64 protein-coding genes, 1 tRNA gene and 1 pseudogene (2 of these 66 cut by a window edge) are annotated in these 55037 nt (G+C 70.9%); 34 read left to right on the forward strand and 32 right to left on the reverse strand.

All coding sequences use genetic code 11. From position 1 onward, the window contains the following. The 9 genes in view from fliF to C1N91_RS07370 are tightly spaced (at most 54 nt apart) and all read left to right on the forward strand, a layout consistent with a single transcriptional unit that may run on beyond the window. Positions 1-1587, forward strand: partial view of a flagellar basal-body MS-ring/collar protein FliF gene (fliF, locus tag C1N91_RS07330; protein ID WP_137767199.1) — the 3' portion only. The gene continues 90 nt to the left of window position 1, outside the view; only the last 1587 of its 1677 coding nucleotides appear in the window; its start codon lies beyond the left edge, outside the window; the stop codon is at positions 1585-1587. Next, positions 1584-2633: a flagellar motor switch protein FliG gene (fliG, locus tag C1N91_RS07335; protein ID WP_137767200.1), complete on the forward strand. Its 1050-nt coding sequence runs from the start codon at positions 1584-1586 to the stop codon at positions 2631-2633. Before fliF ends, fliG begins: the two co-directional genes overlap by 4 nt. Continuing rightward, positions 2626-3297, forward strand: a complete 672-nt coding sequence (locus C1N91_RS07340) for a FliH/SctL family protein (RefSeq protein ID WP_137767201.1) — start codon at positions 2626-2628, stop codon at positions 3295-3297. Before fliG ends, C1N91_RS07340 begins: the two co-directional genes overlap by 8 nt. After that, a complete protein-coding gene (locus tag C1N91_RS07345; protein WP_137767202.1) occupies positions 3294-4625 on the forward strand; it encodes a FliI/YscN family ATPase in 1332 nt (443 codons plus the stop codon). Before C1N91_RS07340 ends, C1N91_RS07345 begins: the two co-directional genes overlap by 4 nt. Next, the gene (locus C1N91_RS07350) at positions 4625-5056 is read left to right on the forward strand and encodes a flagellar export protein FliJ (RefSeq protein ID WP_137767203.1); all 432 of its coding nucleotides are present in this window, start codon (positions 4625-4627) and stop codon (positions 5054-5056) included. Before C1N91_RS07345 ends, C1N91_RS07350 begins: the two co-directional genes overlap by 1 nt. After that, entirely contained in the window at positions 5053-5793 is a 741-nt protein-coding gene (locus C1N91_RS07355) for a C40 family peptidase (RefSeq protein WP_137767204.1), read from the forward strand. The genes C1N91_RS07350 and C1N91_RS07355 overlap by 4 nt, the downstream gene beginning before the upstream one ends. Continuing rightward, complete coding sequence (locus C1N91_RS07360) at positions 5790-7328, forward strand: flagellar hook-length control protein FliK (protein ID WP_137767205.1); 1539 nt, start codon at positions 5790-5792, stop codon at positions 7326-7328. The genes C1N91_RS07355 and C1N91_RS07360 overlap by 4 nt, the downstream gene beginning before the upstream one ends. 24 nt (positions 7329-7352) lie before the next feature. Next, positions 7353-7784: a flagellar hook assembly protein FlgD gene (locus tag C1N91_RS07365; RefSeq protein WP_058729550.1), complete on the forward strand. Its 432-nt coding sequence runs from the start codon at positions 7353-7355 to the stop codon at positions 7782-7784. 54 nt (positions 7785-7838) lie between these two features. Then, the gene (locus C1N91_RS07370) at positions 7839-9014 is read left to right on the forward strand and encodes a flagellar hook protein FlgE (RefSeq protein ID WP_137767206.1); all 1176 of its coding nucleotides are present in this window, start codon (positions 7839-7841) and stop codon (positions 9012-9014) included. Between the two features lie 90 nt (positions 9015-9104). Here C1N91_RS07370 and C1N91_RS07375 read toward each other — a convergent pair whose 3' ends face one another. The 6 genes from C1N91_RS07375 to C1N91_RS07405 form a co-directional block, all read right to left on the reverse strand. Further along, entirely contained in the window at positions 9105-9578 is a 474-nt protein-coding gene (locus tag C1N91_RS07375; protein WP_175415954.1) for a VOC family protein, read from the reverse strand. A gap of 259 nt (positions 9579-9837) precedes the next feature. Beyond that, a complete protein-coding gene (locus tag C1N91_RS16855; protein WP_217496467.1) occupies positions 9838-10461 on the reverse strand; it encodes a hypothetical protein in 624 nt (207 codons plus the stop codon). A 47-nt stretch (positions 10462-10508) separates the two neighbouring features. Then, entirely contained in the window at positions 10509-10802 is a 294-nt protein-coding gene (locus C1N91_RS07390) for a hypothetical protein (RefSeq protein ID WP_137767208.1), read from the reverse strand. A gap of 43 nt (positions 10803-10845) precedes the next feature. Continuing rightward, complete coding sequence (locus C1N91_RS07395; RefSeq protein ID WP_137767209.1) at positions 10846-11034, reverse strand: hypothetical protein; 189 nt, start codon at positions 11032-11034, stop codon at positions 10846-10848. Beyond that, on the reverse strand, positions 11031-11696 hold the full coding sequence (locus C1N91_RS07400; protein ID WP_254678409.1) for a rhomboid family intramembrane serine protease: 666 nt from the start codon (positions 11694-11696) through the stop codon (positions 11031-11033). Before C1N91_RS07400 ends, C1N91_RS07395 begins: the two co-directional genes overlap by 4 nt. 38 nt (positions 11697-11734) lie before the next feature. Then, entirely contained in the window at positions 11735-12574 is an 840-nt protein-coding gene (locus tag C1N91_RS07405; RefSeq protein ID WP_137767211.1) for a helix-turn-helix domain-containing protein, read from the reverse strand. A gap of 237 nt (positions 12575-12811) precedes the next feature. Here C1N91_RS07405 and melA point away from each other — a divergent pair, with 237 nt between their 5' ends. The 5 genes from melA to C1N91_RS07430 all read left to right on the forward strand — a co-directional run bounded on the left by melA (position 12812) and on the right by C1N91_RS07430 (position 17917). Next, positions 12812-14242: an alpha-galactosidase gene (gene melA / locus C1N91_RS07410; protein WP_137767212.1), complete on the forward strand. Its 1431-nt coding sequence runs from the start codon at positions 12812-12814 to the stop codon at positions 14240-14242. A 169-nt stretch (positions 14243-14411) separates the two neighbouring features. After that, positions 14412-15716: an ABC transporter substrate-binding protein gene (locus C1N91_RS07415; RefSeq protein WP_254678383.1), complete on the forward strand. Its 1305-nt coding sequence runs from the start codon at positions 14412-14414 to the stop codon at positions 15714-15716. 10 nt (positions 15717-15726) lie between these two features. Next, positions 15727-16656, forward strand: a complete 930-nt coding sequence (locus C1N91_RS07420; RefSeq protein WP_254678384.1) for a carbohydrate ABC transporter permease — start codon at positions 15727-15729, stop codon at positions 16654-16656. Beyond that, positions 16656-17540, forward strand: a complete 885-nt coding sequence (locus C1N91_RS07425) for a carbohydrate ABC transporter permease (protein WP_254678385.1) — start codon at positions 16656-16658, stop codon at positions 17538-17540. Before C1N91_RS07420 ends, C1N91_RS07425 begins: the two co-directional genes overlap by 1 nt. A gap of 44 nt (positions 17541-17584) precedes the next feature. After that, on the forward strand, positions 17585-17917 hold the full coding sequence (locus C1N91_RS07430) for a hypothetical protein (protein ID WP_137767214.1): 333 nt from the start codon (positions 17585-17587) through the stop codon (positions 17915-17917). A 9-nt stretch (positions 17918-17926) separates the two neighbouring features. Here C1N91_RS07430 and C1N91_RS07435 read toward each other — a convergent pair whose 3' ends face one another. Beyond that, positions 17927-18469, reverse strand: coding sequence for an MFS transporter (locus tag C1N91_RS07435; protein ID WP_254678386.1), 543 nt, complete (start codon positions 18467-18469; stop codon positions 17927-17929). Between the two features lie 327 nt (positions 18470-18796). On the opposite strand from C1N91_RS07435, the gene C1N91_RS07440 reads away from it, so the two are divergent. The 4 genes from C1N91_RS07440 to C1N91_RS07455 all read left to right on the forward strand — a co-directional run bounded on the left by C1N91_RS07440 (position 18797) and on the right by C1N91_RS07455 (position 24735). Then, positions 18797-20161: a glycosyltransferase gene (locus C1N91_RS07440; RefSeq protein WP_137767216.1), complete on the forward strand. Its 1365-nt coding sequence runs from the start codon at positions 18797-18799 to the stop codon at positions 20159-20161. Between the two features lie 5 nt (positions 20162-20166). Further along, positions 20167-22098 carry a right-handed parallel beta-helix repeat-containing protein gene (locus C1N91_RS07445; protein ID WP_137767217.1) on the forward strand — a complete coding sequence of 644 codons (1932 nt, stop codon included), beginning with the start codon at positions 20167-20169 and terminating at the stop codon, positions 22096-22098. A gap of 3 nt (positions 22099-22101) precedes the next feature. Next, positions 22102-23232: a right-handed parallel beta-helix repeat-containing protein gene (locus C1N91_RS07450; RefSeq protein WP_137767218.1), complete on the forward strand. Its 1131-nt coding sequence runs from the start codon at positions 22102-22104 to the stop codon at positions 23230-23232. A gap of 72 nt (positions 23233-23304) precedes the next feature. After that, positions 23305-24735, forward strand: coding sequence for a UDP-glucose dehydrogenase family protein (locus tag C1N91_RS07455; RefSeq protein ID WP_175415955.1), 1431 nt, complete (start codon positions 23305-23307; stop codon positions 24733-24735). A gap of 140 nt (positions 24736-24875) precedes the next feature. Here the strand turns inward: C1N91_RS07455 and C1N91_RS07460 are convergent, their stop codons facing one another. Beyond that, positions 24876-25625 (reverse strand): inositol monophosphatase family protein, encoded by a 750-nt coding sequence (locus tag C1N91_RS07460; protein WP_137767219.1) that lies wholly within the window; start codon positions 25623-25625, stop codon positions 24876-24878. Between the two features lie 160 nt (positions 25626-25785). Between C1N91_RS07460 and C1N91_RS07465 the strand changes: the two genes are divergently transcribed. Beyond that, positions 25786-26355: a DUF6611 family protein gene (locus C1N91_RS07465; protein ID WP_368074219.1), complete on the forward strand. Its 570-nt coding sequence runs from the start codon at positions 25786-25788 to the stop codon at positions 26353-26355. A gap of 82 nt (positions 26356-26437) precedes the next feature. Here C1N91_RS07465 and C1N91_RS07470 read toward each other — a convergent pair whose 3' ends face one another. The 4 genes from C1N91_RS07470 to C1N91_RS07485 form a co-directional block, all read right to left on the reverse strand. Further along, positions 26438-27115: an NUDIX domain-containing protein gene (locus C1N91_RS07470; RefSeq protein ID WP_137767221.1), complete on the reverse strand. Its 678-nt coding sequence runs from the start codon at positions 27113-27115 to the stop codon at positions 26438-26440. Positions 27116-27222: 107 nt separating this feature from the next. Beyond that, a complete protein-coding gene (locus C1N91_RS07475) occupies positions 27223-28155 on the reverse strand; it encodes an acetamidase/formamidase family protein (RefSeq protein WP_137767222.1) in 933 nt (310 codons plus the stop codon). Then, a complete protein-coding gene (locus C1N91_RS07480) occupies positions 28152-29594 on the reverse strand; it encodes an APC family permease (protein ID WP_137767223.1) in 1443 nt (480 codons plus the stop codon). The genes C1N91_RS07475 and C1N91_RS07480 overlap by 4 nt, the downstream gene beginning before the upstream one ends. Positions 29595-29790: 196 nt before the next feature. Beyond that, positions 29791-30720: a proline iminopeptidase-family hydrolase gene (locus C1N91_RS07485; protein WP_254678387.1), complete on the reverse strand. Its 930-nt coding sequence runs from the start codon at positions 30718-30720 to the stop codon at positions 29791-29793. A gap of 84 nt (positions 30721-30804) precedes the next feature. Between C1N91_RS07485 and C1N91_RS07490 the strand changes: the two genes are divergently transcribed. Beyond that, on the forward strand, positions 30805-31536 hold the full coding sequence (locus C1N91_RS07490; RefSeq protein ID WP_137767225.1) for a FadR/GntR family transcriptional regulator: 732 nt from the start codon (positions 30805-30807) through the stop codon (positions 31534-31536). Between the two features lie 40 nt (positions 31537-31576). On the opposite strand, the gene C1N91_RS07495 is transcribed toward C1N91_RS07490, so the two are convergent. Next, positions 31577-31975: a hypothetical protein gene (locus C1N91_RS07495; RefSeq protein ID WP_137767226.1), complete on the reverse strand. Its 399-nt coding sequence runs from the start codon at positions 31973-31975 to the stop codon at positions 31577-31579. A gap of 179 nt (positions 31976-32154) precedes the next feature. On the opposite strand from C1N91_RS07495, the gene C1N91_RS07500 reads away from it, so the two are divergent. The 6 genes from C1N91_RS07500 to C1N91_RS07525 all read left to right on the forward strand — a co-directional run bounded on the left by C1N91_RS07500 (position 32155) and on the right by C1N91_RS07525 (position 38298). Next, positions 32155-32838 (forward strand): response regulator transcription factor, encoded by a 684-nt coding sequence (locus C1N91_RS07500; RefSeq protein ID WP_137767227.1) that lies wholly within the window; start codon positions 32155-32157, stop codon positions 32836-32838. Positions 32839-32885: 47 nt separating this feature from the next. Further along, positions 32886-34193 carry an ATP-binding protein gene (locus C1N91_RS07505; protein ID WP_175415956.1) on the forward strand — a complete coding sequence of 436 codons (1308 nt, stop codon included), beginning with the start codon at positions 32886-32888 and terminating at the stop codon, positions 34191-34193. A gap of 125 nt (positions 34194-34318) precedes the next feature. Continuing rightward, the gene (locus C1N91_RS07510; RefSeq protein ID WP_137767229.1) at positions 34319-35773 is read left to right on the forward strand and encodes a ferredoxin reductase family protein; all 1455 of its coding nucleotides are present in this window, start codon (positions 34319-34321) and stop codon (positions 35771-35773) included. Beyond that, on the forward strand, positions 35770-36276 hold the full coding sequence (locus tag C1N91_RS07515) for an FMN-binding protein (protein ID WP_137767230.1): 507 nt from the start codon (positions 35770-35772) through the stop codon (positions 36274-36276). Before C1N91_RS07510 ends, C1N91_RS07515 begins: the two co-directional genes overlap by 4 nt. Then, positions 36273-37181: an FAD:protein FMN transferase gene (locus C1N91_RS07520; protein ID WP_254678388.1), complete on the forward strand. Its 909-nt coding sequence runs from the start codon at positions 36273-36275 to the stop codon at positions 37179-37181. The genes C1N91_RS07515 and C1N91_RS07520 overlap by 4 nt, the downstream gene beginning before the upstream one ends. A gap of 19 nt (positions 37182-37200) precedes the next feature. Continuing rightward, complete coding sequence (locus tag C1N91_RS07525; protein WP_137767231.1) at positions 37201-38298, forward strand: type I restriction endonuclease; 1098 nt, start codon at positions 37201-37203, stop codon at positions 38296-38298. Between the two features lie 462 nt (positions 38299-38760). Here the strand turns inward: C1N91_RS07525 and C1N91_RS07530 are convergent, their stop codons facing one another. Continuing rightward, positions 38761-40341, reverse strand: coding sequence for a Na+/H+ antiporter (locus C1N91_RS07530; protein ID WP_137767232.1), 1581 nt, complete (start codon positions 40339-40341; stop codon positions 38761-38763). 148 nt (positions 40342-40489) lie between these two features. Between C1N91_RS07530 and C1N91_RS07535 the strand changes: the two genes are divergently transcribed. Continuing rightward, complete coding sequence (locus tag C1N91_RS07535) at positions 40490-40981, forward strand: helix-turn-helix domain-containing protein (protein ID WP_058727924.1); 492 nt, start codon at positions 40490-40492, stop codon at positions 40979-40981. Between the two features lie 433 nt (positions 40982-41414). On the opposite strand, the gene C1N91_RS07540 is transcribed toward C1N91_RS07535, so the two are convergent. Next, positions 41415-42356 (reverse strand): M15 family metallopeptidase, encoded by a 942-nt coding sequence (locus tag C1N91_RS07540; protein WP_137767233.1) that lies wholly within the window; start codon positions 42354-42356, stop codon positions 41415-41417. A gap of 174 nt (positions 42357-42530) precedes the next feature. Between C1N91_RS07540 and C1N91_RS07545 the strand changes: the two genes are divergently transcribed. The 3 genes from C1N91_RS07545 (at position 42531) to C1N91_RS07555 (ending at position 43716) form a co-directional block, all read left to right on the forward strand. Further along, positions 42531-42905, forward strand: coding sequence for a hypothetical protein (locus tag C1N91_RS07545; RefSeq protein ID WP_137767234.1), 375 nt, complete (start codon positions 42531-42533; stop codon positions 42903-42905). A 245-nt stretch (positions 42906-43150) separates the two neighbouring features. After that, the gene (locus tag C1N91_RS07550) at positions 43151-43384 is read left to right on the forward strand and encodes a hypothetical protein (RefSeq protein ID WP_137767235.1); all 234 of its coding nucleotides are present in this window, start codon (positions 43151-43153) and stop codon (positions 43382-43384) included. Continuing rightward, positions 43381-43716 carry a hypothetical protein gene (locus C1N91_RS07555; protein ID WP_137767236.1) on the forward strand — a complete coding sequence of 112 codons (336 nt, stop codon included), beginning with the start codon at positions 43381-43383 and terminating at the stop codon, positions 43714-43716. Before C1N91_RS07550 ends, C1N91_RS07555 begins: the two co-directional genes overlap by 4 nt. 303 nt (positions 43717-44019) lie before the next feature. Here C1N91_RS07555 and C1N91_RS07560 read toward each other — a convergent pair whose 3' ends face one another. The 5 genes from C1N91_RS07560 to C1N91_RS07580 all read right to left on the reverse strand — a co-directional run bounded on the left by C1N91_RS07560 (position 44020) and on the right by C1N91_RS07580 (position 45583). Further along, positions 44020-44397 (reverse strand): hypothetical protein, encoded by a 378-nt coding sequence (locus C1N91_RS07560; RefSeq protein WP_137767237.1) that lies wholly within the window; start codon positions 44395-44397, stop codon positions 44020-44022. 135 nt (positions 44398-44532) lie between these two features. Further along, positions 44533-44763: a hypothetical protein gene (locus C1N91_RS07565; protein WP_137767238.1), complete on the reverse strand. Its 231-nt coding sequence runs from the start codon at positions 44761-44763 to the stop codon at positions 44533-44535. A 41-nt stretch (positions 44764-44804) separates the two neighbouring features. Then, positions 44805-45080, reverse strand: a complete 276-nt coding sequence (locus C1N91_RS07570) for an HNH endonuclease (protein WP_137767239.1) — start codon at positions 45078-45080, stop codon at positions 44805-44807. After that, the gene (locus C1N91_RS07575) at positions 45077-45280 is read right to left on the reverse strand and encodes a hypothetical protein (protein WP_137767240.1); all 204 of its coding nucleotides are present in this window, start codon (positions 45278-45280) and stop codon (positions 45077-45079) included. Before C1N91_RS07575 ends, C1N91_RS07570 begins: the two co-directional genes overlap by 4 nt. Before the next feature lie 226 nt (positions 45281-45506). Next, positions 45507-45583 (reverse strand) — tRNA-Phe (locus tag C1N91_RS07580). Positions 45584-45790: 207 nt separating this feature from the next. Between C1N91_RS07580 and C1N91_RS07585 the strand changes: the two genes are divergently transcribed. Further along, positions 45791-46183, forward strand: a complete 393-nt coding sequence (locus C1N91_RS07585) for a hypothetical protein (RefSeq protein WP_137767241.1) — start codon at positions 45791-45793, stop codon at positions 46181-46183. A gap of 229 nt (positions 46184-46412) precedes the next feature. Beyond that, positions 46413-46964 (forward strand): hypothetical protein, encoded by a 552-nt coding sequence (locus C1N91_RS07590; RefSeq protein WP_137767242.1) that lies wholly within the window; start codon positions 46413-46415, stop codon positions 46962-46964. Between the two features lie 36 nt (positions 46965-47000). Here the strand turns inward: C1N91_RS07590 and C1N91_RS07595 are convergent, their stop codons facing one another. From C1N91_RS07595 to C1N91_RS07635, 12 genes and pseudogenes are all read right to left on the reverse strand, one after another. Beyond that, positions 47001-47261, reverse strand: a complete 261-nt coding sequence (locus C1N91_RS07595; RefSeq protein ID WP_137767243.1) for a hypothetical protein — start codon at positions 47259-47261, stop codon at positions 47001-47003. Between the two features lie 49 nt (positions 47262-47310). Then, the gene (locus C1N91_RS16690) at positions 47311-47466 is read right to left on the reverse strand and encodes a hypothetical protein (RefSeq protein WP_175415957.1); all 156 of its coding nucleotides are present in this window, start codon (positions 47464-47466) and stop codon (positions 47311-47313) included. A 27-nt stretch (positions 47467-47493) separates the two neighbouring features. Beyond that, the gene (locus tag C1N91_RS07600; protein ID WP_137767244.1) at positions 47494-48213 is read right to left on the reverse strand and encodes a hypothetical protein; all 720 of its coding nucleotides are present in this window, start codon (positions 48211-48213) and stop codon (positions 47494-47496) included. Positions 48214-48260: 47 nt separating this feature from the next. Then, complete coding sequence (locus tag C1N91_RS07605; RefSeq protein WP_137767245.1) at positions 48261-48737, reverse strand: hypothetical protein; 477 nt, start codon at positions 48735-48737, stop codon at positions 48261-48263. Next, the gene (locus C1N91_RS07610) at positions 48688-49500 is read right to left on the reverse strand and encodes a hypothetical protein (protein ID WP_137767246.1); all 813 of its coding nucleotides are present in this window, start codon (positions 49498-49500) and stop codon (positions 48688-48690) included. Before C1N91_RS07610 ends, C1N91_RS07605 begins: the two co-directional genes overlap by 50 nt. Further along, positions 49500-49646: a hypothetical protein gene (locus tag C1N91_RS16975; protein WP_254678389.1), complete on the reverse strand. Its 147-nt coding sequence runs from the start codon at positions 49644-49646 to the stop codon at positions 49500-49502. Before C1N91_RS16975 ends, C1N91_RS07610 begins: the two co-directional genes overlap by 1 nt. Positions 49647-49681: 35 nt before the next feature. Further along, positions 49682-49894, reverse strand: a pseudogene (locus tag C1N91_RS17210) (DUF475 domain-containing protein); the annotation flags it as partial. 21 nt (positions 49895-49915) lie between these two features. Next, positions 49916-50044 carry a hypothetical protein gene (locus C1N91_RS17115; RefSeq protein ID WP_302642167.1) on the reverse strand — a complete coding sequence of 43 codons (129 nt, stop codon included), beginning with the start codon at positions 50042-50044 and terminating at the stop codon, positions 49916-49918. Positions 50045-50212: 168 nt separating this feature from the next. Further along, entirely contained in the window at positions 50213-51031 is an 819-nt protein-coding gene (locus C1N91_RS07620; protein WP_137767248.1) for a hypothetical protein, read from the reverse strand. Beyond that, positions 51021-51524, reverse strand: coding sequence for an RNA polymerase sigma factor (locus C1N91_RS07625; RefSeq protein WP_137767249.1), 504 nt, complete (start codon positions 51522-51524; stop codon positions 51021-51023). The genes C1N91_RS07620 and C1N91_RS07625 overlap by 11 nt, the downstream gene beginning before the upstream one ends. Before the next feature lie 89 nt (positions 51525-51613). Next, a complete protein-coding gene (locus C1N91_RS07630) occupies positions 51614-53191 on the reverse strand; it encodes a helix-turn-helix domain-containing protein (protein ID WP_217496468.1) in 1578 nt (525 codons plus the stop codon). 92 nt (positions 53192-53283) lie between these two features. Then, positions 53284-54360 carry a hypothetical protein gene (locus C1N91_RS07635; protein ID WP_137767250.1) on the reverse strand — a complete coding sequence of 359 codons (1077 nt, stop codon included), beginning with the start codon at positions 54358-54360 and terminating at the stop codon, positions 53284-53286. Between the two features lie 115 nt (positions 54361-54475). On the opposite strand from C1N91_RS07635, the gene C1N91_RS07640 reads away from it, so the two are divergent. Both C1N91_RS07640 and C1N91_RS07645 read left to right on the forward strand, forming a co-directional pair. Next, a complete protein-coding gene (locus C1N91_RS07640) occupies positions 54476-54757 on the forward strand; it encodes a flagellar FlbD family protein (protein ID WP_137767251.1) in 282 nt (93 codons plus the stop codon). A 1-nt stretch (position 54758) separates the two neighbouring features. Further along, on the forward strand, positions 54759-55037 hold the beginning of the coding sequence (locus C1N91_RS07645; RefSeq protein ID WP_137767252.1) for a motility protein A. It continues 537 nt past the right edge of the window; the window shows 279 of its 816 coding nt (coding positions 1-279); its start codon is at positions 54759-54761; its stop codon lies beyond the right edge, outside the window.

Here is a 55037-nt window from a genome sequence, read left to right on the forward strand (position 1 = left end):
GTCGCCGCGCTCGTGCTCGGTGGCATCGCGCTCGCGAGCTGGCTCGGCAAGGCGTCCTACGCGCCGCTCTTCACCGGGCTCGCGGCGGCGGACGCGAGCTCCATCACCGACCAGCTGACGACTGACGGGGTGCCGTACCAGCTGACCGACGGCGGGGCGACGATCCTCGTGCCGCAGGACAAGGTGTACTCGGAGCGGCTCAAGGCGGCGTCGAACAACCTGCCCGCGTCGAACGAGGGCGGCTACTCGCTGCTCGACAAGATGGGCGTGACGAGCTCCGAGTTCCAGCAGGACGTCACCTACAAGCGTGCGATCGAGGGCGAGCTCGCGAAGACGATCTCGTCGATGGACGGCGTGAAGGCCGCCACCGTGCAGCTCGCCATCCCGGAGAAGACCGTGTTCGTCTCCGAGGAGAAGGACCCGACGGCGTCGGTGTTCGTCGCGACCGAGAACGGCGCGCAGCTCACCACCGACCAGGTGCAGTCGATCGTGCACCTGACGAGCGCCGCGGTCGAGGGCATGCAGCCGACCGACGTCTCCGTCGTCGACCAGAAGGGCCAGACGCTGTCCGCGGTCGGGACGGGCGCGACCGGTAGCGGCGCGGACCAGGCGGCCGACTACGACGCGACCACGCAGAAGAAGATCCAGGACCTGCTCGACACGACGCTCGGCCCGGGCAACGCCAGCGTCGTCGTCTCGGCGACGATGAACCAGGAGTCCGGCACCCGGACGTCCGAGAGCTTCGCGCAGCCGACGAGCGGTCCGGTCGCCCTGAACGAGTCGAGCTCCACCGAGGAGTACGGCTCCGGTTCGGGCGCGGGTGCCGGTGCGACCGGCGTGCTCGGCCCGGACAACATCGCGGTCCCGAACGGCACGGCCGGCGGCACGACCGCGAACGGCACGGCTTCCGGCGACGGGGGCTACAAGAACGAGTCGGCGACGAAGAACAACGCCGTCGACAAGACCACCGAGACGACGCAGATCCCCGCCGGCGGCGTCCAGCGGCAGACGATCTCGGTCGCCCTGAACTCCCGCGCGGACTCGGTGCAGAACGCCAACCTGCAGAGCATCAACGACCTGGTGTCCGCCGCCGCCGGTGCCGACAACACCCGCGGTGACCAGGTCCGGGTCGCGATGATGGACTTCGACGACTCCGCCGCGAAGGACGCCGCGAAGGCCCTCGAGGAACAGCAGCAGGCCGAGCAGCAGCAGGCCATGTGGTCGGCCATCCGCACCGCAGGCATCGTCGTCGCGGTCCTCGCCGCGGCGATCGTGCTCGCGATCGTCCTCGCCCGCCGTGCGCGCCGCCAGTCCCGCGAGGCCGTCGACGTCGGCGAGCTCGACGTCTTCGCCGGCGAGACGTTCGAGCTGCCGCTCGGCACGGACGACCTGGCGATCCCGGCCGCCGAGCCGGAGACCGTCGCGCTGCCGACCCTGCCGCACGACGACGCCCCGACCGAGGTGCTGACGACGGACGAGATCAGCGCCGAGCGGCGCCGCCAGGAGATCTCGGCACTCGCCGAGCGTGACCCGAAGCGCACCGCCGACCTGCTCCGCGGACTCCTCGACGACCGGACGCCGGTGTGAGCGCCCTCGTCCCGGTCCCCGCCGGCGGTGGCGCCGCCGAGCGCACCCTGACCGGCGCGCAGAAGGTCGCGCTCATCCTCATGCAGATGGAGACCGAGCGCGCCGCCGAGGTGATGAAGCAGTTCACCGAGCTCGAGGCCGAGGAGATCAGCGCCGAGATCGTGCGGATGCGCCGCGTCGACGACAGCGTCGTGGACCGCACGATGAGCGAGTTCCACCGCATCACCCAGCGCGGGCGCGTGCAGAAGCGCGGCGGCAAGGACGCCGCACTGGGGCTCCTCGAGGCGTCGTTCGGCTCCGAGCGTGCGGCGGGTGTGATGGACCGCCTGGCGTCGAACCTCGCCGGGCAGTCCTTCGAGTTCCTCGACGACGCCGAGCCCGGACAGGTCGTCAGCCTGCTCGAGGGCGAGCTGCCGCAGACCATCGCGCTCGTGCTCGCGCACCTGAACGCCGGGCAGGCGAGCGCGGTGCTCGCGGGCGTCGACGACCGCGTCCGCACCGACGTCGCCCAGGCGTTCGCCACCATGGGCACCGCGACCCCGGAGGCCGTCGGGATCGTCGCCGGGGTCCTCCGCCAGCGCGCCGGTGCCGTGGTGTCCCCGCGCGAGAGCGTCGAGGTCGTCGGGGGCATCGCGCCCCTGGTCGAGATCATCAACCGCTCGGACGTCGCCACCGAGAAGGCCGTGCTCGACGGGCTCGAGGCGCGCGACCCGGAGCTCGCCGAGGACATCCGCTCGCGCATGCTCACCTTCGAGGACATCGTCAAGCTCGAGTCCCGCGACATCCAGCAGGTCCTGCGCGGCATCGACTCGAAGCTCCTCGCGACCGCCATGAAGGGCGCGCCGGCCCCGGTCGTCGAGACCATCCGCGCGAACGTCTCCGAACGCAACCGCCAGCTGCTGGACGACGAGCTGCAGGCGATGGGTCCGGTCCGCGTCTCGCAGGTCGAGGAGGCACGGGCCGAGGTGGTCCGCTCGGTGCGCGAGCTCGAGGCCGAGGGCACCATCACCGTCCACCGCGCCGAGGAGGACGAGCTCGTTGACTGACACCACCGTCCAGCGCGTCGCGTTCCCGGTGCTCGGGAGCGCGACCACCCGCGACCGCGCGGCGGCCGCCGACGTGCGCGGGCACGCCGCCGGGTACGCCGCGGGCCTCCGCGCCGCGCAGGCCGAGACCGCCGCGCTGCACGCCCGGCTCGAGGCCGAGCACGAGGTGCGTCTCGCCGCGTTGCGCGCCGAGACGGTCCGCCGCGTCCAGGTCCTCGACGCCGCCACGTCCGCGATGCTCTCCCAGGTCGCCCCGGTCCTGCGTGACGCCGAGGAGTCCCTGGTCGACGCCGCCCTCGACCTGGCCGAGGCCGTCGTGGGGCACGTGATCCGTTCGGGTCGCCAGGACGACGCGACCGGCGACGGCCTGGAGGCCCACCACACCCCCGGCGCGGAGGCCACCGTCCGGCGGGCGCTCGCCTCGCTCGACGCCACGGTCCCGGTGACCGTCCGGCTCAGCCCCGCCGACGCGGCCCGCGTCGCCGACCTCGCGCTCGCCGTCCCCGTCGTCGCCGACCCGACGCTGCACGACGGCGACGTCGTCGTCGACCTGCCCGACGGGCTGCTCGACGCGCGCCTCGGTACCGCACTCGACCGCGCGCGGACGGCGCTCGGCCGGGACGCGCTCAGCCGGTCGACCGCTCCGCAGGAGGTGTCCCGGTGACCGCGACGCTCCTCCGTCCCCGCGGCCTCGACGAGGCGATCGCCCTCGCCGCACCGCAGCGCGTCGGGGTCGTCACGAGCGCGGTGGGCCTCGGCCTGACCGTCGCCGGGGTCGACGCGCGCATCGGGGACGTGCTCACCGTCGGCACCGAGGGCGGTCCGCAGACCCCCGTCGAGGTCGTCGCCACCGACGCCACCGGTGTGCGCTGCATGCCGCTCGGGCGCCTTGTCGCCGTGACCGCCGGCACACCGGTGCGGCCGACCGGTCGACCCGTGCTCGTGCCGACCGGCGCCGGGCTGTTCGGGCGCGTGCTCGACGGGCTCGGTCGGCCGATCGACGGACGGGGTCCGCTCGAGACCGACGGCTGGGTGCCGATCGACCACGCGACGCCGAACGCCATGGCCCGCACCCGCATCGACGCGCCGATGCAGCTCGGCGTGCGCGTGCTCGACACGCTGACGACGGTGGGCCGCGGGCAGCGCATGGGCCTGTTCGCGGGCTCCGGCGTGGGGAAGTCCTCGCTGCTGTCGATGATCGCGCGCGGCAGCGACGCCGCGGTGAACGTCATCGCGCTGGTGGGGGAGCGCGGCCGCGAGGTCCGGGAGTTCCTGGAGGACGACCTCGGCCCCGAGGGCCTCGCCCGCTCGATCGTCGTCGTCTCGACGTCCGACGAACCAGCCCTGATGCGCCTGCGTGCGGCGTTCGTCGCCACCCGCATCGCCGAGTCGTTCCGCGACGCCGGGCAGGACGTCGTGCTCATGATGGACTCGCTCACCCGCGTCGCGATGGCGCAGCGCGAGATCGGCCTGTCCGTGGGCGAACCGCCCGCGACCCGGGGCTACCCGCCGTCGACGTTCTCGGTGCTCGCCGGGCTGCTCGAGCGCGCCGGGACCGACCGGGTCGGCAGCATCACGGGGCTGTACACCGTGCTCGTCGACGGCGACGACCACAACGAGCCGATCGCGGACAGTGCGCGGAGCATCCTCGACGGGCACGTCGTGCTCGACCGGAAGCTCGCCGTGACCGGGCACTTCCCGTCCGTCGACGCGCTCGGGTCGGTGTCCCGCGTGGCGTCGAAGGTCACCGAGCCGTGGCAGCGTGCCGCAGCGACAGCGCTCCGGAAGGTCATGGCGGCGCGCCGGAACGCGCAGGACCTGCTCGACGTCGGCGCCTACCAGCCGGGCACGAACCCGCTCGTCGACGCCGCGGTCACCCACCAGGACGCGATCGACGCGTTCCTCCGCCAGGGCATGGACGAGCGCGCCGACGCCGGGACGTCCTGGCGCGCCCTCGACGCCCTCGTCGCGCGTCTGGGGGTGTCCGCCTGATGGCCAGACGCTTCCCCCTCGCCGGACTGCTGCGGCTGCGACACGCCGAGCAGGACCGTGCTGCCGCCGCCCTGGCCGCCGCGAACGACCGGCTCCGCGACGCCGCCGATGCGCGCATCGCCGCTCGGCGGAACCTGGCGGACCGCGAGGAGACGCAGCCGGTCACCGACGCCGCGACGCTGAGCGCCCTGGCCGCCGCGCGGGCATCGACGCGCGGCATGCTCGAGGAGCTCGACGCCGTCGCACGCACCCGTCGCGCCGAGGCCGACGGTGCGCAGGCCGCGTACTCCGCTGCGCGCCGCGCCGCCCTCGGTCTCGAGAAGCTCGAGGGCCACCACGACCGCGAGCAGGCCGCCGCGGACCTGCGCGCCGAGCAGGATGCCCTCGACGAGATCGCGGCACGACGCCGCACGGAAGGTGGTGCCCGATGAGTGTGGACGCCGTGCTCTCCCGGATCGCCGAGATCCGCACCCAGATCGACGCCCTCCGCGGTGGTACCACGACCGCGGCCGCGACCGGATCGTCCGGCGAGGCCACGAGCGGCGCGTTCGCCGACGCCCTCGCGACCGCGACCGGCACCGCGACCGGCGCCGCGACGACCGGTACCGCGACGGGTACGGCCGCGACCGACGCGGCGACGCGCACCCCGGCGACGTCCGTCGACGCCGGCCGCGGGACCCTGGCGACCGGCAGCGGCGCCACCGGGTCCGACGTCGTCGAGGACGCGAAGAAGTACCTCGGCGTGCCCTACGTCTTCGGCGGGACGACCCGGTCCGGCATGGACTGCTCCGGGCTCGTGCAGACGGTGTTCAAGGACCTCGGCGTGACCATGCCGCGCGTCGTGCCCGACCAGGCGGACATGGGGGTGCCCGTCGGGTCGCTCAAGGACGCGAAGCCGGGCGACCTCATCGTCCCCAAGGGTGAGCAGCACATCGTGATCTACGTCGGCGACGGCAAGGTGCTGCACGCACCGCGACCCGGCAAGGACGTCCGGATCGTGGACAACTGGTACAAGGACTCGGACATCGCGACGATCCGCCGCATCGTGCCGAGCGAGGCTGCGGCACCGGCGGCGACCCGGTCCCTCCCGGCGGCGGGTGCTGCGCAGTCGGTCACCGACCTGCAGACGGCGGCGCTCCTGTCCGCGATGCGGGGGAGTGCGGCATGAGTCCCGTGACCCTGGCACCCGCTGCTCCGACGACCACGGGGACGGCATCCGGCACGACCGGCGGAGGGGCCGCGCCTGCATCGTCGTCCGCGCTGCCCTTCGGCGCCGCCCTCGCCGCTGCCGGGAGCACGGCTGCCCCCGGTACCGGTGCGCACACCGGAGCCGGCGGAGCCCCCGGGTCCGGCGGAGCCCCCGGAGGCGCGACGGGGCGCACGACGGCGGCACGTCCGACGGCACCCGGCGCGGCCGACAGCTCCTCGGACGGCGCCTCAGACACCGGCGCCCCACCGGCCGTGGTCGACCCGGCGCTCCTCGGCGCACTCGCCGCGTCCGCCGCGGTCGTGCCCGCCGCGGCTGTGCCCGGCGGTGCCCCGACCGCAGCCGAGCAGGTCGCGCTCGCGGTCGTCGTCAGCCCGAGCACCGCCGCCACAGCACCCGTGACCGTGTCCGCGTCCACAGGTGCTCCGACGACACCGACGGCCGCCACGACACCGACGAGCACCACGACACCGCTGAGCACCACGACGGCGCTGAGCACCACGACGCCGACGGGCACCCCGACACCGACGGAGGCCGACGTGCGCACCAGCACGACCGCGGGCGCCCTGGTGGCCACGACCGACGCCTCGGTCACCGGCGGTGCCGGCGCCACCGCCGGCACCGCGCGAGCGGCGATCGAGGTCACGACCCCGGGCACGCCCGCGGGCGGGACGCCGGTCGTCCCGGCACCGGCGGCGCCGGGACGACCGGCGGTGCCCGCGACGGCCGGGACCGATCGAGCGGACCCGACGAGCGCCACCGCCGCAGCTGCGAGCACGACCGCCAGCGCCACGGCCGTCGCTGGGACGACCGCGGCCGGCCCGACCGCAGGTCGGTCGTCCGACCCCGCGGCGGTCGTGCCCGCCGTCGGCGCACCCGTCGTGCAGAACGGCCCGGCCACGGTTCCCCGGACCGGCCACGAGTCGGACCGACGGCCGGGCGACCAGGGTGCTGCGAGCCTCCAGGCCGGGTCCACCGTGCGTGGTGGCGAGACGGCGTTCACCCTGCCGACGACAGCGTCTGCCACCGCCACCGCCACCGCCACCGCCACTCCCTCCGGCACGGCGACGGCGAACGCTCCCGCGCCCCTCGCGCAGCAGCTCGCCCGCCCGCTCGTCACGCTCGCCCAGGCCGGCCCCGGCGACCACGTCGTCACCGTCCAGGTCACGCCCGACGCGCTCGGGCCCGTCACGGTCCGCGCGCACGTCACCGCCCAGGGGATGCACGTCGAGCTGTTCGCCGCCTCGGACGCCGGGCGCGACGCCGTGCGGCAGGTCCTGCCGGACCTCCGTCGTGACGCGGCCGGCAGCGGGGTCACGACGACCCTCGACCTGTCGTCCCAGAACCACCCGGGCGCGCAGCCCGGTCGCGACGACCGGCCGGCTCCGACGGCGCTGCGACCGGGATCCGACCTGGAGGCCCGCTCCACCCCGACCGCGCCGCTCACGGCCCGACCCACCACCGTCCGATCCGTCGGACTCGACGTCCTCGCCTGACGCGGACACGAAGGAGACCACACCATGCCCCTCGACGGCATCACCGGCTCGGTGGACGCAGCGACGCAGGCCGCCGCGCTCGCGCAGACCGCTAGCGCGAAGAAGTCCCAGACGATGGACTCCGAGGTGTTCATGAAGCTGCTCGTCACGCAGCTCCGGAACCAGGACCCGTCCTCGCCAATGGACACCAACCAGATGATCAGCCAGCAGACGCAGCTCGCGACGATGGAGCAGATCACCAACCAGACCACGACGGCGAACGAGAACTTCTCGCTGCAGATGCGCATCGCCGCCGCGAACCTCGTCGGCAAGCAGGTCAGCTACACCGACGCGAGCACCGGGACCGCGGTCTCGGGCACCGCCACCGCCGTGTCGTACGCGAACAGCGTGCCGACCGTGACCGTGAACGGGAAGGAGGTCGACCTCGACGTGATCTCCGGTATCAAGGCCGCCTGAGCCGCTCCACTCCTCCCTCCCTCTTCCTGACCTCCTCCACCGAAAGGTCGCACCATGCTCCGCTCGCTCTACTCCGGCATCTCCGGTCTCCGTTCGCACCAGCAGATGCTCGACGTCACCGGCAACAACATCGCCAACGTCAACACCGTCGGCTTCAAGTCGTCGACCACCGTCTTCCAGGACACCCTGTCGCAGATGACCCAGGGCGCCGGGGGACCGCAGACCGGCATCGGCGGGACGAACCCCGCGCAGATCGGCCTCGGCGTGCAGGTCGCCGGCGTCTCCACCAACTTCGCCCAGGGCTCCGCACAGGCCACCGGCAAGGCCACCGACCTGATGATCTCCGGCGACGGGTTCTTCGTGACCCGGCTCGGCAACGACACCGTCTACTCGCGAGCCGGCGCCTTCGACTTCGATGCGAACGGGCGCCTCGTCACCGCGGACGGCAAGATCGTGCAGGGCTACTCGGCGACCAACGGCGTCGTGAACGACGGCGGGGGCCTCAGCGACATCACGCTGCCGATCGACGCGGCCGCCCCGGCCACGGCGACCAGCTCGGCCACCGTCTCCGGCAACCTGCCGTCCGACACCCCGGTCGGCGAGACGCTCAACCGCGACGCCACCGTCTACGACCAGTACGGCACCAAGCACACCCTGTCCCTCGGGTACACGCGCACCGCCGGCGGCTGGTCGGTCGCCGCCTCGAACGGTCAGGGGACCTCGGCCACCGGCACGATCACCTTCGGCGCCGACGGCAAGATCACCAGCGGTCAGACGCTGCAGGTCGGCGGCATCGCGGTCGACATGACGCAGCTGTCCGGCTTCGCGTCGCTCAACACGGCGTCGATCTCGTCGCAGAACGGCCACGAGGCGGGCTCCCTGCAGGGGTACTCGATCTCGAAGGACGGCACCGTCGTCGGGTCGTTCTCGAACGGGTCCTCGCTGGCGATCGGTCGCATAGCACTGGCGACCTTCGCGAACCCGGCGGGCCTCGAGAAGACCGGGGCGTCGGGCTACCGCGCCACCGCGAACTCCGGTACCGCGAACGTCGGCGTCCCCGGGTCCGCAGGTGTCGGCTCGCTCGCGTCCGGCACGCTCGAGATGTCGAACGTGGACCTGTCGCAGGAGTTCACGAACCTGATCGTGGCGCAGCGTGGGTTCCAGGCGAACGCCCGCATCATCACGACGTCGGACGAGGTGCTGCAGGAGCTGACGAACCTGAAGCGGTAGGGGAGCGGTCGTGGGACGCGGCGGTGCAGGAACGACGCCGCGTCCCACGCTGCACGTGGGGGTCCGTGCGGATCCGACGGCCGACGCGGGCTACGGGAGTCCCGGCGGCGCGATCAGTTCGAGGAACCCACCGAGGGCACCTTCGAGGTAGATGATGCGTGTCCCCGCTCGCGCGCCGCCGGTCATCAGGTGCGGGGTCCCGACCGGTCTCCAGCCGTGCCGAGCGCAGAGCTCGAGCACTCGGTCCAGGTCGGAGACCGTGAGCGCGACGTGGACCGTGCCGACCTGTGCGGGGGAGCCTTCCGGTGCCGGTGCCGGTGCCGGTGCCGGTGGTCGGGGCGGGTCGTACTGCAGCAGCTCCACCCTGTGGGGGCCGAGCGTCACCGTCGCTGCGCGGATCACCGCCCCACGGACACCGGTGGTCGCCGCTGTGACCTCCACGTCGAGTGTGAAGGTGCGATCGAGCGTGAACCCGAGACCGGAGCACCACAGCACCAACGCATCGTCGAGATCGGCCACGGTGAGGCCGGCGTGATCGACGTCGAGGACGAGCGGTGATGCCATGACACCAGCATCGAGCGCTGACACGCTCGCCCGTGGCATCCGTCGCGACGACCGGCCCGTCACCCTGCGGCGGTACCAGAGACGACCCGGTCGAGCCGGGATCGCGTTCTGCCGACGGCGTGGCGAGGGTCGTCGTGACGCCCCCGAGTCCGCCGACTGGATGAGTGCGACACGCGTCGCCTACGACACGCACCCGATCCCGTCCCTCTGGGAGCACCAGCGCGCGTCGTCCTCGCCGGGTCATCGAGGACGGTCCCGGTCAGCGCCGTCGTGGTTCGGGATGGTAGTGGACGGTCACGGTGAGGTCGTCCTCGCCGGCGGTGACGCTGCTCGCGAAGGTCAGGTCCTCGATGGACACGTCGCCGAGGTCGTCGATCGTCTGCGCCACGCGACGCAACAGCGCCGCGACGTCGCCCTGCCCCGTGCCCGCGGGATTGCTCTGCGAGAAGTGGTTGATCGTCCAGGTCGTGATCGCCGCTGCACCCACCGACCCGGCGCCCGGCGCGCCGGGAACCGTCTCGTCGGCCAGTGGCGCGTCGGGTCGATCCGATCGTCCTGTGGGCGACTCCACGTCCTGCTGTCGCTCGCCACCGGTGTCGAAGAACCTGTCGAGGTACTCCTCGTCACCGAGCTCCGAGTCACGCATCAGCGAGAACACCTCGGCGCCGTCTCGCGGATCGTCGGCGATCTCGTAGGACTGCGCGAGACCGAGGTACGGCGCACCCAGGGTCTCCCCGTACTCGGCAGCGTCCTCCTCGGCCTTCTCGATGGCCGCTTCGGCGCTCGGCGCGAGGATCATGACGATCCGCTCTTCGTAGGTACCCGCTCCGTGGCGGAACACGCACCGGACGCCGTACCACCGGTCCGCGCTGGTCTCCTCCACGCACTGAGCGTACGTCCGTCAGCGCCCGTTGCACGGTCAGGCCGTCGCTACAGGCCCCGGCGGCGGTTCGTCTCCCAGTACTCGAGGACGACGTCGTCTGCCGGCTCGAGTTCGCGCGCGACGAGCTCCAACAGCAGCCGACCTCGACGTTCGTGGGACCGGGCGGCCGACTCTGTCGGCCAACCTGACTCCACGTCGAAGTGCTCGTCGAAGTCGCGAGTCCAGGCACGGACCTCCGCCGTGACCCCGGGCGAGAGCGTCGGGGTCCCCTCGGGACACGGCCCGTCGTCGTCCCACAGGGGCCAGCCCACGCCGTACTCGTTCATCAGCCGGTAGCGCACGACCAGAGCATCCCACGGGAGAGAATCGGGTCGGGCGGCACCCTCAGCCCGCGTGGCCCCCGCCGTGACCGCCGAGGTCCGGCGGAGCCGTCTGGCTGCCCTGGATCGTCGGTGCCGACCCGTCGGTGACCCCTCGGCCGTGCTTGCTCGAGAACCACCCGAAGTACTGCCCGATCCAGGAGACGACGAACAGCGCCGTGCCCCCGATGGCGATCCACACGTCTGGAGTCATCCCTGCACGCTAGATGACGAAGCCTCGGTACCGCCAGCAGGCGCGGCGTGCCCCGTCGCACGTCGACGGATCGTGATGACGAGCGCGCAGACGGCGCCGAGGACGAATGCGCCGCCGTGCAGATCGCCCGTGACGAACAACGCCGCACCGACGACCAACGTGCCGATCGCCACGGCGCGCACAGCGGTGGACCGCGTCCGCACGCGCGCGACGGCGAGCGACGCAGCCAAGCCCACCACGACGACGGAGTTCCCGGCGCCCACCGGTTGGACCACGGCTCCCCAGAACTGCGCCCCGACGCCGGAGACGAGCGCGATGACGACGAAGGAGCGTCGACCCCACGTCCGTTCCGCGAGGAACCCGACCACCGCGAGGCTCAGAAGGTTGAGCACCGCGCCCGGCCAGCCGTCGTCCTGCACGGTCAACGAGGTGACGAGGCGCCACCACTGTCCGTCGAGCATCCGCGGCCAGTCGCGTTCCCAGGCGGCCAGCAGCGTCGGCAGCACGAGCAGTTGCAGGACGGTGGGCACAGCGACGACCGCCAGGCTGACGAGCGTCGCGACGGGTGGCCGCCGGTCTCCTCCCTGTCCGCTGCTCCGGCCGACGACGACCGCTCCACAGAGCACGAGCACGAGGCCGAGCACGGGCAGGGACGCCGTCACCGCGCGCAACGGAACCCTCCTGACGATGCCACGAGGACCTACTTCGTCCGACCCTCGCGGAGCTGCGCCCGGTAGGTGCCCGGGGCCGTCCCGCACGCGCGGGTGAAGTGGGCGTAGAAGCTCGACTGCGAACCGAACCCCGCCGCGTGTGCGATCTCCCCGATCGTCAGGGACGTCGTCGCGAGCAGCCGCTGCGACTCGGCGACCCGGCACCGGGTCAGGTACTCCACGATGGTTGCACCGACGTCCTGCCGGAACACCGTCATCGCGTAGTGCGGGTGCAGGTGGGCCGCGGCCGCGACGTCGGCGACCTCGATCGGCTCGCGGAACCGGTCGACCACGAAGCGCACCATGTCGATCACCCGGTGCATCCCGTCGGCGGTCCCGTGGGCGTCGTCGGCACGCGTGGCCAGAGCGTCGCGGTGGTGGCGCAGCAGCCGTCGGACGAGCGCCTGGGCCTCGAGGTTGGCGATGACCTCAGCGCCGTCGTCCGCGAAGTCCCGCTGCCACGACGACAGCATCGACTCGACGTCCCGTCCGGCGGCGGCCGTGGGGACCACCACGGGCCGGTTGAGGAGCATCGCGCCGAGGTCGTGGTCGGGCAGCCCCCACGCCAGCACCTCGCCGAGGGGGATGTGGACCCAGCGGAACTGGCCGGTCCCGGTGCCGTCCCCGACGAGCTGGTGCGGGGTCCACCCCCAGAACAGCGCGATCTCACCCGCGTGGACGCTGACCGGCGCGCCGCCGAACCGGTAGTCGAGCCGCCCGTCGAGCACCAGGTTGATCTCGAGGTCGTCGTGCCGGTGCGACGACGCCATGAGCGGCGCCGGGCCGCGGTGGCTCCAGTACGCCGCTTCCACCGTCTCCACGTCGAGCACACCACGAGCCTACGACAGCACGCCGCGCGGTCGTCGGACCCGCACAGTCGGCCCGGCCGACGGCGGCCCGGTCCGGTCCGGTCCAGCCCGGTCCGGTCCAGCCCGGTCCGGTCCGGTCCGGTCCGGTCCAGCCCGGTCCGGTCCGATCCGGTCCGGTCCGGTCCGGTCCGAGGATCCTGGAACCCTGGCGTCCGGAACCGGAGGACCCGGGGGAGCGCCGCTTCCTAGCGTGGCGACATGACCAAGATCACCATCATCGGCGCCGGCGGCTTCGTCTTCCCCTTCCGGCTCATCGGCGACCTCGTCAGCTTCCCCGCGCTGCAGGACGCGACGCTGCACCTCATGGACCTCGACGCGGGCAGGGTCGCCCGCACCGCGACGGCCGCACGCGAACTCGTCGCCCACCACGGCCTCGGTGTCGAGGTGCTCGAGACCACCGACCGCCGCGAAGCGCTCGACGGCGCCGATGTCGTCATCATCACGTTCCAGGTCGGCGGCGTGGAGTCGTACCGCTGGGACGTCGAGATCCCGCGCAAGTACGGCATCGACCAGGCCGTCGGCGACACGGTCGGCCCCGGCGGCGTCTTCCGGTTCCTGCGCTCCGTCCGCGCCTACGAGGACATCGCCCGCGACGCCCTCGAGCTCTGCCCGGACGCCCAGTTCATCAACTACGCGAACCCGATGGCGATGGCGACGGCGTTCCTCAACGCGAAGGGGCTCCGGACCGTCGGCCTCTGCCACAGCGTGCAGGGGACGACGCGGATGCTCGCCCGGACGCTCGGCGTGCCCTACGACGAGGTCGAGTTCGTCAGCGCCGGCATCAACCACCAGGCCTGGATCCTCGAGTTCAAGCGCCGGGGTGGTGAGGACCTGTACCCGCGCCTCCGCGCCGTCATGGCCGCGAAGCACCGCCGCGGTGTCGCGGCATCCGACCTGCACGACGACGACGGCGACCACAGCGAGGCAGCCGTCGCCGCGAGCAACTACGAGGGCGGCAACGAGCAGGTCCGCACCGAGCTGATGCGGTCGTTCGGGTACTTCGAGACCGAGTCGAGCCACCACGCGAGCGAGTACGTGCCGTACTTCCGGAAGGACCCCGAGACGGTGCTCGAGTACATCCCGGAGCGCTGGGACTACTACGAGATCTGCCTCGCGCACGACGAACAGGGCGACGTCGACGCCCAGCTCGAGAGACTCAAGGCCGACCTGTCGCCGAGCGTCGAGTACGGCGCGAGCATCGTGAACGCGATCGTCACCGGCGTCCCGGCCGTCGTGTACGGCAACGTCCCGAACAGCACGGGCGTCATCCAGAACCTGCCGTCCGACGCATGCGTCGAGGTCGCGTGCCTGGTGGACGGCAAGGGCGTGCAGCCGACGTCCTTCGGCGAGCTCCCGCCCCAGCTCGCCGCGCTGAACCGCACGAACACCAACGTGCAGACGCTCGCCGTCCGCGCGGCGCTGACCGGCGACGTCGCGCACGTGCACCACGCCGTCGCGCTCGACCCGCTGACCGCCGCCCACCTGACCCTCGACCGGATCGCCGAGATGACCGAGGAGCTCCTGCACGCCCACGCGGCGCTCCTCCCCGAGTCCCTGCGCCCGGCTGACGCGGTCGCCGCCGGCGCGACGGCGGTGGCCGACCGGGAGGCCCGTCCCGCCCTCGTCTGATCCCGTACGTCCGACGCGGGGCCACCGTCCCCGCGTCGGCGCGGCCACCCGTCGGGTCGCGACCACCGCACCGGTCGCGACCCGGACACGCGGGGCGCGACGACGCGCCCGCGCGGGCCGTGCCTCCCGTCCGAACGCACCCGGCACCACGACCTCGAAGGAGAGGACCATGCCGACCCGACCATCCCCACAGCTGGCCAGACGGGGGTTCCTCGCACTCGCCGGCATCTCCATGGCCGGCGCCCTCGCCGCCTGCGCGGAACAGGGCACCGCCGCCCACGGCGGTACGAAGCACATCCGCCTGTCGACCTGGAACATCCCGACCGACATCACCAGCTACCAGGCGATCGCCGACGAGTTCGTCGCGACGCACCCCGGCACGAGCGTCGCCGTCGAGGTCACGACCGGACAGTTCCACCAGTGGTTCATCACCCGCCTGGCGGCCGACCTCGCCCCCGACATCATCCGGATCACCCCGCAGCAGATCGGTCGGTACGCCGCGAACGGCAGCCTCGTCGACATCAGCGGGCAGATCCCCGCCGACTACCGCACCGACTACACCGACCCGTTCTGGGCGATCGGTGCCCGGAACGACGGGGTGTACGGGGTGTTCCAGCACACCGACAACTTCATCACCTACTACGACCGCCGCGTGATGGAGCGGATCGGCGTCACCCCACCGACCGCGCTCGCGGACGCCTGGACCTGGGACGAGTTCCTCGACGTCGCCCGCGAGGTCAGGAAGGTCACCGGCAAGTACGCCTTCGGCTACGGGTGGAGCGGGCCGGAGACCGCCTACCGGTGGCTGCCCTTCGTGTACCAGAACGGCGGCGCCTTCCTGGGAGAGGACGGGGCGACCCCGTCCATGGACACTCCCGAGGCGATCGGAGCCCTGGAGTTCGGGCGGAAGTGGTACGCCGAGGGGCTCGCCACGACGGGCAACCTCAGCAAGACCGGCGGCGGCGACGTCGCACGGAACCTGTTCACGACCGGCCAGATCGGCATGATGCTCAACAACCCGGAGCCGATGGCGCAGCTGGACCAGGAGATGCCGGACGAGTGGGGGACCGCGCCGATGGTCCGCAACACCGGCGAGGCGAGCGACCTGGGCGGGAACGCCCTGGCGGTCACCAAGTCGAGCAGGTACCCCGAACTCGCCGCCGAGCTCGTCGTCATGATCACGAGCCGGGCGAACGTCGAACGGTTCTGCCACGACGGCAACTGGCTCCCGGCACGGAAGTCCCTCGACGCCGCCGACATCGGCTACGCGACCCACTCCGACACCATGCAGCAGTTCATCGACCAGGGGTCGACGATCCCGCTGTCGATGGTGAAGGCCGAGAGCGGCCAGTACTTCGCGTCGCTGAACGCGGTCTTCGCCGACTACCTCGACCTGTGTCTCCTCGGGCAGCTCAGCCCGAAGGACGCAGCGAACCAGATGATGGGGGCGATGCGCAGTGTCACTGCGAACTGAGACCGCGCCGGTGCGAACGCCGGCGACCACTCCGCCGGCCGGCGGCCTGCCCGCTGGCCGCGCCACCGGCACGCGACGGGGCCGCTTCGTCCCGTACGTCTTCGTCGGGCCGGCCGGACTGCTCTTCCTGGCGTTCTCGCTCGTGCCGATCGTCATCGCGATCCTGTTGAGCCTGCGGGACAGCAGCACGTCCATCGGCGACGGCGACTGGATCGGCGCCGGCAACTTCGCGACGATGGGCTCCGACCCGCTGATCGCCACCGCGCTCGGGAACACCCTCGTCTTCACGGTCGGTACCGTCCCGACGTCCATGGCGATCGGCCTGGCGCTCGCCGTGGCGCTCAACCGTCCGCTGCCCGGCCGCGGGCTCTTCCGAGCGCTGTTCTTCGTCCCGATGGTCGCCGCGGGTGTGGTCGTCGGCGTGGTCATGTCGTGGATCTTCAACGGTGACTACGGCGTGGTGAACAACCTGCTCGAGGCCCTCGGGCTCGGACGGCTGCCCTGGCTGACGGCTCCCGGCTGGGCCATGGCGACGTTGGTGATCGTCGTGGTGTGGACCCGGATCGGGTTCTGCATGGTGATCTACCTCGGAGCACTGCAGTCCGTCCCCACGGAGCTCAAGGAGGCGGCGGCGATCGACGGGGCGTCCCGCTGGGCGCGGTTCCGGACGATCACCTGGCCGCTCCTCCGACCGACGACGTCGATCCTGCTCATCCTCAACGTCGTGTTCTCGCTGCAGGCCTTCGACGTCATCTACGTGATGACCGGCGGCGGCCCCGGCTTCTCCACCACCGTGCTCATCCAGTACGTGTTCCGCTCCGCGTTCATCGACGCCCGGATGGGCTACGCGGCGGCCCTCGGACTGGTGCTCGTCGCGATCCTGCTCGTGTTCACGCTGCTCCGGCAGCGAGCCAACCGCAAGGCGGAGGAGATGCTCTGATGGCCGTCCTCGAGACCCGTGGTCGTACCGTTCCCCACGCTGCACCGACACGCACTCGCGCCCGGCACCGTCCGCGCCGTTGGCTGCTCGTCGCCGTCCTGACCGCCCTGGCGATCATGATGGTGTTCCCGCTCTACTGGATGATCGTGTCGGCGCTCGCGCCCGGCGGCCAGTCGCAGAGCGGGTCGTTCTCCCTCTTCCCCGCGGACCCGTCGTTCGACAACTACGCCCAGGTGTTCAGCACCCAGCCGGTGTGGCGGTGGCTCGGCAACTCGGCGCTCATCACCAGCCTCGGCACCGCGCTGAGCGTCGTCGTGTCGCTGATGGCCGGGTACGCGCTCGCGAAGTTCCGGTTCCGCGGGCGCGGACTGCTCTACGCCGCGTTCCTCGTCACGATCATGATCCCGATCCAGGTGACCATCGTGCCGAGCTTCCTCGTCGTCGCGAAGATGGGGCTGGTCGACTCCCCGTGGGCGGTGATCCTGCCGACGGTGTTCGACGTGGTCGGGATCTTCATCGCCCGGCAGTTCATGCTCGGCGTCCCCGATGCGCTGATGGAGGCCGCCCGGCTCGACGGGGCGGGGGAGTTCCAGACGTTCTTCCGGGTCGTGCTGCCGTCGTGCGGACCCCTCGTCGGCGTCCTCGTGATCCTGGGGTTCATGACCCGCTGGAACGACTTCCTCTGGCCGCTCGTCGTGCTGCAGGGGAACGAGAACCTGACCGTGCCGGTGGCGCTGTCCACGCTGACGAACAACCCGGCGTTCAGTTCGCCCTGGGGCGCGGTGATGGCGATCGCGACCGTGACGGTGCTGCCGCTGCTCGTCGTGTTCCTGGCGTTCCAGCGGCAGTTCGTGCAGGGCATCGCGTCCACCGGCATCAAGTGAGGGGCCGACGGTAGCGACCGCCGCATCGGCAGTAGCCTCGGGACGTGCACCCGCTCGCCGGCCCCTCGCCCTCCACGGACACCCGCCTCGGCGTCGCGCGAGCCCTCCTCGTGGGGTCCGCCCTGAGCTTCGCCGTCCTCTGGGCCGTGCTCTGGCTCCCGGTGCTGCTGACCGGCTCGCAGGGCAGCCTGTTCCTGTACCCGGTCGTCCTGCTGCTGGCCGTCGCACCGTACGCGGCCACCTGGGTCGCCCTGGTGCTCGCCGACCGCGCGCGGAGGGCACGCGCGGACGGCCGCCGCTCCGCGGTCCCCGCCCTCTGCGCGGTCCTGCTCGTCCTGGCCCCGCTCCTGCTCTGGTTCGGTCCCGTCGCGTCCTGACCCCGACGGTCACCCGGTCCGACCGAGACGGACGGGAGGCGCGTGGCGGGCCCGCAGCGAGCCTCCCGGCCGTTCCCGTGTCGCGTCAGGAGCCGGTCGGCGGCCCCGCCACGTCGGCGTCGGTCCCCGTTGCGACCGACGCATCGGCGGCGACCGGGCGCAGCGCCCGCCACCCCGCCACCCCGTCGCACCCACCGCGGCGGTCGCGACCGCCGCGACGGCTATCGCTGCGGGCAGGCTCCACGTGATCGCGACCGCGCCGACGAGCAGCGGTCCGCCGGCGTCACCGACCTCGCGCCCGAGCTCCGCGTTGCCCATCGTCCGGCCCGTGCGGTCGTCGGGGGTGCACGCTGCCAGGTGCGCGATGGCGAGCGGCGTGACCGTGCCGAGGATGCCGCCGACCGCAGCGGCCGCGACGAACAGCGTGACCGGGCCGGGCAGGGCCGCGAGGACGCCGAGCCCGGCGGCGGTGAGCAGCAGCCCGCCCGTGCACCCGGCTCGGGTGTCGGGGCGACCCTGGTCGCGGAGCCGCCCGGCGAGCGGCTGCAGCACCGTGGAGACGATGCGTCGTCACCGCACCAGTGTGGCGGAAGACCGTGCTACGGATTCGCGCAAACCCGCAATGCGGTCTCCTGAGCTTGTGGTGCGACACACCCGAGAGTACGTTCAGGCCAACGCTCAGCGTCGGAAGCGGGACGACGATCCCCGGACCGGCCTGGCGGTTCGCAGCGACGGGGGGATCCGGCGCTGTCCCGACCCTCTCTGCACCGCTGACCCAGGCCTCTCTCCGCGTCACCCTGCGCGGTGCGTCGTCGTGCGGTGCTGCCGAGTGTCGTGTTCCGTACCCGAAACCGAACACCGCACGAAGGACCCGACCTCATGCACCCGCTCGTCCTCTTCGCGTCGCAGACCTCGACCCAGGTCGTGCTCGACAACCTCGCCGCCTTCGGCCACGAAGCGCTCAAGTACTTCCCGATCGGCATCGCCGGCATCATCGTCTGGGCGCTCTGGCTCTACCGGGTCGTGCTCTCGGCCCGCGCCCGTCCGGTCGAGAACGGCTTCCGCACGACGACCTCGGTGGTCGTGCCGTCGTTCCACGAGGACCCCGACATCCTGCTCCGCTGCCTGGACTCCTGGCGGGAGCAGCACCCGGACGAGATCATCATCGTGCTCGACGTCGCGGACACCGAGGCGTACCGCCGGATCGTGGCGGTGGGCGACCCCACCGTCAAGCCGGTGCTCTTCCACCACGTCGGCAAGCGCAGCGCGCTCGGCGAGGGCATCCGTCGCGCGAAGTACGACGTCCTGGTCCTCGTCGACTCGGACACCTCGTGGGAGCCCGGTCTCCTCGAGGCGGTGCAGATGCCATTCGTCGACGAGCGCGTCGGCGGCGTCGGCACGCAGCAGAACGTGTACCAGCGGAACTCCAGCATCTGGCGCATCATCGCGGACTGGCTGGTCAACCTGCGGTACTTCAACTACGTCCCTGCGATGGGTGCCGCCGGCGCCGTGCCGATCCTCTCCGGGCGCACCGCCGCGTACCGCCGCTCCGCCGTCCTGCCGGTGCTCGACAACCTCGAGAACGAGTTCTTCCTCGGCCGCCGGTGCATCGCGGGTGACGACGGTCGCCTGACGTGGCTCGTCATCGCGTCCGGCTACAAGACCGTGCACCAGTCGTCCGCGAAGGCGCTGTCGATGTTCCCCGCGAGCGGCAAGGCGTTCTTCAAGCAGCGCATCCGCTGGAGCCGCAACTCGTACCGCACGTACCTGACGGCGATCGCGAAGGGGTGGGTGTGGCGGGTGCCGTTCGTGACCAAGATCACCGTCCTGCAGATCATCCTGACCCCGGTCACCATGGGCATCACGATGTGGTACCTGCTCTTCAGCCGCCTGGAGCTCAGCACGGTCGGCGTGCTCTTCACCCTCGGTTGGCTGCTCTTCGGTCGCGCGGTCCGCGGCGTCTCGAACCTCAAGCGGCACCCGCTGGACCTGTTCGTGCTGCCGCTGCTCGCCCTCGTGGTGATCGCGGTCGCCCTGCCGATCAAGGTGTACTCGTTCGTCACGATGAACAAGCAGGGCTGGCTCACCCGGCACGCCGACCAGGTCGGTGGCGACGGGCAGCAGGCCCGGACGCTGCAGCCCGAGCCCGTCGTCGAGACCCGGCGTCCGGCGCACGGTGTCGTCGTCCAGCCCGGCGCGGTCGCGGCCTCCGCTGCTGCCGACGACCAGGCGGTGGCAGCGTGAGCGGCGTGAGCGCCACGATCCTGCGTGGTGCGACCGCGCTGGCGATCGGCGGGGGACTCGTCCTGACAGGCGTGGCCGCTGCGCCCGCGGCGAGTGCGGCGACCGGTGGTTCCGGCTCGACGGCCACGGCGCCCGGCGGGGCCACCCCGGTCGGGCGTCCCTACGAGGGGGACCCGGACAAGGAGGCGCGGCTCGTCTCCGCGGAGAACGACCGGATCTACAACGTGCGGGCACTCGCATCGGCGGCTCGCTGGAGCGGGCTCGCGGTCTCCCAGCCGTACCGGCTCGCGACCGGGTCGTCGTACACGCTGGTGCTGGTGGCGCGTGGCGCCCCGTACACGATCGACGACCTCACGGAGCTCGCGCCGTCCACCTTCGTGAAGCAGCCGGACGGCTCGTGGCTCCTCAGCGAGAACATCGTCGTCGAGAACGGCGCGACCCTGCGGCTCGCGAGCCCGGACGGCCTCCGCATCCACCTGAAGAGCAACCACGACGGCTTCGTCTCGATCGTGACGCAGGCCGGTGGCCTGCAGGTCGTCGGGTCGGCGAAGTCCCCGGTCGCGATCGACGCGTGGGACCCGCAGGCCGGTGCCGTCGACACGCAGACGTCCGACGGGCGAGCGTACGTCCGGGTCCAGGGCGGCACCGCGACGCTGAAGTACGCGTCCTTCTCGCACCTCGGGTTCTGGAGCGGCACGACCGGGGGCGTCTCGCTGACCGGCACCGACCTCACCACGCTCGACCAGGCGTCCGGCGACCAGCAGGGCAAGACGAAGCGGACCACGCAGGACGTCTTCGGCAACGCGATCCTGCCGACCGGGGCGCTGCCGAGCACCGGCGGCAGCTCGGCCAGTGCCGGCGCCTACAGCTACGTCTCGGCGCTCGTCCAGCACGTCACGTTCGACGGCAACGCCTACGGGCTGTTCCTGACGAGTGCGGACGGCGTGACGATGTCGAACGCCACCGTCGAGCACTCCCTGATCGACGGCCTGGTGCTGCACCGCTACGTGACGAACTCGACCTTCACGTCGGTGCAGTCCACCGACAACGCCATGGACGGCGTGAAGATGACCCGTGCGTCCACGGGCATCGTGTTCAGCCAGGTGAAGGCCACGGACAACGGGCGGAACGGCATCACCCTGAACGGCAGCGGCCTCGCCGACGGCCCGAACTCCGCCGGCATGCCGACCACCACGTACGGCAACAACGCCCTCACCGACAGCACGAGCGCCGACAACGGCCGCTACGGCGTCGAGGTGATCGGCGGGAAGAACGTCCGGATCAGCGGATCGACCGCCACCGGCAACCAGATGGGCATCGTCGTGCGGCACGACGCCGACGACGTGGTCATCCGGAACAACGTGGTCAAGGACTCGACGCAGAACGGCATCGCCGTGGTCGACGGTCCGAGCGCGACCGAGGTCTCCGAGAACTCGATCAGCGGCGCCGACATCGGCGTGTACCTGCGCGGCGCGACCGAGTCGTCCGTGACGGACAACACCGTGACCGACGCGCGGATGCACGGCGTCACGACGGTCGGCGCGGTCGACGGCACGCAGATCGAGGACAACTCCGTCCGCGGGTCGGGGCCGAGCGCCATCGACCTGGCCCGGTCCGACGGGGCCGCACAGCAGGGCAACACGACGGTGGAGTGGCACTCGACCAAGCCCTTCCTGGTGACCCTGCGCGCGATCTTCCAGCCGCTGACCGTGCTCTGGACCGTGCTCCTGCTCGTCGTGCTCATCGCGGCGATCGGCGGGATCCGTCGGCGCCGTTCGGCCGGTCGACGCGAGCACCCGTACGCCAAGCTCGCGCCGTTGTCGAGCTTCACCCGCGGCGCGGTCGACCCGGTGTCGCTCGGTCTGCCCCCCGCGCCGACGGCCCGCGGTTCGCACGCCGCCGACCCGGGCGGCGCGACGCCGCAGACGGCGAGCTGACCGATGACGACACCCCTGCGGAGGTTCCGGTCCCACCTGGTCGTGGGTGCCGTCGGTCTGGTCGTCGGCGCGGTCGTGGTCGGCGGGGTCTGGGTCGCGGCGAGCACGCCCGGTGCGCCCCGGGCTGCCGACACACCCCGCCCGTCGGAGCGGACCACCGCTCCGGCACCGTCACCCACCCGGTCGGCACCGTCGACGGCTCCGACCACGGCGCCCGACGCCGAGCGGGCGGACCTGTCCTGCTCGGCCGATGCGACGACGACGGTCTCGACCGCGAAGGCGCTCGAGGCGGCGCTGTCGAAGGCGACCGCCGGCCAGGTCATCGCGATGGCACCGGGAACGTACACGGGCAACTTCACCGGCAGCGCCGCGGGGACCTCCGCGCAGCCGATCACCCTGTGCGGCCCGACCGGCGCCGTCCTCGACGGAGGCAGCACCGACAAGGGCTACGTCCTGCACCTCGACGGGGCGTCGCACTGGCGGCTCGCCGGGTTCACGGTGCAGAACGGGCAGAAGGGCGTCATGTTCGACGACGTCCAGCACACGACCGTCGACGGCATCACCGTGCAGGACATCGGCGACGAGGGCATCCACCTCCGCGCCGGCAGCAGCGACAACACGGTGAGCGGCAGCTCCGTCACGAAGACCGGGCTCCGGAAGCCGCAGTTCGGCGAGGGCATCTACGTCGGGTCCTCGAAGAGCAACTGGTGCAAGGTCTCGGACTGCCAGGAGGACCGGAGCGACCGCAACGTCGTCACCGGGAACACGATCTCCGACACCGCCGCCGAGAACGTCGACATCAAGGAGGGCACCACCGGTGGCACGCTGTCGGACAACTCCTTCGACGGTGTCGGCATGCAGGGCGAGAACCACGCCGACTCCTGGGTCGACGTGAAGGGCAACGGCTGGACGATCACCGGCAACCGGGGCGTCCGATCGCCGCTCGACGGGTTCCAGACCCACGAGCTGCTCTCCGGCTGGGGCACCGACAACACCTTCACCGACAACCGCGTCGACCTCGGCAACACCGACGGCGTCGCGTTCGCCTTCCGCCCCGTCGAGGGCAACACCGTCTCCTGCGACAACACCGTGGTCGGCTCGAACGAGTTCAGCACCACGAGCTGCACCGACTGACGCACGACGGTCCCCGCGGTCCGTCCGCACCGTCCACACCCATCCCTTCGCGACCCGAGAGCGAGCCTTCCCATGTCTGCTTCCGTCACCCCGATCCCGGCCACCGGGATGCCACCCGTCGTCGACCGCCCCCGCCTGACCGTCATCGGCACCGGGTACCTCGGCGCCACCCACGCCGTCTCGATGGCCGTCCTCGGCTACGAGGTCCTCGGCGTCGACGTCGACCCCGCCAAGGTCGAGGCCCTGGTGGCCGGCCGGGTCCCCTTCCACGAACCCGGCCTGCCCGAGCAGCTCGCCGAGGCCCTCGCCTCCGGTCGGCTCCGGTTCACCTCGTCGCTGCGCGAGGCCGCCGAGTTCGGCGACGTGCACTTCGTCTGCGTGGGGACGCCCCAGCAGCGGGGGTCGCACGCCGCCGACCTCACCTACGTCGACTCGGCCTTCCGCGAGCTCGCGTCGCACATCGACCGGCGTGCGCTCGTCGTGGGGAAGTCGACCGTGCCCGTCGGGACCGCCGAGCGACTCGCCGCGCTCGTCGCGGAGGTCGCGCCGGCCGGCGCCGACGTCGAGGTCGCATGGAATCCGGAGTTCCTCCGCGAGGGCTACGCGGTGCAGGACACGCTGCACCCCGACCGGCTGGTGTTCGGCGTGCGGTCGGCGTGGGCGGAGGCGCAGCTGCGGGCGGCGTTCCGACCGATCCTCGACGAGGGGACCCCGCTCGTCGTGGCCGACCTGCCCACGGCGGAGCTCGTCAAGGTCGCCGCCAACTCGTTCCTCGCGACGAAGATCTCCTTCATCAACGCGATGGCCGAGGTCTGCGAGGCGGCCGGGGCGGACGTCAGCGTCCTGGCGAGCGCCCTGTCCCACGACACCCGCATCGGCGGCCGGTTCCTCAAGCCGGGTCTCGGCTTCGGCGGCGGGTGCCTGCCGAAGGACATCCGGGCGTTCTCCGCCCGGGCGCAGGAGCTCGGCGTCGGCCAGGCGGTCCGGTTCCTCGACGAGGTGGACGCGATCAACCTGCGGCGCCGGCAGCGGACCGTCGACCTGGTCACGGATATGGCCGGTGGATCGGTGGCGGGCAAGCGGATCGCGGCGCTCGGAGCGGCGTTCAAGCCGAACTCCGACGACATCCGCGACGCGCCGGCCCTCGACGTCGCGCGGATGCTGGACGAGGCGGGTGCCGTCGTCACCGTGTACGACCCCGAGGCGATGGCGAACGCCGCACGCACGTACCCGACCCTGCGGTACGCCGAGTCGCTGACCGCGGCCGTCATCGACGCGGACGTGGTCGTCCTCCTGACCGAGTGGGAGCAGTTCCGAACGGTGGACCCCCACGACCTCGGCGCCCTCGTGCACCACCGACGCATCGTCGACGGCCGGCACGCGCTCGACGCGGACGCCTACCGAGCGGCGGGCTGGGAGCTCCGCGCGCTGGGACGCCCCACGGCGTCGGGCACCGTGGAGATCGCCGTCGACGACCAGGACCGCCTGCAGGCCACCGCCTGACGGCAGGACGTCTCGGTGGGGGTACCGCCGAGGACGGGTCCGGTGCACGACGAGGTGCACCGGACGGTGTGGAGGGGCGGCTTCGGGCAGTGCCGCCCCTCCACACGGGGCACGGTCGCCGCCGCGCTCCACCGGGTGGGTCAGCTTCCGAGCAGCTCGGCCGCCTGGCGCACCGCGGTCGGCGCGCCAGCGAGGTGCCAGTCCTGCCCGTGCGCCCGGACGACGGTGGCGACGCCCCCGGCCCCCTCGACGAGCGCTCGCCCGGGGAGCCAGTCCCAGTCGGCGCAGTCCGTCTGCACCCAGAGCCCGATCCGCCCGGCGGCGACGTCCACCATGTCGCACGACCCCGACCCGCTGATCCGGACCGTCGCCGCCGAGGCCAGGAGCCCGGCCATCGGACCCGCCTCGGCAGCGCGCAGGTGGGAGCTGTTCAGGAACGTCGCCACGCTCGTCGCGCCGAGTGCCACGTCCGGCATCGGCGACACGTGCTCGCCGTTGCGGGTGGTCGTGCCGTCGGACGCCACCCAGGTCTCGTCGACGGTCGGTCGGCGCACGGCACCGACCCGGAGCACGCCGTCGACCTCGAGCGACACGGCACTGCACCACGCGGGCAGTCCGGCGACGTAGTTCCAGGTCCCGTCGATCGGGTCGACGGTCCAGCGGCGTCCGTCGGTGCCCTCGGCGCGGGCCCCCTCCTCGCCGAGCATCCCGTCGTCCGGACGGTGCTCGAGCAGCAGCCGGCGGACGAGGTCCTCGGCCGCGCGGTCCGCGGCGGTGACGAGGTCGGCGGCCGAGGTCTTCCGCTCCGCGTCGGTCCCGTCCCGTCGCATTGCTGCTGCGAGCCGAGCGGCGTCGGTCACGAGGGCGGCGGCGAGGGTGTGGTCGTCCATCCGGCCACGCTAGCGGGAGACGGGCGACGGCCACCGCGTGACGGGCATCGCGCGACGGTCTCCACAGCATCGTCAGGACGGCGCACGGGATGTGCGCTCCACCGTCAGGACGCCGTCAGGACCGTTCCACCCCCGCCGAGTCGGTCCCAGTGTGGACGACGTGGACACGTACCGAGACCGACACCCCTACCCCCTCCGCCGCACCGGCTGGCACCCCTGGGGACGGTGCTCCGTGCAGCCCGTCACCCGGGCGCTGTGGAGCGGGCGGACGCTCGAGGTGCACGCTCCGGGGACCACCGTCGGCGAACTCCTGCTGCTCCGGGCGCTCCAGGTCTGGGGGGCTGCCGGCGCTCTCGTGGCGGTCGCCCTCGTCGTGGCACTGCACCGCGTGCCCGCGCTCGGGGTCGTCGTCGCGGTCCTGGTCTACGCCGCCGGCTTCGTCCTGCTCGTCCGGGCGACCCGGCGGATGCGTCCCGGGGTCAGGACGCTGACGGTCACGGTGTTCCACGGCAACGGTGAGCCGGAGGTGCACGGCGACGTCCGGCTCCTCGAGGCCTCGCTCGACCTGCTCTGCCTGGTCGAGGACGCCGTCCGACGCGGGCAGGTGTCCCGTGTCGAGTACGAGCAGGTCTGGGGGCAGGTGTGGCGGTCGATGCCCGAGCCGGTGGTCCGTCCCGCCGCTCGGTCGCGGTCGCACGAGATCGCGCCGCGCCGTCGGTCGCACCGGTGAGCGGACCGCTCGCACGCGCGGCACCCGCGGCACCGGCGCCCGGTCCCGACCCGGACGCCGACGACCCGTCGGTGGTCCTCGGCTACGACTGATCGTGCTGCCCGGCCACGAGGCCGTGCAGCGCTGCCCACTGCAGCAGCAGGATCGTCTTGCCGTCGACGATCCGCCCGTCGTCGATCATCGCGAGCGCCTCGGTGGCCGGGAGTTCGAGCACCTCGATGTCCTCGCCCTCGCCGGCGAGACCCCCACCCACCTCGACGCGGTCAGCGGGGGAGTACTCGGCCACGTAGCAGTGCACCCGCTCGGTCACCGACCCGGGGCTCATGTACGCGGCGGTCACGTGCCGCAGGTCGTCCAGCCGCACCCCGAGCTCCTCCAGTGCCTCGCGCCGGATCGCGGTCTCCGGGTCGTCCTCGTTGAGCAGCCCCGCCGCGACCTCGACGAGCATGCCGTCCGGGTGGTCGTTGACGTACGCGGGGAAGCGGAACTGCCGTGTGAGCAGCACGGTGCCGCGGGCTCGGTCGACCGGGAGCACGGCAGCGCCGTTGCCGCGGTCGTAGGTCTCCCGCTGCTGCGTCGTCCAGGTGCCGTCGGACCCGCGGACGTCGAACGTCGTCCGTCGCAGCACGTGCCACCCGTCAGAGGTCACCTGGACGTCCCGCACGACGACGTCCGGGTTCCGGTCGAGGTCCCGCCCGACCCGGTCGAGACCGGTCCGCCCCCTGCTGTCCGGTTCCGTCGTGCCGTACGTCGTCGTCATGCTCCCGACGCTAGCGGACCGCGGTGCCGACCACGCGACACCTGTCCCACGCCCACCGGACGGGAGGCACGCGGCGGCCCCGCCACGCGCCTCCCGTCCGGCGGCCGCTACAGAACCGCCTTCGGCACCCGGTGCAGCGTCACCGCGCCGACCGCCGCGAACGGGTGCAGTGGGTCCGGGTCTCCGGACCCGGTGGGGCCACCGAGCTTCGAGTCGCCCACCGCACTGAGCACGGCGTAGGCGTCCTCGGCGGTGAAGCCGTGATCCTCGACGAGGAAGGCGAACGCGTCCTCGTACCCGCGCCGCACGCTCTCCTGCACGGGGTCGCCGAGCCCGACGAAGAGCCACTCGTCGTCGGTCTCGATGCGCGGCGCACGGAGCGGTCGGCCGCCCCGCACCAGGTCGACGGACACGATCGCGGTGCCCTGCGCCTCGATGGCGACGAACGACGACTCGCCCTCGGCCATGATCGCGTGGACGTCCCCGATCGACAGCAGGGCACCGGGGACCCGCACGGGCAGGTACACGGTCGAGCCGGGCCGGGCCTCGGTGACGTCCATGTTCCCGCCCTCCGCGGTCGCGGGCATGATCGTCGAGTTCGTGCCCTCGGCCGGTGCGACGCCGATGCAGCCGATCATCGGCCGGACCGGGAACGCGTGCCGGTCGGTGACGTGCACCACGCCGTCCTCGATCGGGCAGCGGCGGGCGAACACTCCCTCGGGCATCACGTGCTGGAGCGCCCCGGACCCGGGCAGCGACACCGACCAGCCGTGGGTCGTCAGCTCGATGTCGTGGATGTGCACCGCCAGGGTGTCGCCGGGTTCGGCGCCCTCGATCCAGACCGGTCCGGTCACGGGGTTGATCGGTGCCTGCAGCTGCGCGAGGTCGTGGTGCTCGTCGAGCTCGGCGTAGACGGCGTCGGTGGTCTCGAAGCCGATCGTCTCACCGGTGCCCGGGGTGATGCGGAGCACGGGGTCCCGGTCGGCGGAGAACCCCGGGCGGCCGAGGGTGTTCGGCATGAAGTGGTCGGGGGTGGTCATCGGCGGTCCTCCGCGGTGGTGGTGGCGGGGCCGACGGACCCCTCGCCCAGTGTGCTCGGTTCTTCCGACCCGACCTCGGTCGAGCGGCCGGTCCGGCGGTAGTAGAGGAACACCGCGGCGCCGACGACGAGCCAGATGATCCCGCCGACCTTCGCCTCGACGGCGGCGTTGAGCAGCACGTAGCCGATGATCAGGAAGCCGACGAGCGGCACGACCAGGTGCAGCAGCCAGTTGCGGGACTTCCCCTTGACCACGTGGTGCACGAACACCGACACGTGCAGCAGCATGAAGCCGAACAGGGCGCCGAAGTTCACGAGCGAGGAGATCGTGTCGATCTGGCCGACGAAGAACAGCACGAGGATCGCCGAGAGCACCGAGACGACGATGATCGCGTTCTGCGGGACCTGCCGACCGTTGAGCTTGTGCAGGAACGCCGGCAGCTGCCGGTCGCGGCTCATCGAGAAGAGCAGACGGCTCGTCGCCGCCTGCGCGGCCATGGCGTTCGCGATGCCGACGGCGAGGACGTTGACGGCGAAGAACGCCGTCGCCCAGCCGCTCGACGACGCCTGCTGGACGATCGAGAAGAAGGCGTTGCCGACCTCGTCGTCCGGGAACGCGTCGCGCCCGGCGGCCAGCGCCGACGCGAGCCAGGTCTGCAGCACGAACAGGAACGCGACGATGACGAGTGCGAGGACCATCGCCGTACCGGCACCGCCGCGGCGGCCCGTCGACTCCTCGGACAGGGTGGAGATGCCGTCGAACCCGAGGAAGCTCAGCACGGCGATCGACAGCGCCGAGGCGATGAGCGGGGCGGACACCTTCGACGGGTCCCACACCTGGTCGGTGCTGAACGACGCGCCGGGCACGGTCCCGCCGGTCAGCGCGACGATCGCGATGACGACGAAGATCGCCACGAACACCAGCTCGATGAGCAGGAAGACCCGGTTCGCGAGCTTCAGGGACGAGACGCCGAGCAGGTTGATGACCGTGTTGATCGCGACGAAGACGAGCGCCCACAGCCAGCGGGGCGTGCCGAGGAAGATGCCGACCATGCTCTCGGCCGCGAACACGTAGAGCAGCGTCGGGACGAGCAGGTAGTCGAGCAGGATCGCCCAGCCCGCGAAGAAGCCGGCGGTCGGGTGGATGCCGCGGCCGACGTACGAGAACACACTACCGGCGAGGGGGATCGACTTCGCCATCTGCGCGTACGCGAGCGCGGTGAAGATCATCGCGACGAGGCCGACCAGGTAGACGAGCGGCACCATGCCGCTCGACGCGTTGTAGACGGTGCCGAAGATCGCCCACGGGGCGATCGGCACCATGAAGACGAGCCCGTAGACGAGCAGGTCGGTGGTGGACACGGAGCGCTTGAGCTCCTGCTTGTAGCCGTAGGCCTCGAGCTGCTGCTGCGCGGAGAGCTCGCTGTGCTGCTGCGACATGTCGGTTCCGTTCGGAGAGACGGTGCGTGGGAAAGAGGGGAGCGACGGCCGGGAGGCGCGTGGCGGGGTGGGCGCGCTCGTCGGGTCCGGTGGGGTGTCGGCCGGGAGGAGCGTGGCGGGGTGGGTGCGCGCCTCCCGTTCGACGGGTGGTCGGCCTGGTGGGCCGGTGCGACCGGCTGTCGGCCGGTCCGGGGGGTCAGTCGGCGGGCTGGTCGCCCGGAGCGGCGTCGTCGTGGTCGGCGAGGAACGCCGCGACCACGCGGCGGAACTCCTCGGGCTGCTCCAGGTGCGAGCAGTGGCTCGCCCCGGGGAAGACGTGCTGGCGGACGTCGGCGATGCGCTCGACGAAGGGCTGCCAGGTGGCGGGCGTCGCCTCGTCGTGCTCACCGGCGACGACGAGGGTCGGGACCGTCACGCGGTCGAGCCGGTCGATCACGGTCCAGTCGCGCATCGTGCCGATGACGTGGAACTCGTTCGGCCCGTTCATCGTGTGGTACACGGTCGGCTCCTGCTCCATCTGGGTCTCGGAGTCGACGAAGTCCTGTGGCATCGGGACGACGCGGCACACGTGGCGCTCGTAGAAGACCTGCGTGGCGGCGAGGTACTCGGGGTCGTCGACCGTGCCGGCCTGCTCGTGCCGCGTCAGGGCGTCCTGCACGTCGTCGGGGAGCTGCGCGCGGAGTTCGGCGGCGCCGTCGACCCAGAGCTGCATCGACGCGGGGGAGTTGCAGATCGCGAGCGACCGCAGGTGCTCCGGCTGAGCGACGGCGATCTCGGAGCCGAGCATGCCGCCCCACGACTGGCCGAGGACGTGGTGGTCGCCGAGACCGAGGTGAGCCACGAGGGCGGCGTACTCGTCGACGAAGAGCTGCGGGGTCCAGTACTCCGCCGGGGCGTCCGGTCGGTGGGAGCTGCGGCCGCAGCCGAACTGGTCGTGGTGCACGACGGTGCGACCGGTCTCGTCGGCGAGGGCCGCGAGGTTCCGGAGGTAGTCGTGCGCCATGCCCGGGCCGCCGTGCAGGACCACGAGGGGGAGCGCGCCGGGGGTCGGGGCAACGGGTTCGGTGATGCGGTACCAGGTCTCGCCGTCCTGGAACGGCATCGTGCCTTCGGTGATGCGGGACATGACGCACAGCATGGACCGAGCAAAGGTCCCCTGCAAGACCTTTTCTCGTCCTTTAACGTGGACGAAACGCAAGGAGGGGGCGGAGTGCCAGATCGCGCGACGGAGACCCGGGTCGACGAGGTCGAGGACCGGCTCGTCACGGCCGTTGCCGTGGGCGAGTACCTGCCCGCGTCGCGGCTGCCGCCCGAGCGGGAGCTCGCCGTGCTCCTCGGGGTCGGACGCGTCACGGTGCGCGCAGCCCTCGCACGACTGGTCGACCGCGGGCTGCTCGAGACCCGTCGGGGTCGTGGCGGCGGGACCTTCGTGCGCTCGCAGTGGCCGGACTCGTCCTCCGACGCCGTCGGCCGGACGCTCCTCGCGCGCTGGGCCGGCATCCGCGACACCACCGACGCGATCGCCCTGCTGCACGGCGCACTCGCGACCGCGGCGGCGGAGCGGATCACCGAGGACGAGCGCGCGACGCTGCGCACCCGGCTCGAGGACTTCCGAGCCGCGGCGTCCGGGCTCGAGAAGCAGCAGGCGGACGCGGTGCTGCACCGCGCGATCATCGACGCCGCGCGCAACCCGGTGCTGGCCGCGGCGCTCGCCGACCTCGAGTCGCAGGTGTCGATCGCGGCGCCCGCGCACCTCTGGGGCACCGCCGAGGGCATGGCCGAGATGGAGGAGCGCGCGCTCCGCGAGCACGAGGGGCTCGTCGACGCCGTCCGTGACGGCCGTGCGGTCGACGCCGGCGTGCTCGCGCGGCGTCACGTCGGCATCGACCTCGAGCTGCTGGAGCGGGCGATGCTCCGCGCAGGTCAGGTGCCGACGGACTGAGCGGCCGGCGGAGTGCCCTCGGCGGGCGCTCCTGACCGGCTCAGCGCTGCGGTCCGTTCGGCGGGTCCCAGTGCACCGCCCAGAACGCGTCGATGCGCTCCCGGTCGGTCCACCAGGTGACGTCGACCTCGCTGGTCAGGGCATCGATCAGTCCGCCCTCCTCGCCGGGGACACGATCGTCGGTGACGAGGTCGCTGATGACGAGCCGGCCGGTCGCGTCACGCACCTCGTCGGGGCCGTCCCAGAGTTCGAGCTCGTAGATGTCGAGTGCACCCGTGGGGGTCCAGTACGGGTGCGCCACCACGGTGGCACCGGCGGACGGTCCGGACCCGATCGTGCCGATGATCCCGTGCTCGTCCCAGTCGGCGAGGACCGGGACGGCCGGGTGCACGTCGTACCGCTCGGGTTCGGGGGAGGAGCGCCTCAGCCAGCGTCGCATGCACAGATGCTGCCACGGACAGCGTGCCTGGTGCTGCCCCACGGCCGCTGATCGCCGACCGTCCGACACCGTCAGCTCCGGGTGGATGCCGTCGGCCGGTGCTGGCCGACGGATCGGTGCACAACGGCAGGTACTCGCCGTCGAGGTCCGTCGTGCATGATCGTCGGACGGAGGTGCACGTGGCGGAGATCCTGGTGGTCGAGGACGACCCGGAGATGGGCGCACTCGTGGAGCGCGGGCTCGTCGGCGAGGGCCACACGGTGACGGTGGTCACGGACGGCGTCGCGGCGCTCGTCGCGGCGGCCGCGCAGTCGTTCGACGCGGCGGCGATCGACGTCATGCTGCCGGAGATGACCGGGTTCGAGGTGTGCCGCCGGCTGCGCGAGACGGGCCAGGACTTCCCGGTCATCCTCGTCACCGCGCGAGACGCCGTCGACGACCGGGTCTTCGGGCTCGACGCCGGTGCGGACGACTACCTGACGAAGCCCTTCGCGATCGCCGAGCTCAACGCGCGGATCCGGGCGCAGCTCCGCCGCCGCTCCGCCGGAGCGGTGACCGTCGTGCAGGTCGGCGCGGTCCGGCTCGACACGGTGACCGTCCGGGCGACCGTCGCCGGGCGCGACCTGCCCCTCAGCGTGAAGGAGTTCTCGCTCCTGCGGTTCCTGGCGCAGGGGACGCCCGAGACCCGCACCCGTGCCGAGGTGCTGCGCGAGGTGTGGGGGAGCGCCGAGCACTTCGACCCCACGATCGTCGACCAGTACGTCAGCTACGTCCGCAGGAAGCTGCAGGCGTCCGGCGCCGACGTCGCCATCCGCACCGTGCGGGGCGTCGGCTACGCGCTCGACGTCGTGCCCGTGCCGTGAGGTGGCTGCGACGGCGGTCCGTCCGTGCACGCATCACGACCGGGAGCGTGTTCGTGGGCGCGGTCGTGCTCACGCTGATCGCCCTCGTGCTTCACGTCGAGGTTCGTCAGGCGACACTGGAGACCGACCGGTCCCTCGCCGCGGGTGATGCCGCACCGTTCGTCTCCGATCTCCGCAACAACCCCGACGAGCCGCCGGACCAGCCGGCCGAGGGTGTCCTCGTCGGGATCCGCTCCTCGTCCGGGGCGTGGATCGTCGACACGCTGCCGGAGGACCTCCGTCGGTCCCTCCCGGACAGCGTGCCGGCGACGACCACGACCCTGCGGCTCGGCGACGGACGCCGGCAGGCGACGGTCGTCGGGACCCCGGTCGAGAACGACGGCGGCAGGTTCGTCGTCTGGGCGGCCCACGACGGACGCGCCGGGCACGAGACGGTCGAACGGGTCGACCGCTCCCTCGTCGTCGGGACCCTCCTCGCCCTGGTCGCGTCCGGACTCGCCGCCTGGTTGCTCTCGACCGTCGCACTCCGGCCGGTCACCCGGATGCGTCGGACCGCCGAGGCGCTCAGCGGCGGGGAGGCGACCGGGCACCTGCCCGTCGGGCCGTCGGAGGACGAGCTCGCAGACCTCGCACGGACCCTCAACGCGTTCATCGACCGGCAGCGCGAGAACGCGGTCCGCGAGCGACGGATGGTGTCCGATGCCAGCCACGAGCTGCGCACGCCGCTCGCCGCACTGACGGCACGGCTCGAGCTCGCGCACCGGTCGTCCGGTGACGCCGTCGCGCTCGAGCGGGAGCTGGCAGCGGCCGAGTCCGACGCCGCCCGCCTGACCGCGCTCGCCGAGACCATGCTCGAGCTCAGCCGGCTCGACGAGACCCAGCCCACGCCCTCGACCCCGGCGGCCGCGCTCGTGACGGAGCTGATGGGCAGCGTCGATCGTGCACGGGCCCTCGGTGGTGCCGGCGGGGTGGACTTCACCGTCGACGTCCCCGACGGCGACGAGCGGTACGCGGTCACCCCGGCGGCGTTCGGCCGGATCGTCGACAACCTCGTGGCGAACGCGATCGCTGCCGGCGCTCCCGCGGTCGAGGTCCGCATCGAGCTCGCCCAGCGGGCGGACCGTGCGCTGGACCTGGTGGTGTGCGACGACGGACCCGGGGTGCCGGAGGACTTCCTGCCCCGCGCCTTCGACCGCTTCACCCGAGCCGACGGCGCCCGGCGGGCCGTTCTGGGTGGTGGCGGCCTCGGCCTGGCACTGGTCCGAGGGATCGCCGCGCGCGCAGGTGGCGACGCCACGCTCGCGAACGCGCCGGAGGGCGGGGCCGTCGCGACCGTGCGGCTCCCCGCGCGCTGAGGTCCATCGCCGGTCCGTCTTCGTTCGAGGTCTCGAACGAAGCACACCGTTCGTTCCGGGCTGCTTCATGGGACCGGTGTCGATGCTGAACGTCACCCGATCACCTGCTGGAGAGGACCGAGACGATGATCGACACCGCTCGCCCCACCCCGCGCGCGGCGGCCGTACCGCCGAGGCGCTTCGCGGCACCGCCCGCGGAACCGCTCGAGGTCGCCGCCCGGCGTCGACGTCGTTCCGGCCGCCGCCGTGCCGCGGTCACGGACCTGCTCGGCGTGCTCGCCTGGGCGTCAGCCGCGTTCGCCGTCGCGCTGTGGCTGGCCTCGCCGGGATCGCGCTCCGTCTCAGGGATCGGCGGGGTGCTCACCGACGCCGGGATCGTCGCCGGGCTCGTCGCGACCGACCTCGTGCTCGTGATGCTCGTGCTCGCCGCGCGCGTCCCGCTGATCGACCGTGTGTTCGGCCAGGACAACGCGATCGCGGTGCACCGGTCGCTCGGCGAACCCGTGCTGTACCTGCTGCTGGCGCACGGGGTCCTGCTGACGCTCGGCTACGGCGCGTCCTCGGGCACGGGGCCGATCGCCGAGACGGTGTCGCTCTTCTCCACGCCGGACATGCCGCTCGCGTACCTGGCCCTCGGGCTGTTCGTCGCCGTCGTGGTGTCGTCCTTGGTCGCCGTCCGGCGTCGACTGCCGTACGAGGCGTGGCACGTCGTCCACCTGCTCAGCTACGCCGCGGTGCTCGTCGCGCTGCCGCACATGCTCAGCGTCGGCAGTGTCCTCGGGCAGGGGACCTGGCAGCGCGTGTACTGGATCGCCGCGTACGTCGTGGCACTCGGCCTGGTCGTCGTGTACCGCTTCGTGCTGCCCGTGGTCGTGAGTCTGCGGCACCGCATCCGCGTCGCCGCGGTCGAGCCGGTCGCACCCGGAGTGGTGTCCATCCACCTGGCGGGCCGCGACCTCGACCGGCTCGGAGCCCGCGGCGGCCAGTACGGGGTCTGGCGGTTCTGGTCGGCGCGGACCTGGTGGCACGCCCACCCCGTGTCGTTCTCGGCCGTGCCCGGACCGGACCGCGCCCGGATCACCGTGCGCGACCTCGGAGCGGGGTCCGCGCGCCTCGGCCGCATCCGCCCGGGCACCGCCGTCTCGCTCGAGGGACCGTACGGCCTGTTCACCAGCCGCGCGCGCACCGCCCCGTACCTCGCGCTCGTCGCATCGGGCATCGGGATCACGCCGGTCCGCGCGCTGCTGGAAGACACCGACCTGCGTCCCGGCGAGGCCACCGTGCTCCTGCGCGGGACCGACGCCGACCAGCAGTACCTCTGGCAGGAGACCGCTGAGCTCGCCGCGGCGACCGGCAGTGCCCTGTACGCGATGGTCGGTCACCGAGCTCGGTCGCAGGGCAGCTGGATGACGGAGGACGACCTGCGTCGCGGAGTCAGCCTGCTGTCGGTGTTCCCGCGGTTGCTCGAGTCCGACCTCTACGTCTGCGGCCCACGGGCGTGGTCCGACCTGGTGGTCCGGGCGGCCCGGCTCGCCGGCGTCCCGGAGCACCAGATCCACCAGGAACGGTTCGAGTCGTGAGGGCCCGGGTGATCGCAGGCGGCGTCGTGTCGTCCGTGGCGGTGCTCGTCATCGGGTGGCAGCTCGGCGGACAGCCAGCGGTGACGACACCCGCGCAGGGCACGACGACCTCCGGCAGCTCCGGGACCTCGGGCACCGGGTCCAGCGGCACGACGTCGGGCTCGGGCTCGGGTTCGTCCGGGTCGTCCGGGTCGTCCGGGTCCTCTGGCTCGTCCGGCTCGACCGCCTCCGGCACCTTCACGGGGGCGGCGGCACAGACCCAGTACGGCGAGGTCCAGGTGCAGATCACGGTGTCGGGCGGCAGGATCACGGCCGTGACCCCCCTGCACCTCACCGACCGGGACGGCCGCTCCGTCGCGATCAGCCAGCAGGCCGCACCGATCCTCCGACAGGAGGCGCTGCAGGCCCAGTCTGCACAGATCCAGGCGGTGAGCGGCGCGACGTTCACGAGCGAGGGCTACACCACGTCGCTGCAGTCCGCGATCGACCAGGCCGGCCTGTGAGCGTCCTGACGTTCGAGACCATGGGCACGGTCGTCAGCCTCCGGGGTGCCAGCCCGGCGGCCGCGTCCGCGGTCCGCGCCGTGTTCGCCGGGTACGACCACCGCTACAGCCTCTGGGACCCCGCTTCCGTGCTGAGCCGCATCGCGGCGGGGTCGCTCCGGCTCCCCGACGCCCCCGAGGTGGTCCGTGACGTCTACGCCCTCGCGCTCTCGTGGCGCGACCGGACCGGTGGTGCGTTCACCCCGCACCGCCCGGACGGGGTCGTCGACCTGTCCGGTGTCGTCAAGGCGCTCGCGATCCGGGACGCCGGTGAGGTCCTCGACGCCGAGTCAGACGACTGGATGCTCAGCGCCGGCGGCGACGTGCTCGTCCGCGGTACCCACCGCGCGGACGCGCCCTGGTCGGTGGGTGTCGTCGATCCCGCACGGCGGGACCTCGTCGTCGGCGTGGTCCGGCTCACCGGGCGACGGCGTGCGGTGGCGACGTCGGGGACGGCCGAGCGCGGCGAGCACATCTGGCGACGGAGCGCTTCCGTCTTCGTCCAGGCCACCGTCGTCGCCGACGACATCGTGACGGCGGACGTCCTCGCGACGGCGGTCGTCGCCGGAGACGAGGACGACCTGCGGCGCCTGACCGCCGACGGCGACGAAGACGTGCTCGCGTTCGGCGCGGACGGTACCGTCTGGGCGACGCCCGGTGCGGCTCACTGGGTGGAGCCGGCTGAGGGTGCCGCGCCTGTGGAGCCGACCACTGCGTTCCAAGGGTCGAGGAGAGACGTCGGTCCTGCCTGGTCGGCGTGCCTGCTGCGTTGCCGCTGTCCGAAGGTGCGCGAGCACCGCGACTCTTCGTCCCTCGGAGAGGGGGGATGTAGCTCCCACTCCAGCACAGATCCTCATCTAATCTGATGCTGATCGAGGAGGAACAGTGGAGTTCGAAGAACGTCTCGCAGCGCTGGCGACGAAGGTGCAGAACCAGCGAGAGGCCATCCAGACCGAGGAAGCGACGAAGAACGCGTTCGTGATGCCCTTCATCTCGACGATCCTCGGATACGACGTCTTCAACCCGCTCGAGGTCGTGCCCGAGTTCACGGCCGACGTCGGTGTGAAGCGCGGCGAGAAGGTCGATTACGCGATCATGCGGGACGGTGAGGTCCAGATCCTCATCGAGTGCAAGAAATCGACTGAGCCGTTGAAGATCGAGCACGCCTCGCAGCTCTTCCGCTACTTCTCCGTCACGAACGCGCGCATCGCTGTCCTCACGAACGGCGAGGTCTACAACTTCTACACAGACCTCGACGCACCGAACAAGATGGACGACCGACCTTTCCTCGTCCTCGACCTGGCGGACATCGACGAGACCCTCCTCCCGGAGTTGAGCAAGCTGACGAAGGACGTGTTCGATCTTGACTCGGTCATCAGTGCGGCAGAGGAGCTGAAGTACGTCGGTGCGATCAAGCGGGCGATCGCCGGTCAGTTCCGAGAGCCCGACGAGGACTTCGTCCGCCTCTTCACCTCACGCGTGTACGACGGACGCTTCACGCAGGAGGCGCGAACGCAGTTCACCACCCTCGTGTCGAAGGCATCGAAGCAGTTCCTCAACGAGCAGGTGAACGACCGCTTGAAGACCGCTCTCGGTGCTTCCTACAGTGCGCCGGTCCCGACTGAGGCTCCGGCCGCTGCGATGACGAGTGCCGCGGTGGCGGAGGATGACCTCGATCGCGACACGGAGATCGAGACGACGCTCGAAGAGCTCGAGGGGTACCAGATCGTCAAGGCGATCGCCTGCAGCGAGGTCAAGCCGGATCGCATCGCTCATCGAGACCAGAAGTCGTACTTCGCGGTCCTCCTGGACGACAACAACCGGAAGCCGATCGCGCGCCTCTGGTTCAACGGCAAGAAGCAGAAGTACCTCGGCGTGTTCGACGAGAACAAGGTGGAGACCAAGCACCCGATCGACGGTATGGACGGCATCTACGAGCACGCGGAAGCCATCCGAACCACGGTGCGTCACTACGCGAGCTGACGCAGGATTCTTTTCGCCGCGCATTTCGGTGACCGCCAAACCGAGTCCGTGGCCGAGCAGCCTGTCCAGGTGTGCACCAACCGGGATGGTGCAGTCGACGACGGTGACGAAGTCCTCGTCGGTGAAGTTCCGGCGAGCGCCGCGAGGTTTCGGTAGCTCAGCTGGACCTGGCGCGCGGCCTCGTCCGCGGGCTGCCCGAGCGGCCTCACCCCTCCGGAGATGATCATCGCGTTGAGTTCGTCAGCGGCGATGCGCGCAGCACGTGGCAGCCGCGCCGCGAGGAGTCGGCTCACGGTGGTCTTTGCCAGCGCCGGGCTTACCGGTCACGATCACTGTCTCCACGCAGGTATATGACCACATCTGCGACCGCTGGTCCCCGTGCCTCCAGCCGTCGGCACGGCCCACTCCTCGACATGTGGCCGGATCGAGTGAGCGCGCCGCGGAGGTGCGCGCGAGGCGGGCTCAGGCCGGCGTCGACCCCTCGAGCCGCGCCTCCTCGGCGTCGTAGCCGGCCCGGACCTGACGGAGCACCACGTCATCGATCTCGTCATCGTCCCGCAGCCGCAGCAGGGTGGCGGCCTTGTGCCGCACCAGGGCGAGCTCGAGGGCGACCGTCGCGTCGTGGCGCTGCAGCGTCGGGTGGTCCTCGTCGTCCTCCTCCCGCGCCTGGATGACGTCGAGATGGGCCTCGAGGTCCCGCCGCACACGGTCGACGGTCGCGCGGTCGGCGCCGGCCTTCCGCGCCAAGCGGGGGAGTGCGTCGAGGGCCTCCTCGACGGCGGTGCGCTCGGCGTAGCGGCGTTCCTCGCCGACGGACTCGTCCTCGGGGAGCGCCGCGCGCCGCAGGACGGCGGGCAGCACGAGGGCCTGGCCGACGATGGTCACGACGACGACGCCGGCGGTCACGAAGACGATGAGGTCGCGGTCCGGGAAGGCCCCACCCGACTCGAGCGTGCGCGGGACGGCGACGGCCATCGCCAGGGACACCGCACCGCGGAAGCCTGCGAAGCCGCTGACGAGTCGGTCGCGACGGCCCTCGCGGGGTTCGCCACCGAAGCGTCGGGTGACGAGCCACACCGTGCCGCCTACCGTGCCCTCGAAGGCGAAGCGGACGAGCACGAGCACCACGGACACCGCCAGGACGAGACCGATCCCCGTCCAGAGCTCAGGGGCGTCGAGGGCGCGGGCAGCGACCATCGCCTCGATCCCGACGAGCACGAACAGCGCACCGTTGAGCAGGTAGGTCAGGAAGGACCAGAACGCGCGGACCTGCTGGCGGGTCTCCGCGCGGTCGAGCTTCGGCGCCACCTGGCTCACCACGATGCCCGCGGCGACGACGGCGAGCACCCCGGACGCGCCGATCGCCTCAGCACCGAGGAACGCCGCGAACGGGACGAGCAGCGTGACGAGGTTCTCGAGGACGACCGTGTCGACCCGACGGAGCACGAGGGAGCCGAGCCAGGCGGCGAGGAGCCCGGCGGCAACCCCGCCGACGTACGACAGGACGAGCATGCCCGACACGCTCCAGAAGGTGAGCTCCTGGGTGCCGACGGTGACGGCGACCGCGATGCCGTAGACGACCAGGGTCGTGCCGTCGTTGACCAGGCTCTCCGCACGGAGCACGGTGACGTTGCGGCGGGGCAGCATCCTCGTGAGCACACCGACGGCGGTGGCGTCGGTCGGGGCGACCGCTGCACCGAGCACCCACGCCGGCCCCCACGGCATCCCGAGCAGGTGCAGGAGCGTGGCGACGACGCCGGCGGTCACGACGACGAGGACGGTGCCCATGAGGACGATCCCGCGCAGGTTCTTCCGGATCTCGCGGAGCGAGGTGGTCAGGCTCTCCCAGTAGAGCAGCGCGGGGAGGAACAGCAGCAGGACGGCGTCCGCCGGTAGCTCGACCCGGCCGAACGTGGGGACGAAGGCGAGCAGCGCGCCGATGACGAGCAGGAGCACGGGTGGTGCGATCCTGATCCGGTCGGCGACCGCAGCCGTCACGGCGATGGCGAGCCCGAGGGCCACCACCAGTTCTGGACCGAGCACGTGTCTCCTCAGGGTTCGTCCGACGCGTCAGTCAACGCCGGACGGGCTGCGCGCCCTTCCCGATCCGCGCTCTGCGACGAGCTCGCCCGCTTCCACGAGCCAGCGCGAGATCCGGCGCGCTTTCGAATACTGCGGATAGGATTCGTCCATGGCGACCTCGACTCCTCCACGTGCCCGGGACGCCGCCGCCCGCACGTACTTCCCGACCGACGACACCAGGGACGACCTCGTCGACTTCGCGAGGCTGCTCCACGAGAGCTCGGTCGCGCCGCACTCGGGTGCGGCACTCCGCGCACCCGACGGGTCGGAGCGCCCCATCCCGGAGGAGCTCTACGCGATCCTCGAGCAGGTTGCGGACGCACTCGCCAACGGGAGCGGCGTCACCGTCGCGCCGAACGACATGCAGATGACCACGCAACAGGCTGCCGACTTCCTCGGCGTCTCGCGGCCGACCTTGATCAAGTACCTCGAGGACGGCACGATCCCCTTCGACAAGCGTGGTCGTCATCGCCGGGTCCTCCTCCGCGATGTCGTCGCGTTCCAGGAGGAGTTCCGCGTCAGCCGACGAGCGGCACTCAGGGAGATGGCTCGCGGGACGCAAGCGCTGGAGCGACAGCAGGCGGCCTCGGCAGGAGCCTGACCGATGGCGTTCCCCGCCTTGAGCGACGAGCTGGGGACCAGTGGGGGAGCAGTTGGCATCTCGATCGGCGCTGGCGGACGCGGCGTCGCCTCCGCACGCTGGAGGCGCAGGATTGCGAGCTTCCGAAGCGCCGTGTCGTAGTCCCGTGACCTCAGTGTCACCCGGTTCCGGCGTCCATCGACGTCGCGCGGGAAATCCAGCGTGACTTGCCAGTAGACCAAGGGCTTGTCGGGGTCGGCGGGCACTCGGAAAATTGATCCATCACCACGTCGTTGCTGCATGTGCACATGCAACGCGCGCGTGGCGCTCATGACAAGGTCTCGGGCCCAACTGTCCTATCGGTCCCTCGCCAGACAGTCGCTCGCTCCGACTGGGTCGCAACACGGCAAAGCCCCGTCCGCTTTACAGCGGACGGGGATCCCGAGGATGTTGGCTACCGCTGGAACGCGGCCTGAAGCGCCTGGAAGGTCGAGTTGTCGATCGGCTGACGCGGGCCGAAGGCCCCTTCAAAGATGCCTCCCTGCCCGGAGGGGATGGCATAGAACACTCCCGGACCGATGAGGTACCAGACGTTGTTCGGAGCCGCGTAGACCTTCGTGTCAGTCTGCTTGCCGCCCACGAAGTAGTCGCGGGCACGAGTGAAGTCCGGGTCGCTCAGTGGAACGCGGTCTCGTCCTGCCAGGGCCACATAGAGGTCCCCCTGTCCGCTCGGGATAACGTCCCACCGCCCCTGATCAGCAGCAACCCACTGGTTCGTCGCCGTATTGGCAAGTACGATCATTCCATCACCTTTCGTTGTTGTTGGAACTGAATTGCCGCTCCCCGGAGGCGGCGCTTGATCACCGAGCACGTACTCGAAGTGCCACGGCTCTTGATACGAGAAGCCGTCACCGGCCGGCACCCAGCCAAACCGTGGGCCATTGGCATTTGCCCAATCCTTTTCGGCGGTCCCGTAAGAGTTCACACCAGACCCGAAGTCGCACGCCAGAGCCCATCCGTGGTTCGACGTGCCTGGCGCCGCAGCCAAGTTCCCGGTTCCGTTTTGGTACGCGTTCCAGAGCGTCTGCTGACGTTCGTAGGTGCGATAGCCCTCCGTGATTGAGAGAGCCTTCCCGAACCGCCCTCGAAACTCCGCGCTGAAGTTGTTATATGCGACTGCCGCATCGTTCCTCAGGTATCCGCCGATCGAAGCGGGGACTGGAGTCAGAGCGCTAAGCGGAATCTTGCCGTTCTCGTAGCCGCCCCACCTCCCGATAGCCGCCACTGGAGCCGCTTCCCCGAGAATTGCTGCAGCCGCTGCGGATCCCACCGTGGCGGTAAGAATTGCCAGCATTCCGCGACGCGATATGCCGGACTTAGTAATGTCCAGATTCACACAGTCCCCTCAAAATTCATCCACCCACTGCCAGACATGATGATATTGCGTCGGAAGGTACGGCGGGGTCGGTACTTCTGAGGACCAGGCTTTGTCCCCCGGGAAACAAAAGGACGCGATTCCTGAGCGTGAGCGCTTGATGACACTGTCGGCGGACTCGGTGATCCTGGCGGCATGAACGAGCACCCGTGGGCGCCGCTCGAGCACCAGGACGTCCCGATCTACGCCGCCGACTCGCTGCCCCTCGACCGGATCGGCAGCCCTGATCCCGTCGACCCGCCGCAGCCCGTCACCGTGCGCGACCTCCGCTTCGACCAGATCGGCGTGCTCGCCGAGGTGAAGGCGTTCGCCGTCGCCCGGTCCGAAGTCGCCGTGTTCGTCGAGATCTCGTGGCAGGGACGGCTGCAGCGCGCGTGGGTGCCCCGCGATGCCGTCACCATTCGCACGCTCCGCCCGCGCGACCGCTTATGGCGAAGCGACGCCGTGACCGGTGGACGCTCGGCGACGCGAACTCGCTCCCCGAGCTCGCCCGCGGCGGGCCCGAGGTAGACCTGCCTGCGCCGGACCCGGTGCTCGCCTGGGTGCAGTTCCCCGACCGGATCCTCGAGGTCGAAGGGCGAGCACTCGCGTACACGGACCGCGCAGTGCTCGTCGAGTGGGGCTTCGGGCAAGGCGCCGACTGAGCGTGGGTCTGGCGCGACGCCGTCGTTGGACATCGGCGTGCCATGGACTAGGCACACGGCTGCTGAGCCGACGTCTGTTACCTTGGCGTCACTGTTTCGGGGAGGACAGCGATGACAGACGACCGGCCCCGCCATCCCGACAAGGACGTCGAGAAGTTCCTTCGGGATGCCGAAGAGAACCACCACTGGAAGTTCACCAAGGGTAAGAAGTACTTCAAGGGGAAGTGCCCGTGTGGCGCTCACCTGAAGACCGTCCACCTCACCCCGTCGAACCCCAACTACCTGACGAACCTGAGGCACTACTTCGCCCGACTAGACTGCTGGACACAGGAGGCCACCCCATGAACATGTTCTTCCTCCGGCTCGAGTGCACCGCACCCGACGTCTCGGTGGAGCAGCTCGAAGACGACTTCACTGGAATCGCCGACGCACTCTTCGAGGTAGAGGGCGTGATCGACCCCGACCTTGAGCTTGACGTCGAGCGCAGCGCACTCACCTTCTCGATGATTCTCGAAGCAGACAACGAAGCGGATGCCATGGTGAACGCCATCACTGCTGCCCGGACAGCACTGCACACAGCAGGCAAGGGCACCCCGGGTTGGGATGACCACTACCGACTCGCTCGACAAGATGTCGAGCGGCAGACCGAAGTAGCCGCTGACCAGGTCCACGCCTGAAACGACCGAAAGGGCCCCTCGAGCATGCGCTCGAGGGGCCCTTTCGCGTCAGTGTGATCGCGTGCTGCCGATAGTTCAGGTTGTGACGTCGAGAGTCGGCGCACAGCAAGGAGGCACTGATGGCACGCGACAACGAGTGGGACACCTGGGTACGTGAGTACTACGAAGCGGACGACGGTCCCATGCCTCATCTGGACGACTGACAGTCCATCGACAGACCCCCTTGAGTTCCCGAAAGAACTCGAGGGGGTCTTGTAGACGAGCTCACCGGTACATGCGGGTGCGGCTCTCGTGCGGCGCTGTCTAGCCGTGAACCTCGTCGCGGAACAGCGGACGCTTCCACGCACCGCGGACATCTGCCGACTTGTAGCCGAAGGGCTCGAGAGCCGCGTCGAGTTCTGCGTTGTGCTGATCAAGGAACGACGCGATAGCTGCCGCGGCCGCCGAGCCGACGGGCACCATGAGCGGGTCGCCGTCGACGGTGAACGGGATGCGGTCGTAGGCACGCGCTACGTCGACTTCCCGCTTGAAGAGCTCGTTCCCGTCAACGTCGGAGACGAGCACGACGACAGTGGAGCGCTTCTCCAGGCTGCCGCGCGCGATGTAGAAAGCCGCGTCCTCGATCAGCTGTTCGAGGTTCGGGTCGTTCGGGTCGACGGTGATGTTGATGTCTGGCTGCACGGTCCTCCCTTGAGGATCAATTGACGAGGACGGCCACGGTACCGAGAGCCGCCGACACTCGGGGCGCAAGCCCGTAGAACGACAGAAGGACCCCCTCGAGCTCCCAAAGGAACCCGAGGGGGTCGAGTGGTGCTGCTACAGCGAATACAACCCGCGGAGGTTGGACACGAGCTCGGCGCGTTCCGCTGCGGTGAGTGCGCGGGCGAAGGAACCGACCTCGGCGATGTCGACCTGCGCGAACCCTGACGAGTTGGTATTCCGTCCGATCTCCATACGCCCGGGTGCCCCGGTCCCGACCGAGCCGTTCACCTCCGCGTCGTCCATGCGGATGACGCTCGACGTGCCGTTGAAGACCGCCACGAACACGTGCCAGTCGTTCCCCGGGAGCAGGGTCTAGCCTTCCTCGCCTAGGACGCGGGCCAGATCTCAACGTCAGCGGCACTACCCTTGCTCGCGTTGCAGTGCCGGTGCATCGGCTGCAGCTGCTGGCCGGCGAGGCGGCCGCCGTTGGCGAGTGCGTCGGGGTGGTCGGCGGTGAACGCCATCCGGTCTGTGTCGGGCAGCGTGGTGTCGATGGCGTTCCCGCACCACCAGCAGGGCAGCTGCTCGGCGGCGGTGCGGCGCTTGAGGGCGGCCTGGGCGCGGCGGTAGGCGCGGTGCCCGTGTCCGTTGCGGTCGGTCATGCTGGCACGTCGGACGTCTTGCAGATCAACTCGCGGATCGCTGCGGCGGGTGCGGTTGCGACTGCGGTGTACCGGATGGTGACAGGCCCGTCGGTGGGGAGCGCGTCGATCTGGACGGTGCCGAGTTGCGCGGTGGCGGGGTCGATGCCGGCGGCTGTGAGGACGGCGCGGTCGAAGTCGTTGCCGAGGTTGACGGGCATCGGCGTCCTCCTGACGTGGTCGGCCGTCCTCGTCCGGGGTCCGCGTTGTCAGCGCGGCTTCTCTCGGGGGTCTCGGCCTGGTGGGGTTCCCCGTCAGCTCGTCGCAGCAGCATCTGTTGTGGTCTGCGGGTGACGGGGAAGTTGGGAAGTGGCCGGGCCGTACCCGCTCGAGAGCGCTCGGCTCGTCCGAGCGCCGCGCAGACGTCTCCACTCGCGAGCACGGACCTGGTGCCAACCGCTGGGATCGAACCAGTATCCTCCCGGGCTTCAACCGGGCGCTCTGCCGAACTGAGCTTGGAAGGCAGGTGGCAGGTGCGGAGGGCGTCCGCTCGTCCCTCGATGCCTGGCGCACCGCCGGTCACAGTCCGGATCCGTAGGCGTCTTGTTGTCGCGGATGTGTCGCCGCGGGTGGGCTGACCACCATGACCGGGGGCTGGCGCCTGAGGAGCCAGCCCACGAGCTGCCAGTCGTTGCTAACGATTGCTCAGCAACCGACCGATAGGAGCACGCATGATGGGGAAGAACGCTCGGCGCTTGACCGACCTCGAGCATGCCGTCCAAAAGCTCACTGCGGCACAAAACGCAACCTCTGGTGCGCAGCCGGCCAATCCGGTGCGGACGCGGACGCGCATTGCCGCCCTCGTCTTGCTCGTCGCCTACACGGTAGTAATCGGCGGCGCCTTGAGCATCTCGATCTTGCACGGGCCAGCAGGTGGGGACAAGGATCTGGTTGCTCTCGTGGGAGCGATTGTTGTCGCGCTTTCCGTGATCTTCACGAACGTGACAATCATCGTCAACGAGTGGGAGAGTCCTCGGAAGTTGGGGTTCGAGGGATGGATGTCCGTCGGCGCGATCGCGACTGGAGCCATGGGCTCAGTGCTGGTCGTTATCGGGCTTCTTTGAGCGCTTTGCTCGGCTTGAAACGCAGCATGCTCGCTCGGATGGTTCCGGGCGAGCATGCGGTGTTACTGAGATCATAGCCGAAAGATGAACAGCCTTCCACCTTTCCGGGGTCGAAGTTCTCCTGAGTGGCGGTACAGGAGGTCACGGTCGAGTATCGACCCGGCCTCTAAGTACAAGTTCTCCGCTTGACTCCTTCTTGCTTGGAGGGACCAAGCGAGAAGGGGGCAACATGAAGTTGAAGCAGTCGATGGCGCTCGCCGTCGCAATGACCGCCGTTCTGCTGATGGGTGGGACCACAGTCGCCAATGCAGCGAGTCCTGAGGACACCTGGAGTGAGCCGCAGTCCGTGACGTTCAACGCGCCGTCTTCTTCTGCCGCTGGAGCGTCCACAGCCCGAGTCGCTGCGGGGTCGAAGATCACTTGCACGGTGCAGACCAACAGCGCGCACTACTCGGACGGGTCCAACGGAGTGATCGCGAAGATCAGGGCCTCGTGCAAGGGGACCTGCGGCTGTGAGCCGACCGTATCTGTTCGGGTGCAGGGGCTCCTGTCGTGGTCATCCACGGAGTCGCCCTACACGAAGTACAAGAAGGTCCGCACCACCGACACGACGAAGACCTTCAAGACGGACGGAACGCAGGTGACGACGTATATCCCGCAGCTGGGGCAAGACGGCTATCGGGCGAACGGCTGGTACATCGCGACGGGCACGCTCGATCCGGCTGACGCACCTGCGGTCTCGTCGACCAACGGGCCGCGGCACGTCACGGACGTACCCTGAACAGAGCGACTGGTCGCGGCGGCGGTGCGGATGCTGTTAGGCGTCCGCACCGCCGCCGTCTGTCAGCCAGATAAGTCCGGGGAGGCCAGCCTCGTCGGCGGACAAGATGGCGAGCTGCAGCTTGGCTCCCCGTCGTTCTGCTTCGTCGCGAGCCCAGGTTGACGCGTCCCGAATGGTCGCGCCGGAGATTTCGACGCAGTCCAGGTGGCTTCGTCCGTTGGTCCAGAAGAACGCTCGCAAGCGTGGGGTAGCTGTTTCCCATTCGGTGTCCCGCTCGTCGACCGTCTTGTGGTCCATGAAGCCCTCCTCTGGCAGCTGCATGCAGCCTACGACGCGTGCTGGGCGCTTACGCGGTGCGCTGCTGGTTTGCGTCCAGCAGCCGCTTGGCACGCCAGATCTCCCGCAGCTGGTCGGCATTCACGTACACCTCCCCGTCGGCCGTGTGCGTCTTCAGTCCGTCGTTCTGGATGTACCGGTTGAGGGTCTGGGGTGTGATCCGCATCTCGCGAGCGCCCTGCTTCTTCGTCCATCACGTGGTCGGTTCAGCGACTTCTTCGGCGCGCATGTCGCGGAAAAGCTCCGCGAGGTCCCGCTCCTTCAGGAGTGCAGCAGTGTCGCCCTCGAAGCCGCAGTAGGTGCACGTGAGGGTGAAGTCCTGAAGCTGCTCCGACTGCCACTCGACCCCCATTGACGCGTCGCCGCAGACGGGGCACGGGCGGGGGATCACCGGTCGCGGGCCGCGTCCGTCGCGGGGGAACTTCTGACGGAGCTCCCAGACGATGGTCGCGACGTCGTCGAAGTAGGCGCCGGCGTGCTGGTGTCGTTCGATCTTGTCCTGGTGGGTGAGCAGCCAGATGGTGACGTTCAGCACCAGCGCTGCAGCACCGTCGGGAGTGACGCCGGCTCGGAAGCCCTGCACCTCCCGGCCGTCTGCCCATGCGTAGGTCGCCGTGACCGGGGGTGCGATGTGCAGCTCGTCGGACCAGTAGGACACCCAGTGCAGCAGTTGCGCGTAGGCGGCGTCGGATTCGTCGACCGCGTCCACTCGGAGAGGCGCCGGAGCTTCCTTCGAGGCCGGTCGAGGCAGACCGTCCGAGCGTTGTGCGCCTGCGGGGACGACGAGCGTGCGGACGTAGGCGATGAGTCCGGGTGCTTCGTTGAGCCGGAGTCGGGCGCGAGCTGCAGCGAGCGACAGGAGCGCGGTGGGGTCGACGGCGGCTTCTCCCGCAGCCTGCTGGGGGATGGTCATGCTGTTCCTCATCTGATCGGGGTCAGTCGTGTCAGTGTGTGCGCCGGTCACCGCAGGTACTCCGGGGCTGCGGGCTCAGCGTTGCCGCCGAGCCACATGGACGCGTTGGGGAGCGCGTCGCGACTGCGCTGTTCCACGCTTTGGCGGTAGGCGTCGTGGGTTTCAAACCAGGTGCCGCCGATGATGACGCCCCGGCGCGCAACGCGATCGGCCTGCAGCGCCTCTACCGCCGCAACGGGCAGCTTCTTGGTATCTGGCCAGTCGGAACCGATGACACCGCGAGAGCGGGCTTCTTGGACGTCCAGGGCGTTCCTCTGTTGCAGCTTCCTCGTGCCGGCGACGATGTGGGCCGGCTTCAAGTACTCGGTCGAGTCCCGGAAGTGGTCGACGCCCGCTTGATAGGCGAACTCGACGTCAAGGTCGCCGAGAACGTCGTACCAGGCGTTGACGGTCTCCGGGTCAACGTTGCGGTGGTCAACGAGGGAGAACGTGGTGAGCAGCTTCGAGAGCTCGAGCTTGTTCATGCTGTGCCTCCTGGGCGAAGTGTTCGACGGTGCTGAGGTTGCGGTGGAACGCGGTCTGCTTGGGTTGGCTGACAGCTGGGCGAGCGAAGTCGTAAGACCAACGCCTCTGGTTGAGCCAGGGGCGGAGCCCGGGGACGTACTGCACGTCGCGTCCGGAAGCGGTGTAGGCGTCGCCGTGCTGAACGATCGCGGCGGCGAGGTCTCCGGCAGCCATCACGCGGTCCCGGACGAGCTTCTGAAATTGCTCGAAGGCGGGCTTACGTGCATCCTTCTTCGGCCAGTGCTTCCACGCCTCGTCTAAGAGCTCCGAGAGTGCAGATCCGTCCGCTCGCGGTGAGTACGAAGGACTCACTTCTTCTTCTGACTTCTTAGAGGAAGAGTGGGCGGAATTACCCCACTCTTGACTGGGCGGATTCGCACCACTCGACTGCGCGGATTCGTCCGTCACGCACCGGTACGACTTGGTCCGATCCGTGATGCCGCCGTCTCGGTGTTCGGCCGCGTGGAGGTGGCCGGACTTCTCGAGCTTCGCGATCACACGCTTGATCTGATCCGACGACAGCCCCGAGGCGTGTGCGAGCTCGTCGCGGTTGGCTCTCCACCAGGACTGGCCGTCTCGCTCGTACCGGTGAGGGCTCTGGCGCGCGGTTCGGGAGTAGATGAGCTGCCAAACGATCGCTTCCGGTGCTCCGAGCTCGCGGACGAGCGCAGCACGCAGGGGAATGAAGTCCGGATCGATGAGCAGCGACTGCGGCACCGCCATCAGATGCTGACGTCACTAACCGCGTCGATCATCAGCTCGAGCTCGAGCTGCGCGAACGGGTCGGGCGCCGGGTAGCCCATCGCCTGGGAGTAGAAGACCTTCCCGCTGTTCTTCGCGGTGTGCCGGAACCAGAGATGCGGGTGCATTGCCCAGCCGCCGCGGGGGAGGCTGCAACGAATGCGGCCAGCGCGGGCCGGACCTCGGCGAGGTGCGCGGAGAAGGACCCGGGGGCGAACACCGCCGCGTCGACGGCGGTCGCAGGGTCCGTCGCCCCGCCGACGGCGACGGCCGCCGGCGGCAGGAGCAGGCGCATGGCGAGCACGCCGGCGACGATGCCGAGGGACAGGAAGAGTCGCCGGGCGGGGGAGTGCAGACGACCGGCGATGCCTGCCATCGGCACCGACGAGTCGGCGGCCTACACGATCTCGAGGACGGCGAGCGCAGCGAACGCCAGGGCGGCTGCGGGGCCGAATGCAATCCATGCGACAGCAGCGGCAGCCGCGGTGAGGAGGAGCGGGACGGTCAGGAGCGATCTCGTGGCCATGTCCCCATGCAGCACCGGGCGCCTGGACCGCGCGTCCGTCCCGTCTGGCAGACGCCCCGGAGGCACCGGAGCGTTCGTCGGGACGGGTGACGGCCCGTCCGCACTTGCGGGAACGGGCCGTCGGGTCCGGTGACCGTGAGCGATGCAGCGTGGAAGTGGGGCGCTTCGTCAGAGGTCGCAGATGGCCGTGGGCAGGTTGCCATCGCCGCCGATCCACACGGCCCGGATCCACGAGCCCGACCCGAGTTGGAACCGGATCGGACCGTCGGCCGTGTCCGTCGACCACATCGACCAGGGCCCATCGAAGCCGGGTGAGTCGTTCCGGAGGTCCGGGTAGGCCGCGCGCAGTTCGTCGAGCGTGGACCCGACGCCGATGCCGCGGGCTGTCGTCGGACCCGAGAGCCGCCCGGGCGGCCCGTCGGCGATGAACGACGACAGGACCACGCTCGAGACCGCGCCGGTGTCGTCGGACACGACCTGCACCTGGACTCCGTCCGTGTTCTGCCACACCCCCTCGGGTGTGCACCCGCCGCTCGGCTCCCGGTCGAGAACGGCGTCGAGGTCGTCGGTCTCCTGTTCGGTGCGGCCGCCAACGGCGACGGGTCCGAGCTCGGAGCCCGAGATCGTCCAGGTCCTCGGGTCGTCGAGTGCGAACGGTGCACGCGTCGGGGTCGGGGTCGCCGACGGAGCGGGGCGGAACGACGGCGTGACCGCGGCGGACGACGGTTCGGACGAGCCCGTCGGCGTCGGGGTCACCGCGGTGGTCGGCGCGGCCACAGGGGAGAACGGTGCCGGCACCAGGCCGATGGCCACGGCTCCGCTCGCGGCACCGATGCCGAGCATCGCGACCACACCGACCACGATGCCGACGCGGCCGAGGCGGTGGCGGCGACCCGCGCCGCGAGGACGGGCCTCGGCGAGGACCTGGTGCTTCATCGTGACGAGCATCTGCGTCAGCTCGTCGCCGGTGGGGGGCTCAGTGTTCACGGTCGTCCACCGCCTTCCTGGGGTCCGCGGCGCTGCGTCGGGAGGGCCCCGTGATGCGGGGGAGTGGAAGCGGAGGTGTACGGACCGCCTCGGCGAAGGATCGACCACCGACGATGCAGGCCTCGACGACCTGGCGGGCGACGGGGCCGAGCGCCGCAACTTCGTCGAGCACGAACCGCAGTCGGTGCTGGGCGTCGGCGGGGTCCCGGTGCCGGTCGGTCGACGTCGAGGCTGCCCAGTGGTCGCGGCAGGTCACGAGGAGCCACGGAAGCAGACCGACCTCGTCGACCGCGATGGTCCCGGCCTGCTGCCAGAGGCTCGCGAAACTGTCCTGCACGAGCGCGGCGACGCCCGCGCGGTCGTCGGCGAGGGCCCAGGCGTAGCGCGTCAGGGTCGGCGCGTGGTGGTCGAACGCGGTCGCGAGCGCACCACGATCGCCGGTCGCGATGGCAGCGAGCAGCGCCGCGTCACCGGTGCCGGGTGGTCGTGTCACGGTGTCCCCCTTCCACCTGGAGGTGTCGCGCTCCTTCCCGGTCCTGACGTCGACGATCCCTCGGGCGTGTCGCCGCCGCGGTCGCAACCTCAGTCGTGGAACGTCTCGATCGACGCACCGAGCGAGTTGAGGCGCTCCTGCAGCTGCTCGTAGCCGCGGGCGATGATGCCGACGTTGCGCAGGACGCTCTCGCCCTTCGCCGCGAGCATCGCCAGCAGGATCACGACCGCGGGACGCAGCGCCGGCGGGCAGCTGACCTCGGCTCCCGAGAAGTGCGTCGGACCGGTGACGTCGAGACGGTGCGGGTCGCGCAGGGTCACGCTCGCGCCGAGGCGCGTGAGGTCGAGCAGGTGGATCGCCCGACCCTCGTACACCCAGTCGTGCACGAGCGTGGTGCCCTCCGCCATCGCCGCGATGACGACGAAGAACGGCAGGTTGTCGATGTTCAGGCCGGGGAACGGCATCGCGTGGATCTTGTCGATCGGCGCGTGCAGCTCGGACGGGTGCACCGTGATGTCGACCAGGCGGGTGCGGCCGTTGGCGGCGGCGTACTCGTCGCTGACGTCGAAGCGCAGGCCCATCTCGGCCAGGGTCGCCAGCTCGATCTCGAGGAACTCGATCGGCGCACGGGTCACCGTGAGGGTCGACTCGGTGACGATGCCCGCGGTCAGGAGGCTCATCGCCTCGACCGGGTCCTCGCTCGGCCAGTAGTCGACGACCTCGTCGATCCGGCTCCTACCGGTGATGCGGAGCGTCGTCGAGCCGATGCCCTCGACCTGCACACCGAGGAGCTCGAGGAAGAAGCAGAGGTCCTGCACCATGTAGTTGGGGCTGGCGTTGCGGATCGTCGTGACGCCGTCGCGTGCGGCCGCCGCGAGGATCGCGTTCTCGGTGACGGTGTCGCCGCGCTCGGTCAGCACGACGGACTTCGTCGGCACCTCGGTGTTCGCCACGTCGACCTCGTACCAGCCCGAGGTCGCCTCGACGTCGACGCCGAACGGGCGGAGTGCGATGAGGTGCGGCTCGACCGTGCGGGTGCCGAGGTCGCAGCCGCCGGCGTAGGGCAGGCGGAACGAGCCGTAGCGGCCGCTGAGCGGACCGAGGAACATGAGCACGCTGCGGGTGCGACGGGCCGCGTCGGCGTCGATCGCGTCGAGGTGCAGGTCGGACGGCGCGACGATCTCGAGCACCTCGCCGTCCTCCGACCACGTGACGGTCGCGCCGAGGCTGCGGAGCACGTCGATGATGCGGTCGACCTCGACGATGCGGGCGACCTTGTGCAGACGGGTGACCCCGCGGTTGAGCAGGGACGCGCAGAGCAGTGCGACCGCGGCGTTCTTGCTCGAGTTCACCGCGATCGAACCGCTGAGCTTCCGACCGCCCTGCACGCGGAGGTGCGCGCGCTGCGGGGCACCGCCGATGGACACGATCTGCTGGTCGAGGGCGTCGCTGATGCGCGTGAGCATCTCGAGCGACAGGTTCTGACCGCCCTGCTCGATGCGGTTGATCGCGCTCTGGCTGGTCCCGACACGTTCGGCGAGCTGGGACTGGGTCATGCTGCGACCCTTGCGGGCGCCCCGGATCAGGGCGCCGACCTCGCGCAGGGGAGCGGTGGGTGCAGACACGGCCGGCTCGGTGGGCGTGACGACGGTGGTGGTGTCGGACATGGACGCCACGGTAACACGCTCATGAGATAAACCAGGGGACGAATCCCGGCGTTCTCGCAGGATCGGATCGGGAATAACTCGTCCATGAGAGTTCAGGCCGGGTACCACCCCTCCTGCTCGTTGCTCCACCGCCACGTCGTCGACGGGCCGAGCGCCGGCCTCGGGTCGCGCAGCCAGACGGTCGTGTCCGGCGTCCACCCGGCGATCACGCTCGCGGTGGTGTCGTCCACCGGCACCGCGGTACCGGAGGCGCGCAGCCAGCAGCGCAGCGTCAGGTGGACCGCGTCGAAGCGCTCGGCCACCGCGACCCAGTCGGGCACGACCCAGTCGCCCACGCGTCCGGTCGCCTGGTACCAGTCGTGGCGTCGGGTCGTGGCCGTCACGTCGATCGATGCCGATCGACACAGGGCGGCCCAGTCGTCGGCGTCGTCGACCACGACGATCCGGCTGGACGGATCGACCGCGGCGGCGGCGACGCGGGCGCGCTCCCAGCCGGTGTGGTCCTCGACGGCCCAGAGGCCGAGGGGACCGCGGCCGCCTCGCTCGGTCGTGGTGTCGAGGAGGCCGTCGGGCGGCGTCGTCCACCACGTGCCGCTGATCGGTGCGTCCACCGGCGCGCGGAGGCCGTGCGAGCGCTCGGCGAGGACCTCGCGGCGCCACTCGGCGAGCAGTTCGTCAGCGGGGCGCGACGGCCCGCCCCAGCCCGGCGCGTCCGGGGTGACGGCCCACTGCCGGGAGGTCGGAGCCGGAGCGAGCAGCGCCTGGACGGCGGGGGCGACCGCGACCGCAGCGGCGATCCGATCGTGCAGTGCCGGCGGGACGACCCTGCCGAGCAGCACGTCCTCGGCGTCCGGCGGCTGCCACCACCTCGCCGACTCCGCGGCGCGACCGAGTGCCGCGAGTGCCTGGTCGAGGGTGGTCGCAACGGGATCCGCGGCGTCGAGCACTGCCGCGACCGCGGCGACCACCTGGTCGTCCGAGGGGACCGGGCCCGGGTGCACTGCGCCCGGTTCGAACAGTGAACCGCCCTCACCGCGGCGGACGGACATCCAGTACGACGCCCGGAACAGCGTGTCGTCGTCCGGCTGTTCCCGGACCGTGGCGAGCACGACCTCCCAGCAGAAGCGCCGACCACGGGGTCCCGCCAGCAGGTCCTCGACGATGGTCACCGCGCCAGGCTAACGGGGTCCCGGGGACCGCCGATAGCGGTCCCTGCACACCCACGGACGGGTCTGCATCCCGCCCCACGGACGGCGGCGGGACGATCGAGAACCAGGACGGGCCATGATCGTCGTCACACGACTCAACGGCAGCGCATTCGCTGTCAACCCCGACCTCGTGGAGCGCATCCAGGAGACACCGGACACGACGCTCATCATGGTCGACGGCGCCAAGTACATCGTCCGCGAGTCCATGGCCGAGGTCATCGGCCTCGTCGCTGCCTACCGCGCCCGGATCGTCGGCATGGCCTACGGCACGGACGCCGCGACGACCGCGACCGGACCGCAGCCCACGCTCGCCCCGGTCGCGCCGCTCGCCGCCGGACGCCGGGACGGGGGTCGCTGACGTGGACATCGCAACGATCGTCGGGATCCTCCTCGCCTTCGGGGCCCTGTTCGGCATGGCACAGATGGAGCACGTCGAGATGGCGGGCCTGTTCCTGCCGGCTCCGATGCTCCTCGTCTTCGTCGCGACCATCGGCTGCGGGGTCGCGAGCACGACCATGAAGGACGCCCTCGCAGCCTTCAAGACGGTGCCGAAGGCGTTCACCGGCAAGGTGACCCCGCCGCAGACCGTCATCGACGACGTCGTCGGGCTCGCCGAGACCGCCCGGGCGAACGGCCTG

Origin of the sequence: Curtobacterium sp. SGAir0471 (genome assembly GCF_005490985.1) — a bacterium.
Classification (GTDB): domain Bacteria; phylum Actinomycetota; class Actinomycetes; order Actinomycetales; family Microbacteriaceae; genus Curtobacterium.

Coding starts and splice junctions, on each gene's coding strand:
- C1N91_RS07395 (WP_137767209.1), bottom strand. CDS start 11,034: ATGACTCCAGACGTGTGGATCGCCATCGGGGGCACGGCGCTGTTCGTC.
- C1N91_RS16690 (WP_175415957.1), bottom strand. CDS start 47,466: ATGCGGATCACACCCCAGACCCTCAACCGGTACATCCAGAACGACGGA.
- C1N91_RS07575 (WP_137767240.1), bottom strand. CDS start 45,280: ATGCCCGTCAACCTCGGCAACGACTTCGACCGCGCCGTCCTCACAGCC.
- C1N91_RS07450 (WP_137767218.1), top strand. CDS start 22,102: ATGACGACACCCCTGCGGAGGTTCCGGTCCCACCTGGTCGTGGGTGCC.
- C1N91_RS07370 (WP_137767206.1), top strand. CDS start 7,839: ATGCTCCGCTCGCTCTACTCCGGCATCTCCGGTCTCCGTTCGCACCAG.
- C1N91_RS07495 (WP_137767226.1), bottom strand. CDS start 31,975: ATGCGACGCTGGCTGAGGCGCTCCTCCCCCGAACCCGAGCGGTACGAC.
- C1N91_RS07485 (WP_254678387.1), bottom strand. CDS start 30,720: ATGTCCCGCATCACCGAAGGCACGATGCCGTTCCAGGACGGCGAGACC.
- C1N91_RS07550 (WP_137767235.1), top strand. CDS start 43,151: ATGACAGACGACCGGCCCCGCCATCCCGACAAGGACGTCGAGAAGTTC.
- C1N91_RS07425 (WP_254678385.1), top strand. CDS start 16,656: ATGGCCGTCCTCGAGACCCGTGGTCGTACCGTTCCCCACGCTGCACCG.
- C1N91_RS07590 (WP_137767242.1), top strand. CDS start 46,413: ATGAAGTTGAAGCAGTCGATGGCGCTCGCCGTCGCAATGACCGCCGTT.
- C1N91_RS07480 (WP_137767223.1), bottom strand. CDS start 29,594: ATGTCGCAGCAGCACAGCGAGCTCTCCGCGCAGCAGCAGCTCGAGGCC.
- C1N91_RS17115 (WP_302642167.1), bottom strand. CDS start 50,044: ATGGCCACGAGATCGCTCCTGACCGTCCCGCTCCTCCTCACCGCGGCT.
- C1N91_RS07545 (WP_137767234.1), top strand. CDS start 42,531: ATGAACGAGCACCCGTGGGCGCCGCTCGAGCACCAGGACGTCCCGATC.
- C1N91_RS07640 (WP_137767251.1), top strand. CDS start 54,476: ATGATCGTCGTCACACGACTCAACGGCAGCGCATTCGCTGTCAACCCC.
- C1N91_RS07470 (WP_137767221.1), bottom strand. CDS start 27,115: ATGACGACGACGTACGGCACGACGGAACCGGACAGCAGGGGGCGGACC.
- C1N91_RS07605 (WP_137767245.1), bottom strand. CDS start 48,737: ATGAACAAGCTCGAGCTCTCGAAGCTGCTCACCACGTTCTCCCTCGTT.
- C1N91_RS07585 (WP_137767241.1), top strand. CDS start 45,791: ATGATGGGGAAGAACGCTCGGCGCTTGACCGACCTCGAGCATGCCGTC.
- C1N91_RS07475 (WP_137767222.1), bottom strand. CDS start 28,155: ATGACCACCCCCGACCACTTCATGCCGAACACCCTCGGCCGCCCGGGG.
- C1N91_RS07630 (WP_217496468.1), bottom strand. CDS start 53,191: ATGTCCGACACCACCACCGTCGTCACGCCCACCGAGCCGGCCGTGTCT.
- C1N91_RS07360 (WP_137767205.1), top strand. CDS start 5,790: ATGAGTCCCGTGACCCTGGCACCCGCTGCTCCGACGACCACGGGGACG.
- C1N91_RS07355 (WP_137767204.1), top strand. CDS start 5,053: ATGAGTGTGGACGCCGTGCTCTCCCGGATCGCCGAGATCCGCACCCAG.
- C1N91_RS07375 (WP_175415954.1), bottom strand. CDS start 9,578: ATGGCATCACCGCTCGTCCTCGACGTCGATCACGCCGGCCTCACCGTG.
- C1N91_RS16975 (WP_254678389.1), bottom strand. CDS start 49,646: ATGCACCCGCATCTCTGGTTCCGGCACACCGCGAAGAACAGCGGGAAG.
- C1N91_RS07460 (WP_137767219.1), bottom strand. CDS start 25,625: ATGGACGACCACACCCTCGCCGCCGCCCTCGTGACCGACGCCGCTCGG.
- C1N91_RS07350 (WP_137767203.1), top strand. CDS start 4,625: ATGGCCAGACGCTTCCCCCTCGCCGGACTGCTGCGGCTGCGACACGCC.
- C1N91_RS07415 (WP_254678383.1), top strand. CDS start 14,412: ATGCCGACCCGACCATCCCCACAGCTGGCCAGACGGGGGTTCCTCGCA.
- C1N91_RS07570 (WP_137767239.1), bottom strand. CDS start 45,080: ATGACCGACCGCAACGGACACGGGCACCGCGCCTACCGCCGCGCCCAG.
- melA (WP_137767212.1), top strand. CDS start 12,812: ATGACCAAGATCACCATCATCGGCGCCGGCGGCTTCGTCTTCCCCTTC.
- C1N91_RS07595 (WP_137767243.1), bottom strand. CDS start 47,261: ATGGACCACAAGACGGTCGACGAGCGGGACACCGAATGGGAAACAGCT.
- C1N91_RS07535 (WP_058727924.1), top strand. CDS start 40,490: ATGGCGACCTCGACTCCTCCACGTGCCCGGGACGCCGCCGCCCGCACG.
- C1N91_RS07365 (WP_058729550.1), top strand. CDS start 7,353: ATGCCCCTCGACGGCATCACCGGCTCGGTGGACGCAGCGACGCAGGCC.
- C1N91_RS07555 (WP_137767236.1), top strand. CDS start 43,381: ATGAACATGTTCTTCCTCCGGCTCGAGTGCACCGCACCCGACGTCTCG.
- C1N91_RS07600 (WP_137767244.1), bottom strand. CDS start 48,213: ATGACCATCCCCCAGCAGGCTGCGGGAGAAGCCGCCGTCGACCCCACC.
- C1N91_RS07455 (WP_175415955.1), top strand. CDS start 23,305: ATGTCTGCTTCCGTCACCCCGATCCCGGCCACCGGGATGCCACCCGTC.
- C1N91_RS07440 (WP_137767216.1), top strand. CDS start 18,797: ATGCACCCGCTCGTCCTCTTCGCGTCGCAGACCTCGACCCAGGTCGTG.
- C1N91_RS07510 (WP_137767229.1), top strand. CDS start 34,319: ATGATCGACACCGCTCGCCCCACCCCGCGCGCGGCGGCCGTACCGCCG.
- C1N91_RS07610 (WP_137767246.1), bottom strand. CDS start 49,500: ATGGCGGTGCCGCAGTCGCTGCTCATCGATCCGGACTTCATTCCCCTG.